The sequence below is a fragment of the Roseburia sp. 499 genome (genome assembly GCF_001940225.2).
In the GTDB taxonomy this organism is placed as follows: Bacteria; Bacillota; Clostridia; order Lachnospirales; family Lachnospiraceae; genus Petralouisia.
Map to the genome: position 1 here is coordinate 2,941,245 of NZ_CP135164.1, position 57,671 is coordinate 2,998,915.

A 57,671-nucleotide genomic window follows, 5' to 3' on the forward strand; every position below is an offset into this window, starting at 1 on the left:
ATTTACCTCTTCTTTAAATTATAAAAGTTAAATGTTCCCGTATTCAGCAACATTCCTCTCTGGTCCGTAATCTGAAATTCTACTACCGAAATATTTTTTCCAGGTTTAATTACCTTTCCTTCACACATAACATATTCCGTATTTCTTCCTGCCTTCAAATACTGGATACTTCCATTTACTGTTGTTACATAATATCCATAGGTGGACGCCGCAATTCCGCACAAGGTATCTGCTGCAGTGTACAGCGCCCCTCCATGGAAATCTCCATATATGTTTTGCATTTTTTCCTGAAAAGGAATCTTTGCCCTCACAAATCCTTCTGAAACCTCAAGCAACTCTATCTCCAGCAAACTTGCAAAAGGATTCTGATTAAGTATTTCCTGACATTCTTCAAGTAACACCATGATGCTCCTTCCATTCTTCTTACTTCAACGCCTGTTCAATGGCATTAATTACAATTTTTAGCGCTTTAATTCTGGCATATTTTTTATCATTGGATTCCAAAATATGCCATGGTGCATAAGATGTATTGGTCTTCTGCAGCATTTCATTGACTGCCCCTTCATACAAATCCCATTTATCTCGATTGCGCCAGTCTTCTTCTGTTATTTTCCATTGCTTTTCCGGTGTATTCTGCCTCTCCGTAAAACGTTCCAATTGTGTTTCCTTATCAATCTGAACCCAGAACTTAATGATTACTGCTCCCCAATCAGACAGTTCTTTTTCAAACTCATTGATTTCATTGTAGGCTCTCTGCCAATCGTTTTCGCTACAAAAGCCTTCCAGACGCTCTACCATGACTCTTCCATACCAAGTACGGTCAAAAATAGCTATGTGCCCGGTCTTTGGAAGTCGATTCCAGAATCGCCAGAGATAATGTCTTGCCTTTTCATGCGGTTCCGGACTTGCAATAGGATGTACCTCGAATCCTCGCGGATCCAATGCCCCTGTAATTCGCTTGATATTTCCACCTTTTCCTGCTGCATCCCAACCTTCATAAGCAATAATAACCGGAACTTTTTTCCGATATAATTTATTATGAAGCTCCCCTAACTTTTTCTGAAGTTCGCGCAATTCCTTGCGATACTCTTCCTCAGTAAGTGTTTTATCCAAAGACACTTCTTCTAGTTTTGGTATTTTCTCTAATGGAAATACATTTTGCAACAACGGTACTGCCATAGCACTATTTTTCAACGCAGTATCAATTCCACTGACTAATGTCTCCAGCACTTGTAATTCCGCCCATTTTTTGTTCTTTGCATCTACCAGATACCATGGGTCTGCGGAAGCATTGGTATCATTCAAGTATCGGTCGAATACCTTCAAGCATTTTTCATAATGCTTGTTTTGCCAACTGTCCTTTTCACTTACTCGCCAACTGGTATTCTTATCTTCTTCCAACCCGTCAAGTCTCTTCTTCTGCTCTTTCTGACTAATCTGAAAAAAGAATTTCATTACCAGATACCCGTTATCTGTAAGCTGACGCTCAAAGCGTTTAATACTTTCTATCTTTTTCTTGTACTCTGTTTCCTTCAGTTTTCCATTCAGGCAATCCCCTGTCACTTCATCCATCCAACCGGAATCCAAAAACATGAACTTTCCTGATTCCGGAATTTTTACAAAATAACGATAGAGAAACGGCTTTCTCTTCTCTTCCTCTGTCGGTACATCCATGGTTGCCACCTTGAAAAAACGCGGGTCAATATTACGAATTACTTTTCCCAATACACTTCCCTTACCGGCAGTTCCCCATCCTTCAAACAATACCAATACCGGCAGACCATGCTCTTTTATGAGCATCTGCTGCCTGGAAATCTTGTCCCTTGCTACCGCCAGTCTTTCTTCCAATTCTGCTTCTTCTGGTTTCTGTGGTTTGTTCCAATTCTCTAACATACCTTCTCCTCCTTCGACTGTTAACCGCGTATCTGAAATCCTTTTTCCTCCTGCAGTTCCATCTCTTCCCGCAAAATATTTTCGATTCGTATAAAATTGTCATGCTGCAAAATCTCAATCAAGTCATCAATCTGCGCTCTGGTTCCCTGTACTTCTACTGTAACAGAGCCATCATACTCGTTCCGGGCAAATCCAGTCATCCCATGATGCCTCGCTACATAACATACCTTATAGCGAAATCCTACCCCTTGGACTCTTCCGGTAAATATCATTCGTTCTCTTATCATTCTTTTAATAATTTCTCCCATTCCTCCGGTTTAAATCCGGTCAAAACACCCTTTTTGGTTACAAGTAACGGTCTTTTTACCAACATTCCGTCCGTAGACAAAAGTTCATATTTTTCTTCCAATGACATTTCCGGTAACCGCTCCTTCAGCTTCATCTCTTTATAGAGCATACCGCTGGTGTTAAAAAATTTTTTAATATCCATACCGCTCTTTTCGTGCCATTGCTTTAGCTCGTCCTTTGTTGGATTCTGCTCTTTGATATGCCGGTCTTGAAATGCCACGCCCTTTTCCTCCAACCATTTCTTTGCTTTCTGACAAGTCGTGCATTTCGGATATTCGATGAATAAACATTCCATGTGTTTCACCTCCTCGTTGTTATTTAACTGCATTTTACATGCATATATCTACTTTGTTTCATTGATTTATGTTTGTTTACATTATAGCAAATACGGGAGGGTCTTTCAATTTTTGCTGGTTACTTTATACACAAGACTTTACCTGAATTTTTACATTCTATCTATATTTTTTTACATTTCTTGTATATACTATAAATTAATCTAGGGACATTCCCAAATGAAAAAATTAAATTAAGAGAGATGAAGCATATGCCTGGTTTTACCACACATTATTTATTTGGTTTAAATACCTACAAACAATTAAAACAAAATAATATAAAAAAAATACTCCATGAAAATCATGCAGCATACAACCTTGGTCTTCAGGGACCGGATATATTTTTTTATTTTCTTCCTTGTTATCTGATACATGATGATAACATTGGTGCTATCGCTCACGAAAAGCGTACCGGTAAGTTCCTGCATTATCTTCTGGAAAGCCGAAAACTTTTTCCTGACCAAGAAGCGTTAGAAATTGCAGAAGCCTACATTGCCGGATTCTTAGGGCATTATACCTTAGACACTCATTGCCATCCCTATATTTATTGGAAATCAAGATTTGAAGAAAAAAACTCTCGTTACCATGGCGCTCATATGCGTCTGGAGGTAGATATTGATGCAGAACTTTTACAATTTTACAAGCATCGTGCGCCTTCCCGTTTTCGTCAAGAATCTACCATTGTGCTGACTCCACTGCAGCGACGCACCATTGCAACTATTTTATACTATGTTTATGCCAAAACTTATCCGGAACTTGGCATCTGGCATACCACTATGCGTCTTTCTATCCGCTCTATGCAGCTTGGTACCCGCTTTCTGCGTGATTCCTCCGGTAAGAAAAAGGTCTTGCTACGCAAACTGGAAGGAATGATATTAGGCTATCCCCTGCTATCTTCTATGATACCAAGTGACAGCCTAACCTTTTATCTTGACCCGTTGAATATTCTTCACAAGGAATGGCACAACCCCTGGGATAAATCTTTTACCTCGACGGAGTCCTTTTTTGACTTAATGGAGGATGCACAGGAAGAATACCTTTCTGTATTGATTCAACTTTCTAAGATTTTCTCCTGTCAGCCTCATTCTGAAGGAGAACGTACCGAAACTAAGGCGCTTTTGAAAAAGCTTGGCAGTAATTCCTATCATAGTGGGTTGGATATTGGGATTCCTGGCTAGGAATCCTATATCATTTCCAAGAAATACTTATGTATCTTCTTATCGCTATCCAGTTCCGGATGAAAAGACAATGCCAATATATTTTTATTCTTCACGGCTACAATATTTCCATCCACCTCTGCCAACACCTCTGTATCCGCTTTTACTTTCTCAATGTATGGTGCTCGAATAAATGTCATTGGCACTGTACCAATTCCTTTTACCTCGCTCTCCGTGTAAAAGCTTCCCAACTGTCTACCATAAGCATTGCGCTTTACTACAGCCGGAAGAAGTCCTATGTGCGCCTGTTCTCCACCTTCAATTTCATCTGCCAGAAGAATCATCCCGGCGCAGGTAGCAAGTACCGGCAGTCCGTTTTCGATTCTACGCTTTAATTCCTCATACATTCCCAGTTCACGAATAAGTTTTCCTTGTACGGTACTCTCACCACCCGGAAGCACTAAGCCGTCAAATTCCTGTTCCAAATCTTCTTTTTTTCGCAGTTCGATGCATTCCGCTCCCAGACTTTCTAATACTTTTTCATGCTCAATAAAGGCTCCCTGCACTGCCAGTACTGCTATCTTCATATTATTCGCCTCGCTTTGCCATTAAAAGTTCGATTTCCTGCTCGTTGATACCTACCATTGCTTCTCCTAAGTCTTCGGAAAGTTCTGCAAGCATCTTGTAGTCATTGAAGTTAGTTACAGCTTTTACGATTGCCTGTGCGCGTTTCTTTGGATTTCCGGACTTGAAGATACCGGATCCTACGAATACACCTTCTGCTCCCAACTGCATCATCAACGCTGCATCTGCCGGAGTTGCCACACCACCTGCTGCAAAGTTTACTACCGGAAGACGTTTATTGTCATGTACATACTGTACTAAAGAGAATGGTACACGAAGTTCTTTTGCTGCCTCGAATAATTCGTCTTCTCTCATGGAACCGATTCTTGCGATTTCCTGATTCATTTTTCTCATATGACGTACTGCCTGAACTACATCACCGGTTCCCGGTTCTCCCTTAGTACGAGTCATGGATGCACCTTCGTTGATTCTTCTTAATGCTTCTCCAAGGTCTTTTGCTCCGCAGACAAAAGGTACCTTAAACTTACTCTTATCAATGTGATATACATCATCTGCCGGAGAAAGCACTTCACTTTCATCAATATAGTCAATTTCAATTGCTTCCAGAATCTGTGCTTCTGCGAAATGTCCGATTCTACACTTTGCCATAACCGGAATGGATACTGCTTCCTGGATTCCCTTTATCATTGCTGGGTCACTCATTCTTGCCACACCGCCTGCTGCACGAATATCTGCTGGAATTCTCTCCAATGCCATAACAGCACATGCGCCTGCTTCTTCTGCAATTTTTGCCTGCTCCGGTGTAGTAACGTCCATGATAACGCCGCCCTTTAACATTTGTGCCAATTCTTTGTTCAATTCATATCTTTTCTGTTCCATTCTATTATTCTCCTTCTTTTTCTTTACAAATCCGATGTTCCCTATTATAATCAAAAGTGACCTTATTAAAATACCCATTTTGAATATATTCAGAATGGTCAGTTTTGGAAAGGAGTTAGCAATGCTTACTTATTCTTTTGCCGATTTAGGTTCAGACAGTCTTTACGAACATTTATATAAATGTATTAAAAATGACATATTAAACGGGGTTTTGACCATGGGGGAGAAACTCCCCTCCAAACGAAATTTTGCAAAGAATCTGAACATAAGCACTATTACTGTAGAAAATGCTTATGCCCAGTTAATGGCAGAAGGTTATATTTATTCTCTTCCGAAAAAAGGATATTTTGTGGCAGATATTTCTAATTCCATTTTAGAAAACAATGTTGCCACTGCCTCTACTTTTACCGTATCAAAAGAGGCTGTTCCTTCCAATTTTCCATTGCGGCAACAAAACGAATATTTTGCAGACTTTGTCTCCAATAGCATCACCGCTGATAATTTCCCCTTTTCCATCTGGGCAAAAATTATTCGTGAAGTGATTTCCGAGGAGAGTCAGGCACTTATGACTAATCCCCCCTCCGGTGGAATCCCGGAACTTCGCAATGCTATTGCACAGTATTTGTTTCAATTTCGCGGTATGAAGGTAGACCCAGCACAGATTATCATCGGAGCCGGTACAGAATATCTCTACGGTTTAATCATACAGCTTTTAGGAAAAGACAATACCTTTGGCGTAGAAGACCCCGGATATCGAAAGATATCCCAGATTTATAACAGCCACAATGCCAAATGCTGTCATATCCCTTTGGATCATCAAGGGATAGAACTCTCCGCTTTAGAAGAAAGTGGCGCGAATATTATACATATTTCCCCTTCCCACCACTACCCTACCGGAATTGTGACACCAATCAGCCGCCGCTATGAATTATTAGGTTGGGCTTCTAAGTCTTCTTCCAGATATATTATTGAAGACGATTATGACTGTGAATTCCGTTTGCAGGGAAAGCCAATTCCTTCCCTACAGAGTATTGATGTAATGGAAAAAGTTATCTATATTAATACCTTTTCCAAAAGCCTTGCCTCCACCATCCGTATTAGTTATATGGTACTTCCACATCATTTGTTGGAACGTTTCTATCGGCAGCTCGGCTTTTATTCCTGTACGGTATCCACTTTCGAACAGTACACGCTTGCCCGTTTTATCAGTCAGGGATACTTCGAAAAACACATTAACCGCACCAGGAACTTTTACAAGACGCAGCGAGATACTTTATTAGAATGCATCAAAAACAGTCCTCTTGCTTCCCATTCTACTATCATGGAAGAGGATGCCGGACTTCACTTCCTATTGAAATTGGATACCAGATTATCTGATGAAGCTTTGAATGAAAAAGCAAAACAGGCAGGACTTCATATCGCCTGCCTGTCAAAATACTACTATAAACCAGAGAAAAAAATGGAACATATTCTGGTGATGAACTACTCCGGACTAGACCCGGAAAAAATTCCGGAAGCGGTAAAACGCCTCAGTAAATGTATCTGTTAAAGCTTACAAAACTCTTCGACTAATTCTTCTATCTGGGAAAGACTCTGTCTCCAGAAATCCGGAGTTGTCAGGTCAATGCCCTCCATTGCCGCTGCTTCTTCTACGGTACATACCGGAGTGGCATGGAGCATTGCCTTGTACTTCGGTACAAAATCTGCTCCTTCTTCCTCAAATTTGCTATAAAGTCCCAACGCAAACAATCCACCAAAAGCATATGGGAAGTTATAAAAACTAAGACCGGAAGAATAATAATGGCTCTTGCATGCCCACATATATGGATGTAGATAATTACTGTCTAATCCATCTCCATATGCTTTCTTCTGTGCTTCTTCCATTATTTTCTTGCAATCCTCTGCCATAAGAAATTTATTTTGACACTGCTCAAACACTGCTGTTTCAAACAAATATCTGGAATAAATATCTACAATTACCTGCGTATGCTCCATCAGGCTGTTTTCCAAAAGATTTAACTTTTCTTCATTGGTTGCTTCTTTTAACGCAGCCTTTATCAAATGAGTTTCATTAAATGTAGATGCAGTTTCTGCAACCGGCATCGGGTAATCCTGATTTAATACTCTCTGTGTCTGTACCTGTACATTGTGATATGCATGTCCCAATTCATGAGCCAGCGTACGAATAGAGCCAAAATATCCGTCATAATTTGTAAGAATACGGCTTTGTTTGATAGACGGTACTCCTGCACAGAAAGCACCACCTTCTTTTCCTTTTCTCGGATAAAAATCAATCCACTGATTTTCAAATGCTTCCTTCATCATATCAGCCATATCCGGTGAAAACTTTTGGAAATTGTTCACTAAACATTCCTTTGCTTCTTCCAGAGAATACTGGGTATCACTTTTTCCCATAGGTGCAAACAATTCGTACCATGGAAGACCATTGCTATAACCTAGCATTTCTGCTTTTTTTCGCATATATTTATGAAATACCGGAAGGTATTCCTGAATAGCTGTCATCATAGCATCCAATGTCTTGCGACTCATACGGGACTGCTCTAACGTCATATCCAACGGTGACGCATACCCTTTCTTTTCACAAATCATAGCAAACTGATTTTTGATATTGTTCAATGCAAAAGCTATGGAATCCTGAATCTTTTCGTAAGATGCGATTTCAGCTTCATATGCTTCCTTTCGTACTTTTGCATCCGGACTATATGCAAGATTTCGAACCTCTGACAGCGTAATCTCTTTTCCCTGATAATCTACTTTTACTGTAGAAGTCAGATAGGAAAACAGGTTTCCCCAGGCGGAACCACCGGTAATATCCATTGCTGCAATCATTTCTTCCACTTCATCGCTTAACAAATGCTCTGCCTGTTTCTTTGCCTGTTTCAGCATAAAACTGTACTCTTGAATCAGGTCACTTTCTTTTGCCATTGCATCGATATCCGGAATTCTGGCATATATTTTCTGAGCGGCTGCTTGTGTGGCAGAACCTTCCGACCACAACTTCATCAAACGGTTCTGTTGCGCCATTGCATCCCCATTTTCTGTATCTGCAGCCTGTACAAGTCCAATATAAACACTCAAATTGCCAATATGCTTTGCTATTTCCTCTTCTACCGCTATTAACTGTTCCACAGCACTTTTCAGTTCCATGGTATCTGCCTTTTTTACCAGTTCTTTTTCCTTCTTCATCGCATCTTCCAGTTTCCCGAAATCTGCCTCGTAGGAAGGGGCATCAAACCCTTTATAAATTTCATTCAAAGACCATTCTGTATTCATAGTTCTCTCCTTTTTATGCAAAAAATTCTTTTATCTGTCCTAAAATAATGTTCATTAAATTGGTTCTTGCCTCCACACTTGCCCAGGCAATATGCGGTGTAATGAGAAGTTTATCACTATCCTTAATTCGTTTTAAAGGATTTTCACTACTCATTGGCTCTACACAAAGTACATCCAGGCCGGCTGCTGCAATTTTCCCTTGTTCCAAAGCCTGTGCCAGATCTTCTTCTACTACAATCGGACCTCTTCCTACATTCAGAAAGATTGCCGAAGACTTCATTTTGTCAAAGGCTGCCTTGTCCATAAGATTCTCTGTTTCAGGGGTCAATGGAGCGTGGACGGATACAATATCTGATTCCGCCAGCAACGTGTCAAAATTCACCTGTTCATAATCCGGCTGATTATTTTTCCCAGAAGTAGAATAGTAAATCACGCGACATCCAAAACATTTCGCAATATCCGCCACTCTTCTTCCAATTGCTCCAAGTCCGATAATTCCCCAAGTCATGTTACTGAGCTGGGAAAATTTCCGGTCAAAATGAGTAAAGGAACGGTCTCCCACATATTTTTCACTTTTTACATATTCATCATAATAAGGAAGATGCTCTAATAGATAAAATAGCATTGCAAATGTATGCTGCGCCACAGATTCCGTAGAATAACCGGCAACATTGCGCCATGCTATTCCTCGTTCATCCAAATACTCTTTATCCAGATTATTTGTTCCTGTTGCTGTTACGCATACCAATTTCAAATTTTTTGCATTTCCTATGGTTTGTTCATTAATAGGTACCTTATTTATGATAACTACATCCGCATCTGTTACACGCTCTGCTGCCTCAGACGGCGTAGAGAAATCATACTTCACTACTTCACCTAATGCATCATATCCAGACAAATCAATGTCTTCGCCAATGGATTTCGCATCCAGAAAAACAATCTTCATCCAAATTCCTCCTATTCTATATTCACTCATACTATTATAGCACATTTATTTTTTGGTGCTGAATATATTTTCCTTCGATTACCTCTCCCATAAAACCTTGTCCGTTTCCTACTTGATAATCAAAATACTCTTGTTTCGGTATGCCATACTTCTCCAGAATTGCCATGATAGTCCCACCATGTACCACAAAGGCAACCTTTTCCCACTCTTGTGCCTGTGCCTTTTCCATACACTGCTCATAAGCCCTTTGACATCTTTCTTTAAAGGCTTTTGGTTCTTCCCCTTCCGGAAAAGCAATGGTCCCTCCGCTGTCTATGAATCTCTGATAATCCGGATTCCCATTAAGCTCCCGATAATTTTTATATTCAAATGCTCCAAAGTCCATCTCTCGAAAGTCTTCTATGACTTCCAATTTTGCTTCCTCCCGTCCAAACAATGCTTTCGCACTTTGGATACAACGAAGATAAGGGCTGACGAATACATAATCCATCTGCCCCAATTCTTCTCCCGTCATTCTTAATGTGTTCCATTCTTTATCCAGAATTCCTTCATCGGTTCTTCCCACATAACGATGCTCCAAATTTCCTTTGGTCGCTCCATGCCGGATAAAATATACTCTCATGCTTCCTCCGTTATTTTTATGCTTAACTTTCCAGAACCCATGCCGCACGGCTTCCTTTTTCCGTTTTACTTACCACCAATTTGCGATCTATTTGCTCTTTTAACTCTGTCACATGCGAAATGATTCCTACCAGTCTGTGCTCTCCTGCCAACTCTGTCAGAATTCCGATTGCCTTGCTTCGGGCTTCTTCATCCAGAGAACCAAATCCCTCATCAATAAACATAGTATCCAGATGCACTCGTCCTGCCATACGCTGAATAATATCTGCCATTCCAAGAGCCATAGAAAGTGCTGCCATAAAGGACTCTCCGCCGGATAAGGTCTTTACATCTCTTACCTTATCTGTCACCAGATCATAAACATCTAAGTCCAATCCAACTTCTCCTCTTTTTCCCAGATTTTCCATATCCCTGCACTGTAAAATGAACTGGCTTCCGCTCATCTTCACCAAACGTCGGTTTGCCTCTGCCACAATATACTTAAAATAACGCCTCTGTACATAGGTTTGTAAATCCAATCTCGCTTGTTGGTTCAAATTGCCATTTGCAGTTCGGTCTAAGGTACTGATTACGGTATATTCCTTTTCCAATGCAGTTCGCTCCTGATACAGTGCTTTTAGATTCTTAAGCGCCTGCTGATTGCGACTTTCATTTCCGGCAAACTCCATTCTTCTTTGCTCCAGTTGCTTTTGTTCTGCTTCCAGTTGTTCAGCCTCTTCTTTCAGCGAGCTGGTGTCTATTTTCTCTTTTCCGGTAAGTTCTTCCTTTAACTGTGAAAAATGCTCCTCCAACGTAACCAGTGCTCCCTGCTGATTGGCCAGAAGCTGCTGCAGTTCCTGCAAACGTTTTTCCAACACTTCCTTTTGCTGCTCCAGTTCTGCTTTCTCCTGCTCTGCTCTTTGCAGGTTCTGCTGTAACTCTCGCTCTGTTTCGTAAGGAAGCTCATTCGCAAGACTCTTCCACATCTCACTAGCCGTTTCCTGTTCTGCCCGTATTTGATAGCAGACTTCTGTCACTGCCTCACGCTTCTGCGTCAAGGTTTCCTGCTCTGCCAAAAGCTTCTCCTGCTTCTTCTTGTGTGCATCACAGTTTTTCTGCTTTTCTTCTGCCTGAATACGCTGTTCTTTTACTTGTTCATATTCCGTCTTACATTGAATACGCTGCTGCCCGATTTCTTCCTTTGTTAATTCTTTACCAAAGATTCTTTTTGCTTCCTGAGCAATCAGAGATTGTTCTTTTTCCACCTCTCCCTTTTGCTTCTGGTAGGCTTCTCTTTTCTGATTCAACAAAATATCTGCCTGCTCCCGCTGCTCTTTTGCCTCTTCCACCTCTCGCTGGGTTACTGCCTCTGGGGAAAGACACGCCTTCCTTGGATGTTCAAAGGAACCACAAACCGGACAGGGTTCTCCATCCTTTAATTTTTCTGCAATAATACCAACCTGTTCTTCAATAAACATCCGGTTCTTTTCTTCATATTCCCGGCTTTTCTTTTCATAGTCTTCCAGCAATCCTCGAACCTGCTCCTGTTGCTTTTCACATTCTTTTTCAAGCTTCTGCAGGTTTTCTGCTCTCTTTTCCATTTCCAAAAGACTTTGCTGCTTTTCTTGCAACTCTTTTTCCTGCTGCTGCAACTGTATCAATACTTCCGGCTCTTGTTCCAGCTTCTGAATCTCCTCCGCGTTTTCCTGTAATTCTTGCTTTTTCCGGCTCAGTTCTTCTTCCAACTTTGCAAGATTCTGTTCTGACTCTGCTTTCTTTTTTTCGATTTGTAACAGTTGTTCTTTCTTCTCTTTTAAAAGATTGTATTTTGGAAGCAATGCTTTCCATCCGGCAATTCGCTCAGACAATTCCGGCATACGTTTATTATATTCCTCTGTCTGCTTTTGCTTCTGTTCTTCCAGTTCCTTCTTCTGCGCATTCTCTTGCTCCATTTGAAGCTTCATCTGTTCTATTTTCTTTTCTTCCTGGACAAGCTGCTCCAATCGTTGATTGATTTCTTCTGCCTGTTTTCTTTTTAAACTGTTTTCGTTAAAATGTTTTTGTTTCTCCTGCGCCAGTTGTTCCAGTTTCTTCTTCTGTCTATCAATTTCTTCTAGAATCTGCTCTAATACTTCCAAGGTCTGTTCTGCCTGTGTTTCCTGTTTCTCTCTGCACGCTTCCCATTCTGTAAAATGTAGACTATCCAAAGAGCATACTACTCCCGAAACTTCATGCGCCCACAGTTTTCGATTATCTGCCAATTTTCCATATACTTCCTTACCCTGGTCTCGCAGTTTCTGCTGTATCATCCGATAAATACGAGTATCAAAGACTCTTTCGAAGATTTCCTTCCGCTCCTTAGATGGTGCATGCAAGAGCTTCATAAATTCCCCTTGCGCAATCATGGAAATCTGAGTAAACTGTCCCGCATCGACACCAATAATCTCTACAATCTTTTCATTAATATCTCGGATTCTTCCGGGAAATACTTGTCCGTCCGGCATGGTAAGTTCTACCGCTGCCGCCTCGTTTGTGAGTGTCAGTTCTCCATCTTTATTCCGTCGTTTGCTGGTTCTTTTATAATTGGGATTGCGTCGAATACCATAAGTTTCTCCCTGATAGGAAAAAACAAATTCCACATAAGTAGGGGTACTGCCATCCGCATACTGGCTGCGCATCATATCTCCTTCTCTACGCCCACCACTGGTCTGGTCAAAAAGTGCATAAGTAATGGCATCAAATATAGTAGTTTTTCCTGCACCGGTATCTCCTGTTATCAGAAAAATACCGTTCCTTACTTTTTTAAAATCAATGGTTTCCACTCCAGCATAGGAGCCGAATGCTGACATCGTAAGTCTTACCGGTCTCATACTTTCCCCTCCTTACACTGATTGATGATATTCGCCACAATATGTTCTTCCTCTTCACTCATGGTCTGATGATTCATTTCTTCATAAAAAGAACGAAAAATATCCATAGGCTGCAGCTTAATATCAAGTTCTCCCTTTTCATCCAGAAGACTTTTCGTTCTGCTGTTTTCGATGCGAAGTTCCAAAATAAAGTCATATACTTCCTCTAACTGCTCCTTCGGATTATAAGGTTCCTTCTCATCTGTCATGGTAATGCTGACAAAATCATGGCAATTTTCCTCGGTTGCACGCGCCAAAATTTCCTGCAAAAGCCCCTTTTCCCGACGTACTTCCTGTTTTGGAATAAGCGGAATCGTATCAAGCACAGGTTCTGTTCCTTTTTCTCCCAATGTTACCATCGTAATAGACTTTTTGTGATGTTCTTCACTAACAGAGTATTTTAGCGGCGTACCACAGTAACGAATCGAAGGCTTTTTTACCATCTGAGCACCGTGAATATGACCTAATGCTGCATAATCAAACTGTTCTATGACAGAGACATCAATATTGTCAAGACCTCCTACGGAAAGCACTGTATTTTCTGAATCGCAAAGCTCCGGCTTCTTTCCACCATTGGTATAAAACTGATGAGACAACAAGACATTCCGCTTGTCATAGTCAATCTTTTCTCGCGCTAACACTTCACGCACTGCACTTTCATAATCGATAACAACGCCTTCTTCAAACAAATGGCGTACATAGCCTGGTTTTAAAAAGGGAAGCAGATAAAAATTCACTGTTCCCCATTCGTCCTGTAACTCTATTTTCTTTAAATGTTCCTCCTGCTGCTGTGGTGGAAGAACCGACACATAAATGTGGTGTTTTTCCAAAAAACTGCTGGCATAATTAAGTCTTTGTGCGCTGTCGTGATTTCCGGCAATAATCAACACCGGTATTCCCGGCACCTCTTCTGAAAGTTCATTTAAGAAATCATCAAACAAGGTGTATGCCTCTCCGGATGGTACGGATTTGTCAAAAATATCTCCGCATATTAAAATAACATCCGGTGCATATTCCTGCGCCCGCTGCACAATCTGATGCAATATTTCCTGTTGATTTTCTTTAAGATTGTAATAATGCAGTTGTTTTCCTATGTGTAAATCCGATAAATGAAAAATTTTCAAATCTATTCTCCTTCATTCTTGACAGAATCTTATTCCATTTCAAGATATTTCTTTAACGCCGGCATCAATTCCTTCGCTTGCCGATATCCTTCCTCGTATAACTTTCTGAGCTTGTCCGGATTGGATTCAGTACGTCCTACACCATAAGTATTTTCCGGTGCAATTACAAAGACCTCTCCTGCTTTTTCCTTCTCCATTAACTCTGCAACACAAGCATTATACCGTTCCGGTCTCTTCTGTAAATCCTCTACAATTTTAGGATACTTCTTATACAACTTCTGCGAAATCACTCCTGCACGCTCCTGCTTTTTCACATATCCTCGTTCTCTGGTAAGAATTACAATATTCTTATCGCAGCCTTCTTTGATTGCCTGCTTATAAGGAATGGAATCCGACAATCCTCCATCCAAATAATAGTGTTTGCCCACCTTTACCGGCTGGAACAAAATCGGCAATGCACAGCTTGCCACAATGACCTCATACTTATCGTCTCTTCTCGGTACTTCAAGGTACTCCGGCTTTCCGGTATGAATATTCGTAACTCCGGCTACCACTTTTCCCGGAAAGGCTTCAAATGCATCCATATCAAAAGGCAATAATTTATTTGGAACTTCCCCAAAAGCAAACTCAAGGTTATAAAAATTTCGCTTTTTCAGTAGGTGTCTTGCTCCCATATAACGCTTATCATTCATGTATTTTGTAGAAAGTTCTAAATTCCTTCCTTTTTGCTTGGATATATATGACACTCCATATGCAATTCCTGCAGAAACGCCAATAAAATAATCCGGCATAATTCCCTCTTCCAAAAACGCATCTGTAACGCCACAGCTGAATACCGTTCTGCTGGCACCGCCTTCCATAGTAATTCCTAACTTCACCAATATTCCCTCTTTCCTTTTATTCTGTCATTCTCCTAATATATTCCCCATTATATAACTTTCCTATTTTTCGGGCAAGGAAAAACATATTTACCTTAATTTTACATACACTTTACTTATACCCCAAAATACATTTTACCTTATTCTGTTATCCTCATAATAAAGGAGGATGTTATTATGAAACAATTATATAAACTTTCCCAACAATTTGAATCAAACGGTTTTGCATCCACTAACATTATGTATGTAATTTTACGTACTCTGGTCGTATTTATTCCCTCTCTTATTGTGGGATTTTTATTAAAGGATATCGTTCATCTTCCAGGCACTAGTCCAGAGGTATTTGTTATCATCTTCTGTGGATGGATTACTGTGATTTTCGGTTTCTGGGGCGCACTGCTACACTTAATGCGAATGGATTAATATTGCACATTTCATGTACTTCGATATATAATGAGACTATAACGTTACTATTATAAATTATCTATTATATATGGAGGAAATGAGATGAACCATTCCGAAGAACTTCGTATGACTTACTCAGGACTCTTAATGTATAAGGGCGAAAAAACTGTCCGGGTAAAATTTGAACGTGGAAAAAATGACTTTGCCGAAGGAATTGTTCCCAGCGGCATCATTGAAAAATCTTCTGGATTTTCAGTAGAAGAATTGCAGCAATTAAGCGACTACTTAAAATATAATGCCTCTGATATTATGGCTAAAGCTAAAGAGGTTAATCCAATTAGAGACTGGCTCCATGGAAAATGAGCCAGTCTCTCTAAAATACAGCCATATTTAAATATAAACTATATTACTACTTATATTACCTCGCTCATCTTTTCAATTTTCAAAAAGTCAGTAGACTTTTTACATCTACTGACTTTTACATAACAATCGAACATTTTTGGTCTATATCTCATCCTCATATGGTTGACGAACCATATTTATAAAACGTTCTTCTGTGGCTCCAAATAACTTATAATTCTTCTTAGCAGTATTCAATGACACCTTATTTGCTCCAATAATTCTATCGGGCATATTTTGAGCCACTTCATCATATTGCCAAAAGCAAACATCACAAATATCTGTAATTAATTCATTTGTATCATCAATAGTTAAGTAACCACAACATGGACATCTTTTCATAAAACTCTCTCCTTAAAATTTATTTTGGTGCATATTTTTCAATTTGCTCTAGCCAATATGCCATTCCATTTTCGGACTTAAAATAAGTGGATATTCCACCATACTCATTTATTATGCCAAACTCATTAGTCGCTGTATCATATATTTTCATGTATCTTCCCTTGTTTTATGGTTTTTCCTACAACACATCTCATGATTCCATCATATTTTCCCAACAAATACATAAGATTTTCCTTCATTTCTCGAAATGCTGTTTTTTGCATGGTGACATTAGAAAAGCTTACCTTTATATCTGCTTCTTTCGAATTTGTCTTTCCTGCCATTTTCCCCTCTACGTTTCCGCCTGTAAACGTATCTCCCTTTCTAGTTTTTCTATCTTTAATACTGTCAACTTCTTTTTCTCTATGTTTTAAAAAATAATTAAACCCTTTTATCTCATAACAAGATAAAAGGGTTTATCAACACATACATTTATTTTTTTTCTTTTTGCTCCCCTACCGATTCATGCTGTCCGGTAATAGAATAAATCACCCACTCTGCAATATTCGTGGCATGGTCGCCAATACGCTCAAAGTATTTTGCTACCATAAGGAGATCGGTTGCCTGCTCACTATGCTCTGCATTGGTTCGAATCAGTTCAATTAAGGTTGACTTTATCTCGCTGAATAAATCATCTACTACATCATCATTGTCAATCACAGACTGCGCTAACTTTAGGTCTTTCTGAACAAAAGCTTCTACACTGTGTGTTACCATCAATGTTGTTTCCATTGCCATCTGCGGAATCAATGTTAAATCTTTCACATACGGCTCATCTGCCAATGCAATGGTAATCTCTGAGATATCAGATGCCTGGTCTCCGATACGTTCCATATCTGTAATCATCTTCAACGCTGCGGAAATCAAACGAAGATCCCTTGCCACCGGCTGCTGCTGCAATAAAAGTTTCATACAAAGAGCTTCAATATCCCGCTCCTGGCGATCTACTTCCTGGTCAAAAGCAATGGCCTCTTTTGCTGCCTGCACATCTTTACGCACCAAAGCATTTACCGCTGTTTGAATTGCCTGTTCAATCAGATTTCCCATTTCGATTAACTCATTATTCAGTTGTTCTAATTGTCTGTCAAAACGATTTCTCATAATTAACCAAACCTTCCTGTAATGTAGTCTTCTGTTCTCTTATCCTGAGGAACTGAAAACATCTTTTCAGTTTCACCATGCTCTATAATTTCACCCAATAAGAAAAATACTGTCTTATCGGAAACACGGGTTGCCTGCTGCATATTATGGGTTACCATTACAATAGTATAATCCTTCTTTAACTCTATGACTAAATCCTCTATCTTAGACGTTGAAATCGGGTCTAAGGCAGAAGTTGGTTCATCCATCAGAATAACTTCAGGATTAACTGCAAGGGCACGAGCAATACAGATTCTCTGCTGCTGTCCACCGGAAAGACCTAACGCGCTCTTTTTCAAACGATCCTTTACTTCATCCCAGATAGCAGCATCTCTTAAGGACTTCTCCACAATTTCATCTAGCTTTGCCTTATTGCGAATTCCATGAGTACGAGGGCCATATGCAATATTGTCATAAACACTCATCGGAAACGGATTCGGCTTCTGAAATACCATACCAACACGCTTACGCAGTTCATTGGTATCTATATTGTGATAAATATCTGTACCATCCAGTGTCACTTCTCCGGTAATTTTACATCCTTCTACCAAATCATTCATACGATTTAAGGACTTTAATAAGGTGGACTTTCCACATCCGGAAGGTCCGATAAAAGCGGTAATCTCATTGGACAAGATTGGAAGATTTACATTTTTTAACGCATGAAAATCTCCATAATATAAGTCCAGCCCACTAATATTAATTTTAGGTGTTGGTTGTTTTATCATAACAATTCTCCTTTTTGGTTAACAACTTATACTTTCGCAATTTTCTTTGCAATACGATTTGAAATCCAGTTGATTATCATAACAATAACCAAAAGGACAACTGCAGTTGCATAGGCTTCATCTGTATGGAAACCTTCTGATGATAATGCATACATATGATAAGCAAGGGTACGTCCGGAATCCATTAACCAGGAAAGTCCTTTTCCGCTTACTACTTCTGTAACCGTTCCGGCTGTGTACATAAGAGCTGCTGTCTCACCTACGATACGCCCGATAGCAAGAATAATACCGGAAAGAATTCCGGGAACAGCTGCCGGAAGTACAATTCTGAAAATGGTACGAACCCGTCCGGCACCAAGCCCAAAGCTTCCCTCACGGTAAGAATCCGGTACGGATTTTAAAGCCTCCTCTGTGGTTCTCATAATCAATGGCAAAATCATGATTGCCAGCGTCAGTGCACCCGCCAATAGAGAAAGACGGAATTTCAATGTTGTTACAAAAAATAACATACCGAACAGACCATATACAATAGAAGGAATACCAGACAAAGTCTCTGCTGTAATTCTTACGACCTTTACAATCTTATTTCCTTTTTTCGCATATTCCACCATATAAATAGCTGAACCAATTCCAATAGGCACTGCTACAATTAGAGTAACAATGGTAATCAAAAGCGTATTAATCAGCGCCGGCATCAGCGATACATTCTCACTGTTATATTCCCATGCAAAAAGACTTGGCTTGATATGTGGAATTCCATTCCAGAGGATATATACAATAAGGAAAATCAATGCGGAAAAAGTAATGAGCGCCGCCCCCATTACCAGGATATACAATATCCAGGACAAAGGACCACGTTTTCCTTTGCTAATTTTCTGGTCTTTCATGCTTCATTCCTCCTATTCAAAATGGAAAACAGCAAGTTGATAATTAAAATAAATACAAATAATACGACACCGGTAGCAATTAATGCCTGTCTATGTAAGTCTGCCGCATATCCCATCTCGATTACAATATTTGCAGTAAGTGTACGCACTCCCTGGAAAATACTATTCGGAATACGCGCCTGATTTCCAGCTACCATAATAACTGCCATAGTTTCTCCGATTGCACGTCCGACTCCCAAGATAACACCTGCCATAATACCAGACTTTGCAGCCGGAACTACAGTAAAAAACACACTTCTTTCATGTGTTGCTCCAAGTGCCAACGCTCCCTCATAATAGCTTTCCGGCACAGCACGGATTGCTGATTCACTAACTCCAATAATTGTTGGAAGAATCATCAGTCCCAGCAACAATGAAGCTGTCAAAATACTGGTTCCGCTACATCCTAACTTTGAAAACAGTCCACGCATAAAAGGCACTAATACCACCAGACCAAAGAATCCATATACAACGGAAGGAATCCCCGCAAGAAGGTCTACGGCAGCTTTTAGTGGACCATATATTTTCGGTGGACAAAAATGTGCCATAAAAACTGCTGTTAAAATACCAATTGGCACACCTACAATAATTGCTCCTGCAGTGATATAGAGACTTCCGATAATCATAGGAAAAATTCCAAAAGACGCCGGAGAATTATTTGGTGCCCATTTTGTTCCTGTCAAAAATGAGAAAAAACCAATTTCCTTCATAGCCGGTATTCCATTTGCAAATAGGAATACACAAATCAGCAGAACCGCCAAAATAGAGGTAAGTGCTGCTATGAAAAAAATAACATGTGCAAAATTTTCTTTTAATTTTCGCATAATTACTCCTTCATTTTTTTGTGGTTGAAAGGGACTGCTATCAGTAGCAGTCCCTTTCAGGGTTGGGATATCAAATAAAGGTGAACCTGGTAATTTTACCAAGTGGTTGTTTCACCTGTGAAGATTGCCTTAACTTCGTCTGCTGTCATTTCGTCAACAGTGTTTTCATTATTTACTACTACTGCAATACCGTCAATTGCGATAACAGTAGGTGTTAAAGAGCTTTCGCTATCTTTTAATTCTCTGGAAGCCATTCCGATATCAGCTGTTCCATCCATTGCTGCCTGTAAACCTGTGGTAGAATCGCTCTGGTTGATTTCGATTTCTACATCTGGATTTACTTTTTCATAAGCTTCTTTTAATTTTTCCATAACCGGTGTTACTGAAGAAGAACCAGCGATTACAACTTTTCCGGAAACTCCGGTGCTTTCGAAGCTTTCCGCATTATCAACAGATGCAATATATCCTTTTTCTTCTACTACTTTCTGTCCTTCTGCACTTAAGATAAAGTTGATGAAATCCTGAGCTGCATCACTTGGAGCTCCGTTTGTTGCAATGTTAAATGGTCTGGAGATTTTATATGTACCACTCTTGATATTATCTACAGTAGCTTCTGCTCCATCAATCTTTAATGCCTTTACTTCGTCACTTAAAGAACCAAGAGATACATATCCGATTGCATTTGGGTCACCTGCAACATTAGATAAAACGATTTCTGTACTGTTTGCAATTACAGCTTCTTCTGTAGTATGGTCAACCTTATTTCCTGCATCATCTTTTTCTTCAATTCCGAATAATTCAATGAATGCACCTCTTGTTCCTGAACCATCCTCACGAGATACAACAGTAATTGGTCCAGTTACACCTGATGCGTCTGTCTCTTCTTCCTCGTCTGCATTGTCTTCTGCATTTGCATCATTTTCTGTGTTTGCCTTGTTGTTTGCTGCTGCATTGTTTTCAGAACCACACCCAACCATTGCGGTAGCTGTCATTGCAGTAATCATAAGAGCTACGATGAATTTTTTCATAATCTTTTTCTTCCTCTCTTTTTTCATACTATATTCATTTTCTCAGCCGTTCTCTCGACTGCAAGAATGAGTATAAGAGGGTAAAGTAAAATATATACACCAATTAATGAAAAATTCTTGTAAAATCTTTGCAAAGAAAACGGAAAGATTACACTTTCAACATGCAAAAAAAAACAGCAGGAATACTGAAAGAATCATATTTCCTGCTGCTAATTCCACTCTTTTAGTCTTTCTTGTATTGTTCAAGACTTTCTTCTCTGATTTTTTCCATAATCTTTTTTTCATATGAATCATCTCCGTCTTGCTGTGGTTGTCCATCCAAAAAAGTAACTTTAGAAGAAGGGAATACCAATTCTTCATCTTCCGAAATTGGAATTTTACCAAACACCCCACTTAAAATAGCAAACCATTCATCTTCCTTTGAATATTTTAAGTAAAGAATATATTCATTTCCCGGTTCCATCATTTTATAATGATTTACATGACATGTTACTTTCGTTCCTTCCTCATCTGTATAAAAAAATTGGTTTTCTAAAATCTGAATATTATCACCAATTTCTATGGACTGCTCTGATAGATTCTTCATAACTTCTTTCACTTCCACCATAGATTTCGTATAACCATAATAAGTGTAAGGAACTCCCACATCTTTTATGACATTTTCCTCTTCCTCTGTTTTTTCTACCCTTACAACAACCATTGCATTCGCCTCTAATTCTGCCGCCGATTTATACAAATCTGTTTTGGCATCAGCAAGGGTATCGATTTCTTTTCCTGTATTGGCTTTTCCACAAGCTATTAGCTCTGTCGATATAATAATTACAAACATGATACATAGGTTATGCGCAATCTTTTTCTTCATAACTATTGTCTCCTTCTCTCTTATATAGCATGTTTCTCCATTCTATGACATACTCCAGACATCAATCGACGGTAAATCGCAAGAAAAGACAATCAGAGCACTCTACCATATCACTACGTCTAAACTCTTCTGTTTATTTTCTTGCTTTCCGTTGTAAAATGCCTCCGTCCATTTCATATACTTCATCACAAAGAATTTCTATATCCTCTCTATTATGGCTTGCCAAAAGAATTGTTTTCCCCTCTTTTTTCAATTCTAAAAATAACCTTCTCATTTCTTCCACGCCATGATTATCTAAACCATTCATAGGCTCATCCAGAATCAATATCTTTTGATCTTCCATAATAGCCTGTGCTATTGCCAATCGCTGTCTCATTCCCATAGAATAATTTCCCACATGCTTATGCGAATCCGGTTCAAGTCCTACCATTTCTAATATATCGCATATATGCTTTTTATCCCTTTTATTTCTTATCATGTATAAGAATTCTAAATTTTTATATCCGCTATAATTTCTTAAAAAAGATGGTTCCTCTATAATAATTCCAGCACCTGTCAGCATATTCACATCTTTTTTTAACCTCTTTTCACCTATATAAATATCACCTGAGTCTAAAGTTAAAAAACCACAGATACATTTAAAAAGAACTGTCTTCCCGGAACCATTTCTCCCAATAATTCCATATATTCCCCCTTCAGAACATGTTATATTTACTTCCTTCAGAACCTGATGACTTCCAAAACTTTTTGAACCATTCACTACTTTTATTACATCCATACACTCTCTCCTCTAATCTTCCTTATTCCATCGAAACTCTATGGTTTGCACCCGCCATAAAATGACGATAACAGGCACTGCCAACAAACAAATCAATACCGGCAAAATGTAGGATAGTTCCGGCATAATCTGATAACTCAACTGCTCTCCACCAATCTCTGCCACCCTCATCCATGAGACTGGCGAAAAACAATTGAAAAGCTTCTGCGCAGATACTGCAATATTTTTCCCAAATACCGGAAGTACTAATAAAATTCCTGCTGCACTGACTGCTACAATTCGGGGCATAAAAAGACTAATTGCAAACATAAGCAATCCAATAAAACTAATTACCATGATACTTAAAAGTATAGTAAGCCCTGTAGCCTCTAATGCTGTATACTTATTCATAGTTATTGGATTACTGATAATGTACATATTATATTCTGTTCCAGCATTGGTCAACGCAATTGTATACAAAACCTTTCCCCAATCTGTCCTAAATTCCATATGTCGTATTAACAGTATAATCTCTTCCAAAAATACAATCGTAGTAATCCCCACTGCACTCAATACAATACTTCCAATCTGTGCAATTGCCCAACGAGCTCTTCCTGCCCGTATTACCTGATACATCCCCCACTGCTGCATAAATGGCACATTGGAATAATAATAAATGACAAATGCCATCACCAATATCTGAAAATAAATATCAGACATCAAAAATGTAAAGACCCAAGGCGTCACCGGATACTGAACTGCAACACAAAATTTCCGTAATCCATGCAGAAAAATATCCTCAAGAAAAAATAACAATACTGCAAAAATACCTATCTTTATATTCCAGAAACGTTGCACAAAGGTTTTCCACGTCATATTCCAAGTAATTAAAATATTATTCACGTTCTAATTTCCTCCGTATCTTACAATAAATCCCCAATGTTAAAATGCCTCCGATTATTACCGCTGCAAACAGTGCATATAAGAATGCAAACAAATCATTCTCACACACTTTTAATCCGTAAGTTGCATCAAAAACTACCTTTACCTTAAAGAACTTTGTATCTCCCACTAACGCCGAAATATAATAATACAGCAAATAGTAGCCAATCATTGGAACAGATAACACGAACAGTTTATTGGATATATACAAAGATATATAAGACGCAAATATAGATAATATACCTGCCAGCAATCCCAACTGCAATGCGACCAAAATAAAATATATAATATAATTTTCATTCCCCAAAAAATAACGAAATCCACCCGTTTCTAAAAGCTGACCATACACCCCTGTTTCTCTATCACCACTCCCAAAAGGCATCCACATATGTAATATGAATACATAAATACAGGTTCCCAATATCATCGTTATCACAGAAGCTATAAATGTCACTATTATTTTTGAAAGTGTATAACGCTTCAGATTTCCCCTTATCAATTCTGTACGAATATACTTTGTCTCAAAGTCATCACAAAAACAATCTGCATACGAAAAAGCACAAAAAGACATGGTCAACAAAAACGGAACTCCATAAAGTGCTCCCGTATACAAATCAAACACGTTTCTTCCAACTTGATTTCCACTAGCTAATAGAAGGGAAAACCATACTCCCAATGCTCCCACCAACATTTTTCCCGATTTCATACAACGCCACATATCCATCCGGAAATAATGTATTCTCTGTTTCACTAATACTTATCCTCCATTGCAATTTCTTCCCCTGTCTGGGCATTTACGAATACTAATAACGAACTGCTCGTGGTCTTACCATTACTTTCTATGGTTTCCTCTACATTAAAAATCCACACCGGGAACATCTGATATGTTCCATCTCCCACGTTTTCTGTCATATAATATAATGTCGCATCTGTGATGACATATTTCGCCCCTGTAAGCAATTGATTATACTTATATGCCACCGCCTCTGCCACTTTATCAAAAGACATTAACTCGATTGTTTCATCTTCACTTTCCGTAAAATCATACAATCTTTCTATTTCCAGACTTTCTATTCCGTTTTTTGAATACAGTACCTTTATTGGTGCATTTTCCTCTATTGGATTCTTAAATAAATCGCTATATGGATGATATTCCGGAAGATTTCCAACCTTCTGGCGTATAAAGAAATAATAACAATTATCCTCTTCTGACCAATTATCTTTATATATACTGGTATCCTCATTTCCATCCATATCCATTGCATACTCATTTTGTTGTAATGTCTGATAATCTAACGCATACACCTGATACTCTATCTCCCCTAGTTCAATCCCCATCTGTCCTAATTCTGTAGATATATTTTTCAAAGCATCTTCACGAGAACAAAAAGAAAAATCCGTATCTTGTGCATAACTATTTAGATTCCCTCCCTCGCTTAAATCCACACAATTGTAGATATAATTATAAAATGCTGTACTATATTGCACCACTCTTGGACTTACATTCAAAAACTCTTTATTTTTTCCATAATAGTAATATTCGGTAATACTGCTTCCATCATTAAGTGTTATTTCCTGTTTATCTTCTGTTTCTACCTCCACCCCTTGAAAAAGCTGTTGGTACACCTTATCTTTATCTATCTTTTTGCGAACTGCTGTCACGTTCTTTAATCCTGGCTCGTTTCTCACTTCCTGATTTACATGTATTTCTGTTGTAAATATTACATTATCACTCTCTGCCTCGTATTTTTCAGGAATATTCATTTTCTCTTTTTCTACATTGTCGGTTTCTGAATTGTTACTTTTTTCCTGTTGGCTATTTAATACTTGTTGTGGATTTGTATTTTCTCCTTGTTCACCACCACAAGCAGATAACACTACAGCTATGCTACATACAAATAATAATTTTATTTTTTTCATTTCTCTTCTCTCCTGCTTATCTATTATTTATAAAACTGGAATCATTTATTGATTCCAGTTTTACGCAGTACATTATGGTGTATATCTTCCCAACATGTTAACCTCACCTTTTCCTGATTCCCAGTAGCAATTTAGAAAATAATACGCATTCGAATTTGCAGTAGTATAATATGATGCAGACTTCTTTATCCCTGCACTTGCTGACGTTATATACACTGAATCAGAAAGAACCCCTCCATCAATACGTTCTGAATGTGCACGCACTGTTCCCGTTCCTGACCTTTGTGTTACTGTTACATAATATTTTTGCTCACTGTCTGCCTTCTGCGCACGCTTTGAAATTGGATCTATTCTCGTTGAATCACTGACCGTTATATTAAAATTTACCGTCTGGGCACAAATTGGCAACGACATTACGCAAATCCCAAAACATATCATCAATACATATATCTTTCTTTTCCTCTTTTTTTCCATACATTTTCTCCTCCTTACGGTGTATAACGTCCTACCAAATTTATAGTATTTGTCTCACCACTATCCCAAAACGTTTGCATATAATAATACACTCCCACTGGAGCATTAGATGTGTAAGTAGCACTTTGCCTAATCCCTATATTATAGCTGGATATAACCAAAGAATTTGACCTTACTTCACCATTGAGCTGTTGAGAGTATGCTCTGACAACACCTGATCCGCTTAAACACCCTGTTGCTATCGCATAAAAACGTTGTTCCTTGTCTGCTTTAGTTGCTCTTTTTGAAATAGGATCCGGACTATTTCCTCCCTTTTGAACAGTTATGTTATAATTCACTGTCTGCGCACGCGCCGGAATTCCTATTCCAACCATACACAAGCATGTTGCCACCAGCACAAATAATTTTATTCTCTTCATAAACTTCAAACTCCTCCTACTTTTTTACATTACAATTCCTTTTCTATCCGTCACTTGTTATAATTAAACCTTTCACTTTTTGGTATTTGGTCTTTTCGGCTGATAAAACCAGCCAGTACAAAATGGTCCCTTTTCCTCTTCCCTTCTTTTCACTTCTTCTCCCACCACTTTTCCAAGCACTGTTAATACCCTTTTCTTTCCTTCCATCTTCATTCTTCCTTCACCTCCTGTCCTGTTATTTTCGCCATGAGTATTGTCAGGGCATCCAACCCCAATCCCATGACTGCGTATGCAATACATATTGTTCTTATTGGTAATGCATATGCTATCCAGATACATCCGGCCACCATACTTACCAACCACCTGGATGATTGCCGACACACTTGTATTTCCTGTCCATCCAGCATTAAATTCGGATGATTTACCGGTGCAAATACAAACACAGTAATAACAGACACTATAGAAATAATAACAGAAATATACTCCCTTTCTATTAATACGGATGAACCAATCTGCACTACCAACAAGTAACTGGCTACTGTTACCAAATAACATCTTAATGATGTTTTTGCATGATAACCTCCTGTTCTCCCCCGTAGGGAAAAGAACACTCCCATAAAAATAAGTCCTGGAATCAAAACTCCATAATATACAGAAAGCAATATTAAAGTGGTGTAGCTCAATAACTTTCCAAAGAGTATCTGAAATCCATATACATATTCTTCTTCCTGTTCTTTTCCCACAATATGATTTGAAATGAGACATCTTGTGAGGTATTCTGCTAAAGCGTACATATCCTCTCTCCTCCTCCCCCCTTTATATACCATATTTCTCAATTCCATAACATACTCTTGGCACCAATCGGCGGTAAATTGCAAAAAAAGGCGGTCATATCATGACCGCGCTTGTATTTCTTCATATTTCATTTTCATTTCTTCTCTGGAAAATACAATGACATATGAGAACTCTCCGCCCTCATCACTATACATTTCCTCTCCCCCATATTTTTCAATTATCCTTGCTACATTCCCTAGTCCTATTCCATGCTCTTTTTCATTTCGTTTTGCAGTTTTAATTTGGTTATTCACTTTAATAAGTCTTTTCTCTATAGGATTTTTTATAGATAATACTACCTTTTCCTGCTTTTGTATAAACTTAAATTTTATTTCCCGCTGTTTCTTCTTTAACCTACTGCATGCTTCTATGGCATTATTCAACAAGTTAGACAAAAGCACTACCAAATCCTCTTCTGCCATAGGAATCCCTTTTAAATCATTCATTACTGCTACTACGTTGATTCCTGCTAATCTTGCCTGCTGATATTTCTGGTTCATTACTACATCCACCACAGGATTTTGTGTTGCAAAACTGCTGATATATTGTTCCGATGAATGATTTACTTTTCTTATATACTCCAAGGCTTCTTTCTCTCTGCCCTCCTGCAGCAATCCCTGAATACACCCCATATGATTTTTAAATTCATGAACACTCTTTCTTTGTTGGTTATAATAACGCTCCATATTCTCGTAAATTTCTATCTGTCCATTTCTTTGCTCCTGTTGCAACTTCGCCATATGTTCTGCTTCTTCGCGCTTTGCAAAATCTCGAATTAAATAGAAAAGTATCACGTTTGCCACAACCAATCCTGTGGATAATACAAACATTGTCATTCTTCCCATTTTCTCATCTACTACCATAAAAAGCATTGCTACTATTGTAAATATCGGTAAAAATAAAAACCGAACCCATTCATTATCTCTCAACATTTGATAATCTCGTTTTGAAAACGTTCTATTAATGCCAACAATCACCAAAAACATTACCAATTTAAACAAAACCCACAACAGCGTAATTTTCCCCTCTTTTTGTATCATTTCAGTTGCTGTTTCATCTACAAAAAACTGATATATTGCCATTAATATCAAATCCATTCCCCAATTTATTCCCTCATAACATATAGCCCCAAAAAGTACTCTCCATACACTTGCCTTATAAAGTATCAGCATTAACATAACAACTATACTAGTACAAATAATCGCTTTTATCCAAAAAATTGACATATTTACTGATGTAATTACCCATAATACTGTAAGTAAGATGAGTATTATCATTCGTACCCAAGGCTTCTTTGGAAATCTCTCCTTCATAAAAGTCTGAAAAAATAAATCACATGCCAATGCCTCTATAATTGTCATTACTAGACTAGATATAAAATCTATTACTCCCACTATATCCTTCCCTCCATCTCCAAATACTGTTCTTTCACCTGACGGAACTTTTCTCTAGGTACTGGAAGTTCTTCTCCATTCTCTAATATTACTCTGTAATTTTTTATTAACACAATCTTTTCTACATTTACCAGAAAACTCTTATGAACCCGAATAAATCCATATTGCTCCAATCTCTTTTGCATATCATCCAACTTCCCACTAGAAATCAACAATTCCTCTTTTTTACCTTTCACATGAAATATCAGTTTATGTCGGTCACTTTCTATATAAAGAATCTGGTTGACAAAAAGCTCCTTCTCCCCTTCTTGAAAAGCAAATCTTTCCTTCTGGTTGTCAAAATCTATTTTTTGTAAAACTGCTTCTATACATTCCGAAAGATTGCTATCCAAATCTTTCTTTAGCAAATACCGGATTGCCTGTACCTTATACCCTTCCATAGCGTAGTCAATAAAAGCCGTTACAAATACAAGACAACACTCCTCATTTACACTTTTAATAATCTGTGCTGCCTCCATTCCCGATATCTGATTCATTTCCACATCCAGAAAAACAACTTGATATTCTTTCAACCATTCCTGATTCTCACACAATTCTTCTCCGGAATTCCATATATCAATTCTATAGTCGCAGATATTTTTCTGCTGTAATATCTGCCTTATTCCCGTTTCTATCTTACTTCTGTAATATACTTCATCATCACAAATTGCTATATTCAGCATCATTCACCATCTTTTCTATCTACTTATTCGACCTACTTCCGCACTTCGGACAAACCTCCCCTCCCTTATAAACATAACCGCACCGATAACAGCATTTTACCTCATGTTCCTCTTTCGCCAAATACGAAACCTTTCTGGACTCTGGTTTTTCCTGAAGGTATTGTATGAACTCTTTCATAACACTGACAAAACCTTCCCAGTCTTTCGTTGACAATCCCACTGGAATTTTGGTCTTTTCTCCGTTTTTCTGATGTACATAAATCCCCTTATTCAAAAGTCCCGTACTATAGGAAATATTTTTTATCTGAAGCACCGGAATGCTCTCACTGCTGAAGGTACTATTATAAAAAAGATGCTCCGGGGTTAACAGGAATCCTTCCCGCCCTGTCCCCTTATGTGTGGAATCGCAGACTACGATTGGATATTCATATTTGCTATGCTCAGATGCATAAGTATTCACAGCACAATTTACAATGTCCGCTTCTGTTCCTTTCCACTCTCCCATCATCACCTTTCTAGCATCGTTGTAATGAAGACTTGAGGTATCTTTTACCTTTCCCCTTAGTTCTTCCTGTAGTTTCCTTACTAACAATTCACTTTCATCAGACTTCATCTTGGTCAGGCGTTTGTCTATCATTTCCAAAGTATTACTCTTTATCTCGGGTAAAAACATACCTTTTGCAATTTTTTCATAAGCCTCTTTGCATTCTTCAAAGCTCATCCCCATGATATCCGGACAGATTCTGTCAATAGCTGCTTCATCCAGCTTCTGAATCCGCCGATAAAGTTCCTCCAATGGTCTTTGTGTATTCTCTTTCGAAAAATCCGGCTCCTGAAGACGCTGCCATACTCTATATAACGCTCCTCTGTCGTTTTTTCCTGCACGCTTTACCATATTTTCAATTTCCTGCTGCTCTGCCTGCTCCCTTCTTGCTTCCAGTTTTTCTTCATACGGTGTAATATCTGCCTCTTTATATTGATTCAGTTTTTCTCGAAACAACTTATATCTTTTTCTGTCCATTACTGCCGGCATATTGGCAATCAATTGTTCTGCCTCTGCCTGCGCCTTCTGATTTCTTAATTCATATAAAGGTGCAAGTATAGGCTCCTTCATTTCAGCAGGACAATCTGACTTTTCTATCTCTTCTATGCTCCGGCACAATTGGGCATAATTGCCCTTTCTTCCATTCTCCGCCCTTTTTTCTAGTTCTTTCTTCTGACTCTTATGGATATATTGCTCTATCTTTTCCACATATGACTGTTTCTCCGGGTCGGAAAGTGCCTTTTCCTTTTTTACGTTTCCACGCAGTTCCTTTAGCTGTCTTGGAGACATACGCTCTATGACCTTCATTCGCGCTTCATACTTTTCCCGTACCTTTTCTGCAACTAGTGCATCTTGAGATTGCCCGGAAATCTCAGACTTCTGAAATTCTGCTTTAGTATCGGTTTGCTTAATATCTGCTTCCGCCTTATATGACCTTTCCGAAACCTTCTCTGCCTCCGAACTTTGCTTGTTAATACTTTGTTGTTCTTGTGATGTCTTTTCCCTTTTCTTTCTCACCTTCCGTACTTTATCCTGCAGTTTTAAGCCGGAATCCGGGAGTTTCCTCTTATCATAAAACCCGTTTTCCAGCTTTTCTGCTATCCTCTGCAATTTTTCCTCCGGCATTTCTTCTAACACTTCTTCTGTCAGATTTGCCAATTCCTCTTCTGTGAATTCCTCTAATTCATCCTCTTCTTCCGGCCCTTCCTCTTCTGCCTGGTCTTCTGACTTCTTTTTATTCCGTTCCCATTCATATTCATTGAACTTATAGTTACTGGTCTTCTCCCCCCGACTTCCCAGCAACTCCTGATAATCCTCATAGGCGTTTCGGTCATCTTCAAAATCTAGGAGATAAATATCTCCTTCCCCTAACAGTTTTCCCGGTCTTGGCGTATAAAATCGGTTACACATGTCACAGGCATAGGCTCTTGCCAGATAGACCTTTCCTTCATCTGTTTCTACCGGGAACTCTTTATCCACAGGATAGACCACCATGTGTATGTTTTTTCCACAATTCGGGCACTGATATCCCACCATATAGAAGTTATTTCCAATTCGTTCCGTTTCCTGCTCTATCTGATCCAGTTCACTTTTCTGAAAGGAAGCAGCCGTAGTAACCCAACGCATATTATGCCAGAGCCCTAACTTCTCTTCTTCAGCCTCCTCTTCTTCCTCTTCTTTCTTCTTTTCTCCGGCTTCCATTGCTGCCTGCATCACATCCTCATAAGTAATTTGGATGCCATTCTGGTAAAAACGAAAATTGTCATCCCGGTATCCCGGCTCTACTTTTATTTCTTTCAATATCTCTGTAAACAATACGTTTAACTGCGCATAATCCTTCTCTACCTTTATCCCCTTAATCGTTCCCCACTTTCCAAATGCATACAGTATCATATTCAATACATTAATAACTAACTCATTTTCCTCTATGGGGCGAATGGCCTCTTCTACAATTGGAATCTCTATCACATTGGTATTTACCTTGCGATTATCGAAATTAAACACCAGAGAGCGTACTTCCCCCGGTAATATCAGATAATTATTCAGAACTACAAAAATGTCATTCCATTTTACCGGTACATCCATGGTCTGAATCAATCGTTCAAATGTATGCTTTAATTCTATGTTGGCTTTTAGAAAAATCATATTATTCATCCCCTTTTCTTTCTGCCAACAGTTTAACACATTTTTAGAAAATTTAATATACTTCTGCTATTTTCTTTAAGTCCTCTTCCGGCGTACTAATCGGTGAAATATGATACTCTTCTACCAAAAACTTCGTTACGTTTTCTGAGAGAAACGCCGGAAGTGTTGGTCCCAGAAAAATATTCTGAATCCCCAAATGAAGCAGGGTCAGCAAAATGCAGACCGCCTTCTGTTCGTACCAGGAAAGTACCATGGACAACGGAAGTTCATTGACGGAGCATTCAAACGCTTCTGCTAATGCCACTGCAACTTTAATAGCACTATATGCATCATTACATTGTCCCATATCCATAATTCTTGGAAGTCCTTTGACGGTTCCTAAATCCAAATCATTAAAACGGTATTTTCCGCAAGCTAATGTAAGGATAATGGAATCCTTTGGCGTCTGTTTTACAAACTCCGTATAATAGTTTCTTCCGGTTCTTGCGCCATCACAACCACCTACTAAAAAGAAGTGACTGATTTCTCCTGCTTTTACTGCCTCAATCAACTGGTCTGCCACTCCAAGTACAGTACCATGCCCAAATCCGGTCATCAACTCACTACCGCCATTTATTCCGGTAAAGATTTTATTTCCCTCATATCCACCGAGCTCCAAGGCCTTCTCAATTACCGGGGTAAAATCTTTCTCCTCTCCAATATGAACCATTTCCGGATATGCCACAACTTCAGTGGTAAATACGCGATCTGCGTAACTTTCCTTCACAGGCATCAGGCAGTTGGTGGTATAGAGAATCGGCGCCGGAACTCCATCAAATTCCTTCTGCTGATTCTGCCATGCAGTGCCAAAGTTTCCTTTCAAATGTGGATACTGTTTTAACAACGGATAGCCATGTGCCGGAAGCATTTCCCCATGAGTATACACATTAATTCCTTTATCCTTAGTCTGTTCTAATAACAACTTTAAGTCGTATAGGTCATGTCCTGTAATAATAATGAACGGTCCCTTTTCCACTTCCATGGAAACCTTTGTAGGCACAGGTGTTCCAAACGTCTCCGTATTTGCACGATCCAAAAGTTCCATACACTTTAAGTTTATTTTTCCTACTTCCAATACAACTGGTAGTAAATCCTCCTGCTCCCATTCATTTCCGATAATTGCCAAAGCCCGATAAAAGAACTGGTTCACTTCCTCATCCGAATATCCCAGCACCCACGCATGGTACGCATACGCTGCCATTCCACGGATACCAAACAATATCAAAGATTTTAAAGAACGGACATCTTCGTCGGCTTCCCAAAGGTCCTCTATATTGTAGTCGGAAGTATTTCCACAAGGTGCTCCGCAACTACTGCAATTTGGCACAATCCGTCCCTTTTCCTCATGTACTTTCTGAATCATCTCCTCCAAAACCTGATCATGAAAATTTACATTTGTAATGGTTGTAAAAAGTCCTTCTATAATAATTCTAGTAGTTTCTTTTGTATATGGATTATTTCCACACGCCTTTGCCAGCCCAATTAATGCTCCTGTCAGTTCATCCTGAAGTTTCGCTGTTTGCGCAGTCTTTCCACAAACTCCCTGCGCTCCGGTACATCCACTGCATCCCGCAGTCTGTTCACATTGAAAACAAAACATCTGATTTTTCATTTCTTTTCTCCTATTCATGCTATATTTATTCTGTCTGATTTTATATTTCACTTAAAATTTTTCCATCCGTTGCAATAGTAACTACCTGCCACGGAATAAATTTTCCGCTATTTTGCAGTGCCGTCTTTGCTGCGTACTCAATTCCGCCGCAACATGGAACCTCCATTCGCACCACGGTAACACTCTTTATGTCATTGTTAGAAATAATCTCTGTTAATTTTTCTGCATATTCCACCATATCCAATTTCGGACATCCGATAAGTGTTATCTTTCCCTTGATAAAACGATTATGAAAATCCCCATAAGCATATGCAGTACAATCTGCTGCAATCAGCAAATTTGCTCCTTGGAAATAAGGAGCATTGACCGGTGCCAACTTAATCTGTACCGGCCACTGAGACAACTTAGATTTTTCTTTTACTGCTGCTTCATCATAAGCTGCTGCTTCCCTCTCAACGAATTGAATTGCTCCGGTAGGGCAAGTCGGCAAACAATCGCCTAAGCCATCGCAATAATCGTCCCGCAAAAGCTTTGCCTTTCCATCTACCATGCCGATTGCTCCCTCATGACAGGCTTTTGTACATAATCCACAGCCATTGCATTTTTCTTCATCAATCTCTATAATTCTTCTTACCATTTTGCGTCCTCCTAATCTTTCTTGACTTTATGCTCTGATTATAATAAAATGTTTCTAACATTTCTGTTGTTTTTACAACAAATTTAAAATTTTGAGGGAAAAATGGAAAAATATTTGACGCTGTTAAGTAACACTACACTTTTTACCGGAATTGATAAGGAAGACATATCCTCCATGCTGAACTGCCTCTCTGCACATGTTTCTTCTTATGCGAAAGAATCGTTTATTCTGCATACCGGAGATATGATTCACGAGGTCGGAATGGTACTAAGCGGTTCTGCGCTTATCATAAAAGAAGACTTCTGGGGCAATCGGTCTATCCTTTCAGAAGTTTCCAGCGGCTTTCTCTTTGCTGAGACCTATGCTTGTATCGGTACGGTTCCTTTAGAAGTCAGTGTGATAGCTTCCTCAGACTGTGAGATTCTCTTTCTGGACTTTCAAAAAATTCTGACTACCTGCTCTTCGGCATGTCAGTTTCATACCAGATTGATTCACAATTTACTGGCTACTCTGGCACAAAAGAATCTGACCCTGACCCGGAAAGTAGAGCATATGTCCCAAAAAACTACCCGTGACAAGTTACTTTCCTATCTGTCCGCAGAGTCTCTAAAAGCCAAAAGTCCTTCCTTTTCTATTCCCTTTAATCGACAGCAATTGGCTGACTATCTTTCTGTAGACCGGAGTGCCATGTCCAATGAATTAGGGAAACTAAAAAAAGAAGGAATTCTGGATTACAACAAAAATACATTTTTATTAAAGGAGAATTTCCATGAATAAGAATAATAAATTGATATTAAAAATGATTGCTTACAATGCGAAAGATTCAAAACGTATTCAACATTTTCTAAAAGTATATGAATTTGCAAAACTAATTGGAGAATCAGAAAAACTAGATGTTAAGACACAGCATATTCTAGAGACTGCTGCTATTGTTCATGATATTGGAATAAAAAATGCCGAAGCTAAGTTCGGCAATTGTAATGGAAAACTTCAGGAGCAGGAAGGTCCTGCCCCAGCTAGAGAACTTCTGTCCTCTCTTTCCTATGATTCAGATGTCATTGACCGCGTCTGCTATCTGGTAGCCCATCACCACACCTACACTAATATAGATGGTATGGATTATCAGATTCTTCCAAACAGATACAGGCATTACTATCTGTAAAACTATGTTTTTATAAAATCTCGGTCCCTACATTCCAAAAGGAAATACATACCAACCGGAACCAGATTTGTACACCATGAGATATTCCGTATCTTCATCCCACTCTTCATAATAAGTATCATAATATTTGAAGGAGACTTCCACCTCGTACATTTCTGAAATCTTTACATTTACTCCGGTTTCTTCCTCTATCTCCGCCAGACCTGCTTTCAGTTCTGATTTGCTCATCTCTTCTTCATCTTCAATTTTAATACTTTTAATCTTACTATAATCTTCATAGCTGTATTCGATGGATTCCCCCATTGCCTCAGCTATTTCCTCCTTATCATAACCGGTTTCTTCCTCTAAGGCTTTCACCATAGAATCAGAACAGGTAATATCAAGAAGCGCCTCTCCATCTTTGTCGCAAATTGCTTCATAATACGCTTCTACTGCCCCCTCCATAGTACTGCTTCCACCACCGGCAAATATCTTAAATAGAACAAAAATCAGGACTAACGCAATTAATACAATTCCCACAAGTAAAACTGCTGGTTTCCATAAAAACTTTGATGTTCCTGCTGCCGGCTGCTCATATATATAACTTTGATCTGGCTGTGCATAACTTTGCTGTTGTACTTCCTGTTCCGGCTCTGCATAATTCTGCTGTTGCACTTCCTGTTCCGGTTCTGTATAATTCTGCTGCTCTACTTCCTGCTTTGCGCCACATTTCAAACAAAACTTAGCTTCATCTGATATCTGGCATCCACAATTTCCACAATATTTCATACTAATTTCCTCCATATCAAAAAAGAATCCCTTCACAATCTGTGAGGAATTCTTTTTGTTACCATAAGAATTTAGAAACCAAGATTTAAATCTTCAACATCTTCTTCTTCTACTCCGCTTTCTTCAGCTGCTTCAACAAATGCCTTAGTATCCTCTTCAGCTTTTTCAGCAATCTTTGTCATCTTTTCCTGAAGTTCATTTGCTGCATCTTCATCAACATCAGCTGGATTCTCCATCATATCTACTGCATCGCTTAAGATATCTCCCATTTCTTCCATATCTGCTTTCAATGCTTTTCCTTCTTTTGTCTTCATGCTTAAGTCATCCAAAGCACTGTTATATGCATCCATGTCTAATGAGGATGCTGCTGTTGCTGCAGAATTTGAAAATTCAGTGATTGCTTCTACGTCTGCAATATAATCTTCCTTAGAGCTTCCACCACATGCATTCAACATCATAGCGGACATCACCATTACCATACCAACTACTAAACTTTTTTTTCTCATAATGTTTAATCCCTCTCTTATTTATATTCACAAAGTGTCATGGAAGATTGTAGCACATTCTTTTTTATAATGCAACAAAAATCTCCAAAATTTTCCTCCTATTTTCTCCTATGCTCCAGTTAATTCCTCCAACGACCGAAAGGTATATCCCATTTCCTCCCACTTTGTTAACAATTCATCCAAAATCTCCCTATTGGTTTTTGACGTATTATGTAACAATACAATTGCTCCCGGATGCACTCTTTTCAACAACTTATCAAATGCCTCCTCATGGCTCGGCTGGTTATCCGGGTCCCAATCTACATATGCAAGACTCCAAAAAAATGTCTTATATCCCAGTTCTTTTGCAATCTTAAGATTATTTTCGCTGTACTTTCCCTGAGGTGGGCGATAATACTTCTTCATTGGTTCCCCCATCGTCTGCTCGTATAAGGTTTCTAACTCCCCTAACTCCTTGGAAAAAGCTTCTTTATCCATCGCCGACATATCCGGATGATGATAACTATGGTTTCCTACTATATGACCTTCCGCCACCATACGCTTTACCAGTTCCGGACTGGTCGACAAGTAATTTCCTACAATAAAAAAAGTAGCTTTCGCATTATGCTTCTTCAATGCATCCAAAATTGCCGGTGTATTTCCATTTTCATATCCACAATCAAAAGTTAAATATAGTACCTTGTCTTCCGTATCCTTCGCATAATACGCATCATATTTTGCTAATTCCTCCATCGACGCATTTGCCACTGGCAACTTTCCTTCCTCCCTAAAACTCAATCCCCAATTTCCCTCCGAAGACTGTATGGCTGATGTACCTGCCACATCTACTGCTCTTGCTGCAAAATGCCCCGCAAAAAAAGCTACTACAAAAATCAGCACTATCTTCGCCAAGCTCTTCTTCTCCTTATTCACACGCAAACTCCAACATTTTTTCTATAATTATATTCCATCTACCATGCGAATATTATTGATATATTTATCCCAAAACTGCTATAATGTTTTGGAAACAACAACATAGGGAGGAATTCATATGACATCTAAAATCGATACTGTCATTTTCGACTTAGACGGTACTTTATTAAATACATTAACAGACCTAACCAATAGTGTAAACTATGCGCTAGAACAATACCAATTACCTACTCACTCAGAGGACGCTGTGCGCCGTATGGTTGGAAATGGTATTTATGTACTATTTGAAAAGGCTATTCCAAACGGACGAAACTTTCCTGAATACGACAACTGTGTAAAAACATTTCAGAAACACTATGAATTACATAAAAAAGATTTTACCCAGCCTTTTCCCGGAATTATGGACTTGCTAAAACAGTTATCCACTCAAAGCTACAAACTTGCCATAGTTTCCAACAAATTCGACCAGGCAGTAAAAGAATTGTGTAAAGACTTTTTCACACCATATATCTCAATTGCAATTGGCGAATCGAAGGAAATTGCCCGAAAACCGGCACCGGATACTGTATTTGAGGCTATGAAAGAACTTGGTTCTGCACCGGAAACCTGTATCTATGTGGGGGATTCTGATGTAGATATTGCAACGGCAAATAATTCCGGAATTCCTTGCATTAGTGTAACCTGGGGATTCCGCGACCTAGACTTTCTTATCCAACATGGTGGTACACATTTTGCCAATAACACAGATGACATTATAGATATTCTTTCTAAGTGGAGTTAATGGTTTTATTCTCTTTCCTTTACCATTTTAAACATTTGCACACGGTTCCGGATTCCTAACTTGCGGTAGATATTCAGGATATGTTTTTTTAACGTATTAACACTAATGGAAAGTTCTTCACACAATTGATTGTTGTCCTTCCCCTGCATCAACAAACGCAGTATCATGTGTTCTCGCCTGGTAAGTCCATATTTTTCTGCCGCTTCCGTAACCGTTAATTTTTCTTTTCCCGTATTACATTCCTGCCGGTCACGATACAGTCGATAAGAAAGATGATCCTTCAACAAATCCAACAGAAAAATATCATCATATTGGAAATTATCTTTTCCAATGGTACGATAAAAGGTAATTATACCAAGAAATTCTTTATCCTTTCCCAATATCATTTGAAGGGAATAATGCCAATTATTTGGTCGATATACCTTCTTATAATACTCTGTTTCCACACGTTTCTCATCTGAGATAATATCAGTTTCCCGATAGACCAAACTTTTTCCACTGTACATAATTTCTCTACTGTTTCCAAGTTCTTCATAATTTTCAGACTGATCCTCATCACAATTATACATCACCGGTTCTATTAGTTTTCCCTCTTTTTCCTTCGAAGCAAGATAAAAATCAGCACTGTCAAAATCCAGTACCATCTTCATCTGTTCTAATAGCTGCTGGCGCATCGTAAGAGAATTCTCTGTTGTATAAATTTTATAAATAATACTATTTAGTATCATCCAATCATTCGTTTCCAATGTTTTCATTCTTATCTATCACCCTTCCTTACAACTTACCTATTCATAACGCACAAAAGGAGCCTGAGATATTCTCAGACTCCTTCGTCATGCTAACTATTGTATACCATTTTTCTTATTAAATCAAGTCACTAATTTAATCCTCGGAACCCTTTTCCAATAATTTCACTACTATTTGTAATCATCATAAATGCCATCGGCTGGTTCATTTTAATGAAATTTCGTAATTGTACTGCCTGACTTCGTTTCATTACCGTAAGGATTACATACTTCTGCTGATGAGCATAAGTACCTTCTGCCTTAAATATAGTAGCACTCCGCATCAGTTCTTTATGAATAAATTCACAGATTGGTTCCGGTTTATCACAAATAATTGTAAAATACTTGCATAGATTAATATTTTCTATGGCACTGTCAATCACTAAAGACTTTGCCAAAAGACCACATATAGAACATAATCCTATCTGTGCATCAAATATAAAGCATGCCGCAATCGTAATAGACAAATCTACCAGAAACAATGCCGTACCAATATTAATCGGTGTGTGCTTCCTTAGTATCATTGCCAAAATATCTGTACCACCACCACTAGCTCCAATATTAAAAAGAATTGCAGAACTTAATGCCGGAAGTACAATAGCAAAAATCAGTTCCAACACAGGTTCATTTGTGAATGGCTTAGACATCGGATAAATCTTCTCCATCACACTTAAACCAACTGAGGTCAAAATGCTCACATACACCGTTTTTATGCCAAAACTTTTTCCCAAAAAGACAAATCCCAATACCAGAAGCAACATATTAATCACAAAGTTAAGTGTACTGGCACTCAATGACGTCACCGCACTCAACACTACCGCCAAGCCGGTTACTCCGCCAAATGAAAAATGATTTGGAAACTTAAAGAAATATACTCCTATAATCAATATCAATGATGCCACTGTAATCAACGCATATTCAAATATTATTCTTCGTATTGTGTATTTCTTCATTCTCTATTTCCTCCACCGTACGGTACTTTCTCTGTTCTTTGGTCTTGCCAAATCCGGTATTTATCTTAGCATATATTTTTCTATTTGCATATTAATTTTAACAGTTTTTAAGAGAATTTTTCATAATTACCATCTCTGCAAAAAGGTGCCAATTCCATTCGTACAAACCACCCTCTCTCGTGTTCACAAACCGGACACTGATTTGGTGCTTCTTTTCCTTCAAAAATATATCCACAATTCAAACACATCCACTTTGTTTCCACTTTAGAAACAAATAGCTGATTATCCTCCAATAGTTTTGCAAAAGCTCCAAATCGATCCCCATGAAGCTTTTCGATTTCCGCAATCATATGAAAACGGGCTGCCGCTTTCCCGAATCCTTCTTCTTTGGCTATATCTCCAAAATGCTTATATACATCATCATGCTCTTCATACTCATTATGCTGTGCCATCTTCAGCAAATCTGCAATATTCGGACTAATATCAACCGGGTAACCACCGTCAATGTGAATTGTTTCCCCTGCCAGTTCCTGTAACTGATTATAAAAGACTTCTGCATGTTCCCTTTCCTGCTCCGACGTAAAACGAAATACCTGTTCAATTACATACAGTCCCTGCTGTTTTGCTTGATATGCTGCAAAAGTATAACGATTTCTTGCCTGACTCTCCCCTGCAAATGCACGCATTAAGTTCTTCATTGTTTCACTCTGCTTAAAATCTGTTGCCATAAAATTTCCTGCCTTTCATATTATTTCCATAATATGATGTGCAAAAAACAGAAACCTTATACTTATTCTATTCTTGCCGGTCAAATGCATGAATCCAATCCGCTCGGAAAAAATAGAGCATAAAAATAACAGAACTTAAAGACCATGTCAACGGATACGCCCAAAATACTGTCCGAATTACCGGAAAAATTTGTACTGCTATCGTAATATATGTAATTCGTATCATACACCAACAAACCAGCATTACTACCATAGGAACAGTCGACTTTCCTGCCCCTCTGAAAATAGCTGCCAGACAGTGAGACAATGCTAACAGAAAATAGAACAATGTAACAGTTCTCGCCTGAGTAGTTCCATACTGTATTACGGCTGGTGTATTGTCAAAAGCCCCCACCAACTGCGGAATAAACACAAAAATCAATATCCCTATTATTTCCGCCATTGTGATGCAACAAATAATCCCAAAACGAGCTCCTTTTTTTGCCCGATCATACTGTTTTGCCCCAAGATTCTGGCTGATAAAGGTAGTCAATGACATCGCAAAACAATTAATCGGCAGAAATCCAAATCCCTCTATCTTAGCATAGGCGCCACAGCCCGCTACTGCTGCCGAACCAAATGCATTTATATTGGACTGTACCACCACATTTGCAAGAGCAATAATAGAATTCTGTATTCCCGCAGGTACACCGTTACTAATAATTTGTCTCATCATATTACCATGGAACCGTATTTTTTTCACCTGAATACGATATTCCTCTTTACTTCTTATCAGACGCACAAAACACAGTACTGCACTTAAAATCTGCGAAATAATGGTAGCCGCCGCTGCTGCTCCAACTCCCATTTTTAATACTGCAATAAACAACAAATCTAATGCAATGTTAGTAATAGAAGAAATAATCAAATACATGAGCGGATGTCGGCTATCCCCTACCGATTGCAAAATCCCCACAAAAATATTGTACATAACAAATCCGAGAGAACCTGCAAAATAAATCCGAAAATATAAAATAGAATTTGGAAGAACCGATTCCGGTGTTCCCATCCACTGTAAAATATAAGGCGTCGCCAACATTCCAACCAGCGTCAAGACAACTCCTGCCATTAATCCAAGTGCTACCAAAGTATGCACCGCCTTTTCCAATTCTTCCGTTTTACGCGCACCAAAGTAACGCGCAATTACCACACCAGCTCCCATGGCAATTCCATTGAAAAAACCTACCATTAAAAAAATCAGATTCCCTGATGAACTTACCGCAGCCAATGCATCACTGCCAATAAAATTTCCTACTATCAGGGAATCCGCTGTATTATATAACTGTTGAAAAAGGTTACCCAGAAAAATTGGCACTGCAAATGCAATCATCTTTTTCCAAATAACCCCTTCCGTTAATAATGTTGATGATTTTGTATTTTTCACTCCTGTTACCTGCCTTTGTACCACTACCCCTTATTTCTTATCTTATACTCTTTCAAATAGCCTATGAAATCTCTAATTTACAAGAACCTCTCATCTTTAATGGACATTCATAAACATTATCTCCATCACTTTTTCCAATATAAGATATTGGACATTTTCTGCAATCCCCCTTAGCAAAATCTATTGGTACCTCAAACTGTAATGTTGCCTTTTTCACCCCCTGGGATTCCTCTGAGGTCTTAATATTCTTCCAACTCAATGCCTGTCCGCATCCACACTTATCCATTCCTTTTGACACCGGACGTCCACATCCCGGGCAAGAATAGTAGACCTGATCCATATCCCCTTTTGTTTCAATCACCTCCGCAGAAAACTGCTTAATCAATTGTTCCCGCAATTCATCTGTCATCATATATTATCATCCTTTCTAATGATTAATTCGTTCTAATAAATCGCGTATTTTCTCTTTCCTTATATATGTTAATTCTAGCACATGCAGAAAATTTTTTCACTATAGTTTTTTGAGTTTTTTATTTTCGACATACTGCACAAAAAAAGAAGTGCTAATTTAACACTTCTTTTCTATACTAATGAGCGTGCCGGGGTTCGAACCCGGGACAACTTGATTAAAAGTCAAGTGCTCTACCAACTGAGCTACACACCCAAATTTTCTAATTAACTGAAAGTGCCCAGTTCCGGAATCGAACCAGAGACACGAGGATTTTCAGTCCTCTGCTCTACCAACTGAGCTAACTGGGCAGTTGACTAAAAAAAGAATTGCGGGGACAGGATTTGAACCTGTGACCTTCGGGTTATGAGCCCGACGAGCTTCCAGACTGCTCCACCCCGCGATATAAGATAAATGGGCGGAGAAGGATTCGAACCTTCGAAGGCATTGCCAGCAGATTTACAGTCTGTCCCCTTTGGCCACTCGGGAATCCACCCATAATGAAAATATGAAATTTTCAAAAAGCCGATGATCGGACTCGAACCGATAACCTGCTGATTACAAATCAGCTGCTCTGCCAATTGAGCCACATCGGCATATACTATCTATATAGTAACAAAAATGGGACCTACAGGGCTCGAACCTGTGACCCTCTGCTTGTAAGGCAGATGCTCTCCCAGCTGAGCTAAGATCCCATATTAACGACCCAGAAGGGACTCGAACCCTCGACCTCCGCCGTGACAGGGCGGCGCTCTAACCAACTGAGCCACTAGGCCTTCTATTAAGGCATATACCTTAAAAAGTTCACACAGAAATCTTCATCCGTTCTTGGTCAAGCCCTCGACCGATTAGTAACAGTCAGCTACATGCATTACTGCACTTCCACCTCTGCCCTATCTACCTTGTACTCTTCAAGGGGTCTTACTTCCTAAGAATGGGATATCTCATCTTGAGGGGGGCTTCACGCTTAGATGCCTTCAGCGTTTATCCCTTCCGGACTTGGCTACTCTGCCATGGCATTGGTATGCCAACAGATACACCAGTGGTCCGTCCATCCCGGTCCTCTCGTACTAAGGACAGCTCCTCTCAAATATCCTACGCCCGCGCCGGATAGGGACCGAACTGTCTCACGACGTTCTGAACCCAGCTCGCGTACCGCTTTAATGGGCGAACAGCCCAACCCTTGGGACCTGCTACAGCCCCAGGATGCGATGAGCCGACATCGAGGTGCCAAACCACTCCGTCGATGTGAACTCTTGGGAGTGATAAGCCTGTTATCCCCAGGGTAGCTTTTATCCGTTGAGCGATGGCAATCCCACTTTATACCACCGGATCACTAAGTCCTAGTTTCCTACCTGCTCCACCCGTCGGTGTCGCAGTCAAGCTCCCTTCTGCCTTTGCACTCTACAAATGGTTTCCGACCATTCTGAGGGAACCTTTGAGCGCCTCCGATACCCTTTCGGAGGCGACCGCCCCAGTCAAACTCCCCGCCTGGCATTGTCCCACCGCCGGATCACGGCGGCTGGTTAGAAATCCAATACTGCAAGGGTGGTATCCCAACAGTGGCTCCATTGAAACTGGCGTTCCAACTTCTAAGCCTCCCACCTATCCTGTACATGCAGTACCGAATCCCAGTACCAAACTGGAGTAAAGCTCCATGGGGTCTTTCCGTCCTGGCGCGGGTAACCAGCATCTTCACTGGTACTTCAATTTCACCGGGTGCATTGTCGAGACAGTGCTCAAATCATTACGCCTTTCGTGCGGGTCGGAACTTACCCGACAAGGAATTTCGCTACCTTAGGACCGTTATAGTTACGGCCGCCGTTTACTGGGGCTTAAATTCAAAGCTTCGCTTGCGCTAACCTCTCCTCTTAACCTTCCAGCACCGGGCAGGCGTCAGCCCATATACCTCACCTTTCGGTTTTGCATAGACCTGTGTTTTTGCTAAACAGTTGCTTGAGCCTATTCTCTGCGGCCCATCAAAGATGGGCACCCCTTCTCCCGAAGTTACGGGGTCATTTTGCCGAGTTCCTTAACAATGCTTCTCCCGTCGGCCTTAGGATTCTCTCCTCATCCACCTGTGTCGGTTTACGGTACGGGTACAGTATAAACAATAGCGGCTTTTCTTGGTACATGGCTCACATGCTTCGCTACTTTAGTTCGCTCCACATCACGTCTTCGGATTGCTAAGCGGATTTGCCAACTTAACTCCTACCTCGCTTGTACCGGTCTTTCCATTCCCGGCTCATGCTTTCCACATACGTCCCCACAGTTCTGTTATACTGCAGTACAGGAATATCAACCTGTTGTCCATCGACTACGTCTTTCGACCTCGCCTTAGGTCCCGACTTCCCCAGAGCAGATCAGCTTTACTCTGGAAACCTTGGATATTCGGCCGGAAGGATTCTCACCTTCCTCTCGCTACTCATTCCGGCATTCTCTCTTCCTGACACTCCACAGCTCCTTTCGGTACTGCTTCGTCGCGTCAGCAATGCTCCTCTACCGATGTATAAATACATCCCACGGCTTCGGTGTCATGTTTTAGCCCCGGACATTTTCGGCGCAGGACCTCTCGACTAGTGAGCTGTTACGCACTCTTTGAATGAATGGCTGCTTCTGAGCCAACATCCTAGTTGTCTTCGAAATCCCACATCCTTTTCCACTTAACATGCACTTTGGGACCTTAGCCGGTGGTCTGGGCTCTTTCCCTTTTGACTATCCAACTTATCTCGTATAGTCTGACTCCCATGAATCATCTGACTGGCATTCGGAGTTTGATATTCTTCGGTAAGCTTTGACGCCCCCTAGGAAATTCAGTGCTCTACCTCCAGCAGACTCTCATGAGGCTAGCCCTAAAGCTATTTCGAGGAGAACCAGCTATCTCCGGGTTCGATTGGAATTTCTCCCCTACCCACACCTCATCGCCACCCTTTTCAACGGATGTGCGTTCGGTCCTCCATTGCCTTTTACGGCAACTTCAACCTGGACATGGGTAGATCACCCGGTTTCGGGTCTACTCCATCTGACTTAATCGCCCTATTAAGACTTGGTTTCCCTTCGGCTCCAGACCTTCAGTCCTTAACCTTGCCAGATGACGTAACTCGCCGGACCGTTCTACAAAAAGTACGCGGTTCACCACATAAGGATGTTCCACAGCTTGTAAACACAGGGTTTCAGGTTCTCTTTCACTCCCCTCCCGGGGTTCTTTTCACCTTTCCTTCACAGTACTATGCGCTATCGGTCACTAAGGAGTATTTAGCCTTACGGGGTGGTCCCCGCTCATTCCATCAAGGTTTCTCGTGTCTCGATGTACTCTGGATACCGCCATGTCAACTTATTTTTCGCTTACGGGGCTTTCACCCTCTCTGGCTGGCTTTCCCAAAACCATTCTGCTAAACTCGTTGAATCAATTATGCGGTCCGAACCCCGGAATGCACGCATTCCGGTTTGGGCTCTTTCGCGTTCGCTCGCCGCTACTTACGAAATCGATGTTTCTTTCTCTTCCTCCGGCTACTTAGATGTTTCAGTTCACCGGGTTCCCTTCCATACGTTATGGATTGGCGTATGGATGACTGGAGTCTCTCCAGCCGGGTTTCCCCATTCAGATATCTCCGGGTCATAGGATATTTGCTCCTCTCCGAAGCTTTTCGCAGCTTATCACGTCTTTCATCGGCTCTTAGTGCCAAGGCATCCACCCTGCGCTCTTATTTGCTTGACCTCTTTTACGCGCTGACATAGCGTTGTCATCGCGGGTCCGCATCTTTCGATGCTCGTATCTTTGATACTTGTTATTCTCGGATGTTTGATGTCTTGAATCTTATCATCAATTTTTCTATGTGAACTTTTCAAGGTACATTTCTGACTGAACTTTATCAGTCATTAGAAAACTCAAATCTCTTTGAACCCTCTAATCACTGGTAAAACCAGCTATCTTAACAGCACTTCCCTGCTGATTCAGGTTGGCTTCCGTAAAAGCCCGTTCTATATTAAAAGCTTTTCAGCTTATTTTCTTTTTAATCTGGCAGCCACCTGCTCTCCCATGCCGTCTCCAGCATAGTACCATCGGCCGCTTAGGTCTTAACCATCGTGTTCGGGATGGGAACGGGTGTGTCCCCTAAGCGCATCACCACCAGAAATTCCTGTCATTAAGTTTTTATAAGGAAGTTCGATTCACTAAATTCGACCTTCGCCTTAGGCTCGTTCTCATTAAGTTCCTTCGAACTAAGTTCGCACTAACTTCATCCTTCGCTTCTGCTCGGATTCACCAAGTGCTCTACTTAATAACTCAACAGTGAAACAACTTCTACTCGATTTTCCTTAGAAAGGAGGTGATCCAGCCGCACCTTCCGATACGGCTACCTTGTTACGACTTCACCCCAGTTATCGAACCTGCCTTCGGCAGCTCCCTCCTTGCGGTTGGGTCACTGACTTCGGGCATTTCCAACTCCCATGGTGTGACGGGCGGTGTGTACAAGACCCGGGAACGTATTCACCGCGACATTCTGATTCGCGATTACTAGCGATTCCAGCTTCATGTAGTCGAGTTGCAGACTACAATCCGAACTGAGACGTTATTTTTGGGATTTGCTCCACCTCACGGCTTCGCTTCCCTTTGTTTACGCCATTGTAGCACGTGTGTAGCCCAAGTCATAAGGGGCATGATGATTTGACGTCATCCCCACCTTCCTCCAGGTTATCCCTGGCAGTCTCTCTAGAGTGCCCGGCCGAACCGCTGGCTACTAAAGATAAGGGTTGCGCTCGTTGCGGGACTTAACCCAACATCTCACGACACGAGCTGACGACAACCATGCACCACCTGTCACCAATGCTCCGAAGAGATAGTACATTACATACTAGGTCATTGGGATGTCAAGACTTGGTAAGGTTCTTCGCGTTGCTTCGAATTAAACCACATGCTCCACCGCTTGTGCGGGTCCCCGTCAATTCCTTTGAGTTTCATTCTTGCGAACGTACTCCCCAGGTGGAATACTTACTGCGTTTGCTGCGGCACCGAAGAGCTTTGCTCCCCGACACCTAGTATTCATCGTTTACGGCGTGGACTACCAGGGTATCTAATCCTGTTTGCTCCCCACGCTTTCGAGCCTCAGCGTCAGTAATCGTCCAGCAAGCCGCCTTCGCCACTGGTGTTCCTCCTAATATCTACGCATTTCACCGCTACACTAGGAATTCCGCTTGCCTCTCCGACACTCCAGCCGAACAGTTTCCAATGCAGTCCCAAGGTTGAGCCCTGGGTTTTCACATCAGACTTGCCCTGCCGCCTACGCTCCCTTTACACCCAGTAAATCCGGATAACGCTTGCTCCATACGTATTACCGCGGCTGCTGGCACGTATTTAGCCGGAGCTTCTTAGTCAGGTACCGTCATTTTCTTCCCTGCTGATAGAGCTTTACATACCGAAATACTTCTTCGCTCACGCGGCGTCGCTGCATCAGGCTTTCGCCCATTGTGCAATATTCCCCACTGCTGCCTCCCGTAGGAGTTTGGGCCGTGTCTCAGTCCCAATGTGGCCGGTCACCCTCTCAGGTCGGCTACTGATCGTCGCCTTGGTGGGCCGTTACCTCACCAACTAGCTAATCAGACGCGGGTCCATCTCACACCACCGGAGTTTTTCACACTGCTTCATGCGAAGCTGTGCGCTTATGCGGTATTAGCAGCCGTTTCCAGCTGTTGTCCCCCTGTGCGAGGCAGGTTACCCACGCGTTACTCACCCGTCCGCCACTCAGTCACAGAACAATCAATTCCGAAGAAAATCAAGTTAAGTGCTTCGTTCGACTTGCATGTGTTAAGCACGCCGCCAGCGTTCATCCTGAGCCAGGATCAAACTCTCTAAAAAAGTTTTTCCTAACCAGAATCATTTCTGGCTTTTACTGTTTTAAGGTCGCATCTTTTGGATGCTGTCCTGCAAAAAATTCTGTCAGTCTTTGCCGACTCTTTCACCTTCTAAAAGGCGAAAACTCTTAGAATCTTTCAAGGTTGTTTCACTGTTCAGTTATCAATGTTGTTTGTTTTGCTGTCTCAAGCGACAACTTCTATATCTTATCACAGTTATCTGCTCTTGTCAACAACTTTTTTTATTTTTTCCAAAATATTTTTTAGAAGTTTGCCGCCGTTCCCAGCGGCGAAGATTATAATATCATGTTTATTTTGACCTGTCAACACTTTTTGACAACAATTTTAGTCTCTTTTTTTAGTATTTTTTTCCATTAATTTAATAGATATGGGGGTCTACTGGAAAGCAGACCCCCATATCTATTACAAAATCACTCGCATCAAAATATATTCTACCAAATTATTTTCATATAAAATTTTTAAGAGTGCATTCTGATTAATATCAATCAACAGTCCTTGGCACAATTCACTACTTTTACATACAGTAATTGCAAAGAATATAATCCATACCACTATAATCCCTTCTATCGCTCCTGCCAACGTGCCCCCCAAATGATTCATACCATTCAATACCGGAAGCTTTGCTATAATGTCCAATAGATTTATTAAAATCCGAAGCACCAAAAATACCACAATAAAAGTTATCACGCATGCCATCACATTGATAATGATACCGGCCACATAATTTCCTATTTCTTGATAAACACCGCTCTGTTCTAATAAACCATCTGCTGTTTCAGCCGTTCTTTGAGTCAACAATTCTTGCCATTCTTTCGGAATCTCTATCCCTGCTATCTCAATAGTTTCTTGAACTCCCGCTTCTTGTGCCATTTCATTTTGCGCTTTTCCCTGTATGCTTTCTACACATTTTTGCTGTATGTTATGATAAACAGGTGTTTTTTCCAAAAAATCAGAAACATAAGGTGACATCCACACTACTAACCCAATGGTAAGAAATAAGGATATCAGCGAAAAAAATACCCGTATCAATCCTTTTCTATATCCCTGAAAGGTAAATAAAGCTAATATAATAACTACCACTGCAAATAAAACATTCATTTCCACTTCTACTTCAATCTCACTTTCTGTGTTTCTCCATCCATCATAAAAATGTATTCCAGGCTATTCTTGGTAGAGAATACCTTCCAAATACTTTTTTCAAAATTATAATGAAATTTTCGATTTCCTCTCATTTTATAAATGGCGCACTCCAATTCGTTGCGGACACATATTTCATCATTTTCAAGAAAATTAATTTCAGCATAATCCATATCAAAGGTCTGGCTCATCTCTTCCGTTCCTCGTAAATTATATACACTCATTTTGTATGGTTGCTTTACACTGTCATTATTAAATACGAATCCCAGATATGCCTCATTGTAAAAAATACTACGTACTTCCTGTTTCAATTCGATTTCCTTTTTCACCTGAGGCTTTTGTGTTCCTTCAAATATAATTGCTTTCTGGTCTCCAAATGCTACCATAATGTCATTGGTAAGAAATTCTATTTTAGGAAAAACCATATCTGCATAGGAATACGTCCCTACAATATTATCAATCTCATTTTGTCCTACAGAACCGAAATTGTAAAAAGTAATTGTATTTTTTACGTTTCCTCCATTGATATCTAATAAGGAAACCGCCATCTTCTTTCCATCATTAGAAAGTGTAATATCTAATGGATATCCACTGTTTTCTGTATGTACTTCTCCTTCTGCCAAAAAGGTTCCTTCTTTGTCATAAACCTGCAAATATCCTGTTCCATTCTGTTCCATCAAAATAGCAACCGTTCCCTGATTTGCCACCTGCACCCGCTGAATGGGCATAGTTGTTTCTATTTCACCACTTTTGCCCTTCACATCCATAATATAAATCTTGTTGCCCTTCTTCTCCGCAATAGCGGCATATCCTTCGCAAACATCTACCATAGGCGCCTGCATCTCGTAAGTTTGATTCCATATAAGTTGATTCTTCTCATCAATGCAAAGAGCTCCGTCCTTACCGTATTTCAGAATATTCCCTGCAAAAGAAACAAACTGTGTTCCAGCAGAATCTTCTCTTTCCACACTATTTATAATTTCATATTTAGAGTATATCTTTGCTTGAAAATAGAGATATCCCGCCGTCAAAAGCACTAACAATAATACCACTATAATACATATCCATCTTAATATTCTTCTCCGGTGGACTCGGATTTTCTCATGCATTTCTTCTACGTCCGACTGTACCACCCGGTATGTTCCTTCTGCCAAAACTGCACCTCCAAAATTACACTTGCATCTATTATAACGCATTTTCTTTGTCCGTGCATTAAAAAATAGTTTTTTCACGGCAGAATCAGTTTCTGTCCCGCCTGAATTTGATTTCCATTCTCTATTCCATTGGCCTGACACAATTCAGCTACTTTAGACTTATCCTGATACACCTTTAAACATATGGATTCTAACGTATCTCCCGCTTGAACCACATAATACTGCGGTTCTGACGCCTGTTGCGGTTCTGACGTCTGCTGCTGTTCTATCGCCTGCTGATTCACCACTTGCTGTTGCATTGTCTGTGATTCCGCTACTTGTTGCTGTTTTTCCTCTTCCTGTAAAGGCACTACATCCGATTCTACACTTTCTACCACTAAATCGGATTTTTCCTCTTTCTTTTCCTGTTTCTCTTCCTTCATTACATATAATACATCCTCAACTTCTTTCATTTTTCGGTAATTGTTGATGGTTGTAATCCCCACAAGACAAAAAGCAATCATAAAAAAGGAGGCTGCCGTATACAAAAATCGTTTATTTTGACGTTCCACCTTATGTCCTTGTTTTTCCATCATGCTCTGTCGATAATTTTGCAATGCCTTTTCCGCTTCCGACAACGGTTCCTCCATGCTGCTTTTTGCAAATATCTCCTCTTTTTTTTCTTCTACAGTTTTCTCATGTATTTCTTCGTGCAACTTTTCCCATTCGGAACCGTCTATACTTACCTCTTCTCTTTTTCTTATCATATATTCCTGCATGGCAATATTTTTTTCATAATAAATATAGTAGCCTTCTCTTTTTTGCAGATACCCTTGCTCATAGATGTAAAACAACTCCTCATCCTCTTCTGCATCCATTAGCATCAGTATTTTGTCTCTTCCCGTAAAATATTTGCGATGCGCGGACTCTATTGCTGTAGTAAGTTGCAGTCCTTCTCCCTTTTTTCCTACAAACCAACCAACTATAGTAGTATCAGAAAAATATTCCTGACTTTCTGTATATATGTATTCCCAAAAACTTTCATCCAGATAAATACTGTCAAACTGAAATACTGCTTGTCCGCATTCAATTGCTCCACTAATAAATGTATAGCGCATATCTTTGCTGACACAGCTCTTTCCCAACAACACCGCTGCTGATTTTTGCACAGAACGTGCCTGATTTCGCAGATAGGTATACACATAATCTTCCATATATATTTTGTGTCTTCCTCGCGGATTTCCTATCTGTCGGATGTTTTTCGGCGGCTTTATTTCCTGTTCTTCCTGCTGATTTTCCCTGCAAATAATTTCTATCATGTCATCACCTCATTTTTTTGTCCATGTTAGCATATTCTCTTTGCAGTTTTTGAAAATTCATGTCCTGATTTCTAAAAATGTTTCGTGTTTCTTTGGCAGTATTCTTTTTTAGGCATCAAAAAAGGACTTTCCACAACATTTTTTGTTGTAGAAAGCCCTTTTTGTTCGTTTATTTTACAAATGCTTTTACTTTTTCATAAATTCCATTTGCATCCAGTCCGTATTTTTCAATCAACTTTATTGCCGGTCCGGATTCTCCGTATACATCATTAATACCAATTTTGCATACCGGTGTTGGTGCCTTTTCACACAGACATTCGCATACCGCACTTCCCAATCCGCCAATTAGAGAATGTTCTTCTACGGTTACTACTTTTCCTGTCTTCTTTGCGGATGCTGCAATCAACTCGCTATCTAATGGCTTAATGGTATGGATATTGATAACTTCTGCATCTATTCCATCTGCTGCAAGCTTTTCTGCTGCTGCAAGAGCCTCTGATACGCAAAGTCCGGTTGCTACGATGGTCACATCTTTTCCTTCCTTTAACAACACGCCTTTTCCTATCTCAAATTTATAATCCGGGCGGTCATTGATAACCGGAACTGCAAGACGTCCAAATCTCAAGTACACCGGTCCATCTAATTCATAGGCAGCCTTTACAGCCGCTTTCGCCTCCACATCATCGGATGGATTGATAACAATCATTCCCGGAATCGTACGCATTAATGCAATATCTTCATTACACTGATGAGTTGCTCCATCTTCTCCTACAGAAATTCCTGCATGTGTTGCTCCAATTTTTACATTCAAATGCGGATATCCCACAGAGTTACGAACCTGTTCAAAAGCTCTTCCTGCTGCAAACATCGCAAAGGAGCTTGCAAAAGGTACTTTCCCTGTTGCTGCCAATCCTGCTGCAATCCCTATCATATTGCACTCTGCAATTCCACAGTCAATGTGACGTTCCGGAAACTGCTTCTTGAAAATTCCTGTTTTGGTAGCTTCTGCAAGGTCAGCATCTAATACTACCAGATTCTCATGTTCTTTTCCTAATTCCACTAATGCATTTCCATAGCTTTCTCTGGTTGCAATCTTTTTTACTTCTGACATAATGCTTCACCTGCCTCCTTCAGTTCTTTCATGGCAATTTCATATTCTTCATCGTTTGGTGCTTTGCCGTGCCATCCTGCCTGATTTTCCATAAAGGATACACCTTTACCTTTTACAGTCTTCATAATAATAGCTGTAGGCATTCCCTTAGTCTCTCTTGCTTCTTTAAATGCAGCACGGAGCTCATCAAAATCATTTCCATCTGCTACATTAATTACATGGAAGTTAAATGCTTTGAACTTCTCATCGATTGGATAAGGAGAGCATACCTCATCTACCTTTCCATCAATCTGTAAACCGTTATTATCTACAATTACTACAAGGTTGTCCAACTTACGGAACCCTGCAAACATAGCAGCTTCCCATACCTGTCCTTCCTGAATCTCACCATCGCCAAGAAGTGTGTAGACGCGATAGCTGTCTCCACTTAATTTTGCAGAAAGTGCCATTCCTGTTGCAACAGAGATTCCCTGTCCTAAAGAACCACTGGACATATCAATTCCCGGCGTATGTTGAAGACACGGATGTCCTTGTAAATGAGAACCAATATGACGCAAAGTCTCTAAATCCTCCACCGGAAAAAATCCTCTATTTGCCAGAGTCGCATAAAGTCCCGGTGCAGTATGTCCCTTAGACAGTACAAAACGGTCTCTGTCCTGTTTCTTTGGATCCTTCGGGTCGATATTCATTTCCTCAAAATACAGATAAGTAAACAGTTCGGTTGCAGATAATGATCCGCCCGGATGTCCAGCCTTAGCAGCATGAACTCCGGTAATAATACCTTTACGGACTTCATTTGCAATCTTTTGAAGTTCTAAATTTTCCATGATTTTCTCCTTTAAAAATAATTATATTTCTGTTCTTCCTTCCAGTGCACGCAATAATGTCATTTCATCAATATATTCCAAATCACCACCTACAGGAACTCCACTGGCAATTCTGGAAACCTTAATACCCGTAGGCTTAATCAGCTTACTGATATACATTGCTGTTGTTTCACCCTCCAGACTAGAATTTGTCGCAATAATTACCTCATTTACATCCCCCTGAAGTCGCTGCATCAGCTCCTTTAACTTAATGTCATTTGGACCAATGCCAAGCATCGGGGAAATTGCTCCATGCAACACATGGTAAACACCTTCATATTTTCCGGTTTTTTCATACGCTGCCAAATCTCTAGTATCTTCTACTACCATAATGGTCTTCTGATCACGATTACTGTTCTTACAAATCGGGCAAAAATCATCATCCGTCAATGTGAAACACTGTTTACAATACCTCACATTTCTTCTGGCGTCAATAATTGTGGCAGATAATTTTTCAACATGTTCTACCGGCATATTTAATATATGAAATGCCAGTCTTTGGGCAGACTTATTTCCAATCCCCGGAAGTCCTGACAATTCTTCTATTAATTTACTAATCTGAGTACTGTAATAATCCATTGTTTTCTCCAATTTCTTATTCGATTAGAATGGGAAACCTCCGCCCATTCCTCCCAGTCCACCGGTTATTTTGGACATAGACTGTGCAGAATACTCCTCAATCTGTCTTAATGCTTCGTTGGTTGCAGCCATAATTAAATCTTCTAACATTTCAATATCATCCGGGTCCACAACTTCTTCTGCAAGTTTTACCTTAGTTACTTCTTTTTTACCGGAAACAGTTACTTCAACCGCTCCACCACCTGCAGTTGCAGTTACTTCTTTTTCTTCTAACTCTTTTGTTGCTTCTTCCATCTGTTTCTGCATTTTCTGCGCCTGCTTCATTAAATTGTTCATGTTTCCAGGCATTCCTCCCGGAAATCCTCCACGTTTTGCCATTTTCTTTCCTCCTAATTCTAAACCTCTATATTTCTAATCTTCAATAGTTACTTCCATATTTATTAACTTACTGATGTCCGGAAAAGATTCTTCAAACGGTCGATTTGTCTGATTCACTTGAACCTTGACCTCTACCTCTTTTCCAATTTTCATTGCTATGGCATCTTTCAATTCCTGCCTGTGACTATCAGAATTAACAATCCCTTCTGCCACTTCATCATCTAGCACAATCAGCAACTGGCTTTCTCCGCCCAGGCTTAAATGTGCCGGACGCAAATAATTTTTCAACATTCCGGAAAGTCCTTCTAAAATAGAGTTCCAATTCTTCACTACCTGTTGCACATCCTCCGGAATCGCTTTCGGTAGTTGTGGTCTGGGCTTTGGTGTTGTACTTGGGGATGTTCCTGCTGTCTGAGTAGGTGCAGCTGACATCTGTACCGGCACTCCCTCTTCCACCTTTTTCTCCAACTGTGCAATACGTTCTACCAAAGAACCGTAATCTTCTTCCATTTGCGGCTTACACAGTTTTATCAACGCAATCTCTATCATAACTCTTTTCTGAGTTGCATATCGTATCTGATTGGACAATTCAGAAAAAATCCGGATATAACGCATTAGCTGCGCCGCTTCTATCATTTGGGCTTCTTCCTTCAACAGTGCCAGATTGTCACTTGAAATGTCCAGCACATCTTCCATATTATCAGAACTTTGCACTAACAGCAAGTTCCGAAGATACCATGTAAAATCTACCACAAATTGTCCCGGTTCTCTCCCCTGAATAATCAGTTCTTCTAATAATGCAATGACTCCCGGAATATCTTTTTCCATAATCTTACGAAGCATCCGGCTAAACACTTCCGTATCCACCGCCCCGAGAACCTCTAATACATTATCATAGGTGAGCTTCTGTCCAAGGTAAAAGGCTATACACTGATCCAAAAGGCTCAACGCATCACGCATGGAACCGTCTCCAGCTTTAGCAATGTAACGAATTGCTTTTTCTTCTACCTCTACCCCTTCCGTCTCCATCAATTCTGTTAATCGCGCTGCAATGGTATCAATGGTAATTCTCTTAAAATCATACCGTTGACATCTCGACAAAATGGTAATTGGTATTTTATGCGCCTCTGTTGTTGCCAAAATAAAAATGACATAAGAAGGGGGCTCCTCCAAAGTCTTTAACAATGCATTGAAAGCTCCTATAGATAACATATGAACTTCATCAATGATATAGACTTTGTACTTGCCCTCTGTCGGTGAATATGCCACTTCCTCTCGAATCTCACGAATGTTGTCCACACCGTTGTTAGAAGCTGCATCTATTTCTATCACATTCATAGAGGTCCCTTCTGCAATCGCCTTACAGGACGGGCACTCACCACATGGACTGCCATCTACGGGATGTTCACAGTTCACCGCCTTTGCAAAAATCTTAGCAATAGTGGTCTTACCTGTTCCACGGGTCCCGCAGAAAAGATAGGCATGTCCGATTCTGTCTGCTTTTATTTGATTCTTTAATGTTGTAACAATGTGTTCCTGACCCTTGACGTCTTCAAACTCCTGAGGACGGAACTTACGATATAACGCAGTATAAGACATTTTTAATCTCCAAAACTAATACCGATGAGCTTTGCCTCATGAATCATTTGGCAATCCGGCTCTACGGTCTTTAACTTTCCTGCCACTTCTTCTAATGGCACTGGCTTTGTATTTCCATTTATCATGGCCACCATGTAACCATATTTATTCTGTAAAATCAATTCTGCTGCCGCTGCACCAAGTCTGGTACAAAGCACTCTGTCATAAGGACATGGACTTCCACCTCTCTGAGTATGTCCCGGAACAGTTACACGCACTTCACACCCTGTTTTTTCTTCCAATCTTGCCGCAACCTCATAAGAAACTGATGGATATGGTGACTTCTTAAGTTTCTCCTTATATTCCTTCTTGGTAAGTTTTGCATCTTCCTTAGAAATAGCACCTTCTGCAACTGCAAGAATAGTAAATCCTTTTCCTTCCTTGCTTCTCTGCCGTACTGCTTCTGCCACCTTATCAATATCATATGGTATTTCCGGCAACAGAATAATATCTGCGCCTCCGGCAACTCCGGCATACAAGGTAAGCCATCCCACCTTATGTCCCATGACCTCTACAATAAACACCCGATTATGGGATGCTGCTGTTGTATGAATACAATCAATGGCTGAAGTTGCAACGTCAATGGCACTCTGAAATCCAAAAGTAATATCTGTGCCATAAATATCGTTATCTATTGTCTTAGGAAGATGAATTACATTCAATCCTTCTTCCCGCAAAAGATTTGCCGTTTTCTGTGTTCCGTTACCGCCGAGTATCACGAGACAGTCTAAGCGAAGCTTCTTATAATTCTTCTTCATTGCCTCTACCTTGTCCAATCCGTTCTCATCCGGTATCCGCATCCGCTTAAATGGCTGTCTGGAAGTTCCCAGAATCGTTCCACCCTTGGTCAGAATTCCTGAAAAATCCGCCGGTGTCAGCAATCGATAATTTCCATAAATAAGTCCTTTATAACCTTCATAGAATCCGTATACTTCTAACTCATCTGTATTCTTGCTTAATCCTTTTACAACTCCGCGCATTGCGGCATTCAATGCCTGACAATCTCCACCACTTGTCAGCATCCCGATTCTCTTCATCGACTTCACATCCTTTGCGTTTTATGTGTTTATGCGTTTTTACACCTTATTATATCCTA

Annotated in this window: 57 protein-coding genes, 7 tRNA genes and 3 rRNA genes; 7 read left to right on the forward strand and 60 right to left on the reverse strand. The window is 39.9% G+C overall.

Annotated elements, in window-relative coordinates; translation table 11 throughout:
• Positions 1–2: 2 nt before the first annotated feature.
• Genes BIV20_RS14405 through BIV20_RS14420 form a run of 4 tightly spaced genes read right to left on the reverse strand, consistent with a single transcriptional unit; the run spans position 3 to position 2,536 of the window.
• Positions 3–404: a PaaI family thioesterase gene (locus BIV20_RS14405; protein WP_075721931.1), complete on the reverse strand. Its 402-nt coding sequence runs from the start codon at positions 402–404 to the stop codon at positions 3–5.
• Between the two features lie 19 nt (positions 405–423).
• The gene (pap, locus tag BIV20_RS14410) at positions 424–1,893 is read right to left on the reverse strand and encodes a polyphosphate:AMP phosphotransferase (protein WP_075721930.1); all 1,470 of its coding nucleotides are present in this window, start codon (positions 1,891–1,893) and stop codon (positions 424–426) included.
• Positions 1,894–1,913: 20 nt separating this feature from the next.
• A complete protein-coding gene (locus BIV20_RS14415; RefSeq protein ID WP_158024952.1) occupies positions 1,914–2,180 on the reverse strand; it encodes an acylphosphatase in 267 nt (88 codons plus the stop codon).
• Positions 2,177–2,536, reverse strand: coding sequence for an arsenate reductase family protein (locus BIV20_RS14420; RefSeq protein ID WP_075721928.1), 360 nt, complete (start codon positions 2,534–2,536; stop codon positions 2,177–2,179). The genes BIV20_RS14415 and BIV20_RS14420 overlap by 4 nt, the downstream gene beginning before the upstream one ends.
• 249 nt (positions 2,537–2,785) lie before the next feature.
• Here BIV20_RS14420 and BIV20_RS14425 point away from each other — a divergent pair, with 249 nt between their 5' ends.
• Complete coding sequence (locus tag BIV20_RS14425; RefSeq protein ID WP_075721927.1) at positions 2,786–3,751, forward strand: zinc dependent phospholipase C family protein; 966 nt, start codon at positions 2,786–2,788, stop codon at positions 3,749–3,751.
• Positions 3,752–3,756: 5 nt separating this feature from the next.
• Here BIV20_RS14425 and pdxT read toward each other — a convergent pair whose 3' ends face one another.
• Positions 3,757–4,317, reverse strand: coding sequence for a pyridoxal 5'-phosphate synthase glutaminase subunit PdxT (pdxT, locus tag BIV20_RS14430; RefSeq protein WP_075721926.1), 561 nt, complete (start codon positions 4,315–4,317; stop codon positions 3,757–3,759).
• Between the two features lies 1 nt (position 4,318).
• Positions 4,319–5,194 (reverse strand): pyridoxal 5'-phosphate synthase lyase subunit PdxS, encoded by an 876-nt coding sequence (pdxS, locus tag BIV20_RS14435; RefSeq protein ID WP_075721925.1) that lies wholly within the window; start codon positions 5,192–5,194, stop codon positions 4,319–4,321.
• 121 nt (positions 5,195–5,315) lie between these two features.
• Between pdxS and pdxR the strand changes: the two genes are divergently transcribed.
• Positions 5,316–6,743: a MocR-like pyridoxine biosynthesis transcription factor PdxR gene (pdxR, locus tag BIV20_RS14440; protein WP_075721924.1), complete on the forward strand. Its 1,428-nt coding sequence runs from the start codon at positions 5,316–5,318 to the stop codon at positions 6,741–6,743.
• On the opposite strand, the gene BIV20_RS14445 is transcribed toward pdxR, so the two are convergent.
• The 6 genes from BIV20_RS14445 to BIV20_RS14470 are packed head-to-tail and all read right to left on the reverse strand — an operon-like array spanning position 6,740 to position 14,945.
• Positions 6,740–8,488, reverse strand: a complete 1,749-nt coding sequence (locus tag BIV20_RS14445; protein WP_075721923.1) for a M3 family oligoendopeptidase — start codon at positions 8,486–8,488, stop codon at positions 6,740–6,742. The genes pdxR and BIV20_RS14445 overlap by 4 nt on opposite strands.
• A 13-nt stretch (positions 8,489–8,501) precedes the next feature.
• Positions 8,502–9,434, reverse strand: a complete 933-nt coding sequence (locus tag BIV20_RS14450; RefSeq protein ID WP_075721922.1) for a D-2-hydroxyacid dehydrogenase — start codon at positions 9,432–9,434, stop codon at positions 8,502–8,504.
• A 34-nt stretch (positions 9,435–9,468) separates the two neighbouring features.
• Entirely contained in the window at positions 9,469–10,056 is a 588-nt protein-coding gene (locus BIV20_RS14455) for a histidine phosphatase family protein (protein ID WP_075721921.1), read from the reverse strand.
• Positions 10,057–10,078: 22 nt separating this feature from the next.
• On the reverse strand, positions 10,079–12,904 hold the full coding sequence (locus BIV20_RS14460; protein ID WP_075721920.1) for an AAA family ATPase: 2,826 nt from the start codon (positions 12,902–12,904) through the stop codon (positions 10,079–10,081).
• Entirely contained in the window at positions 12,901–14,067 is a 1,167-nt protein-coding gene (locus tag BIV20_RS14465) for an exonuclease SbcCD subunit D (RefSeq protein WP_075721919.1), read from the reverse strand. The genes BIV20_RS14460 and BIV20_RS14465 overlap by 4 nt, the downstream gene beginning before the upstream one ends.
• 29 nt (positions 14,068–14,096) lie before the next feature.
• Positions 14,097–14,945, reverse strand: coding sequence for a patatin-like phospholipase family protein (locus BIV20_RS14470; protein ID WP_075721918.1), 849 nt, complete (start codon positions 14,943–14,945; stop codon positions 14,097–14,099).
• Positions 14,946–15,122: 177 nt separating this feature from the next.
• On the opposite strand from BIV20_RS14470, the gene BIV20_RS14475 reads away from it, so the two are divergent.
• Positions 15,123–15,368, forward strand: a complete 246-nt coding sequence (locus tag BIV20_RS14475; protein ID WP_075721917.1) for a hypothetical protein — start codon at positions 15,123–15,125, stop codon at positions 15,366–15,368.
• 84 nt (positions 15,369–15,452) lie between these two features.
• Entirely contained in the window at positions 15,453–15,713 is a 261-nt protein-coding gene (locus BIV20_RS14480; RefSeq protein ID WP_075721916.1) for a hypothetical protein, read from the forward strand.
• A gap of 141 nt (positions 15,714–15,854) precedes the next feature.
• On the opposite strand, the gene BIV20_RS14485 is transcribed toward BIV20_RS14480, so the two are convergent.
• The 21 genes from BIV20_RS14485 to BIV20_RS14585 all read right to left on the reverse strand — a co-directional run bounded on the left by BIV20_RS14485 (position 15,855) and on the right by BIV20_RS14585 (position 34,077).
• A complete protein-coding gene (locus BIV20_RS14485; RefSeq protein ID WP_075721915.1) occupies positions 15,855–16,091 on the reverse strand; it encodes a CPCC family cysteine-rich protein in 237 nt (78 codons plus the stop codon).
• Positions 16,092–16,228: 137 nt separating this feature from the next.
• Positions 16,229–16,414, reverse strand: coding sequence for a hypothetical protein (locus BIV20_RS14490; protein ID WP_075721914.1), 186 nt, complete (start codon positions 16,412–16,414; stop codon positions 16,229–16,231).
• Positions 16,415–16,562: 148 nt separating this feature from the next.
• Positions 16,563–17,231: a phosphate signaling complex protein PhoU gene (gene phoU / locus BIV20_RS14495; RefSeq protein ID WP_075721913.1), complete on the reverse strand. Its 669-nt coding sequence runs from the start codon at positions 17,229–17,231 to the stop codon at positions 16,563–16,565.
• Positions 17,232–17,233: 2 nt separating this feature from the next.
• Positions 17,234–17,998: a phosphate ABC transporter ATP-binding protein PstB gene (gene pstB, locus BIV20_RS14500; RefSeq protein ID WP_075721912.1), complete on the reverse strand. Its 765-nt coding sequence runs from the start codon at positions 17,996–17,998 to the stop codon at positions 17,234–17,236.
• Between the two features lie 26 nt (positions 17,999–18,024).
• Complete coding sequence (pstA, locus tag BIV20_RS14505; RefSeq protein ID WP_075721911.1) at positions 18,025–18,885, reverse strand: phosphate ABC transporter permease PstA; 861 nt, start codon at positions 18,883–18,885, stop codon at positions 18,025–18,027.
• Positions 18,882–19,748 (reverse strand): phosphate ABC transporter permease subunit PstC, encoded by an 867-nt coding sequence (gene pstC, locus BIV20_RS14510; RefSeq protein ID WP_075721910.1) that lies wholly within the window; start codon positions 19,746–19,748, stop codon positions 18,882–18,884. Before pstC ends, pstA begins: the two co-directional genes overlap by 4 nt.
• A 95-nt stretch (positions 19,749–19,843) precedes the next feature.
• Positions 19,844–20,776, reverse strand: coding sequence for a substrate-binding domain-containing protein (locus BIV20_RS14515; protein WP_075721909.1), 933 nt, complete (start codon positions 20,774–20,776; stop codon positions 19,844–19,846).
• A 223-nt stretch (positions 20,777–20,999) separates the two neighbouring features.
• Positions 21,000–21,638, reverse strand: coding sequence for a hypothetical protein (locus tag BIV20_RS14520; protein ID WP_075721908.1), 639 nt, complete (start codon positions 21,636–21,638; stop codon positions 21,000–21,002).
• A 133-nt stretch (positions 21,639–21,771) separates the two neighbouring features.
• Positions 21,772–22,416 (reverse strand): ABC transporter ATP-binding protein, encoded by a 645-nt coding sequence (locus BIV20_RS14525; protein WP_075721907.1) that lies wholly within the window; start codon positions 22,414–22,416, stop codon positions 21,772–21,774.
• 12 nt (positions 22,417–22,428) lie between these two features.
• The gene (locus tag BIV20_RS14530) at positions 22,429–23,298 is read right to left on the reverse strand and encodes a hypothetical protein (RefSeq protein ID WP_075721906.1); all 870 of its coding nucleotides are present in this window, start codon (positions 23,296–23,298) and stop codon (positions 22,429–22,431) included.
• Positions 23,291–24,088, reverse strand: a complete 798-nt coding sequence (locus BIV20_RS14535; RefSeq protein ID WP_075721905.1) for a hypothetical protein — start codon at positions 24,086–24,088, stop codon at positions 23,291–23,293. Before BIV20_RS14535 ends, BIV20_RS14530 begins: the two co-directional genes overlap by 8 nt.
• Complete coding sequence (locus BIV20_RS14540; RefSeq protein ID WP_075721904.1) at positions 24,088–25,257, reverse strand: hypothetical protein; 1,170 nt, start codon at positions 25,255–25,257, stop codon at positions 24,088–24,090. Before BIV20_RS14540 ends, BIV20_RS14535 begins: the two co-directional genes overlap by 1 nt.
• A gap of 72 nt (positions 25,258–25,329) precedes the next feature.
• On the reverse strand, positions 25,330–25,731 hold the full coding sequence (locus BIV20_RS14545; protein WP_075721903.1) for a hypothetical protein: 402 nt from the start codon (positions 25,729–25,731) through the stop codon (positions 25,330–25,332).
• A gap of 14 nt (positions 25,732–25,745) precedes the next feature.
• A complete protein-coding gene (locus BIV20_RS14550) occupies positions 25,746–26,150 on the reverse strand; it encodes a hypothetical protein (protein WP_075721902.1) in 405 nt (134 codons plus the stop codon).
• Positions 26,151–26,222: 72 nt separating this feature from the next.
• Positions 26,223–26,363 carry a cyclic lactone autoinducer peptide gene (locus BIV20_RS14555; protein WP_143524582.1) on the reverse strand — a complete coding sequence of 47 codons (141 nt, stop codon included), beginning with the start codon at positions 26,361–26,363 and terminating at the stop codon, positions 26,223–26,225.
• Entirely contained in the window at positions 26,360–26,944 is a 585-nt protein-coding gene (locus BIV20_RS14560) for an accessory gene regulator B family protein (RefSeq protein ID WP_075721901.1), read from the reverse strand. The genes BIV20_RS14555 and BIV20_RS14560 overlap by 4 nt, the downstream gene beginning before the upstream one ends.
• A 99-nt stretch (positions 26,945–27,043) precedes the next feature.
• Positions 27,044–28,378, reverse strand: a complete 1,335-nt coding sequence (locus BIV20_RS14565; RefSeq protein ID WP_075721900.1) for a sensor histidine kinase — start codon at positions 28,376–28,378, stop codon at positions 27,044–27,046.
• The gene (locus BIV20_RS14570) at positions 28,378–29,100 is read right to left on the reverse strand and encodes a LytR/AlgR family response regulator transcription factor (RefSeq protein WP_075721899.1); all 723 of its coding nucleotides are present in this window, start codon (positions 29,098–29,100) and stop codon (positions 28,378–28,380) included. The genes BIV20_RS14565 and BIV20_RS14570 overlap by 1 nt, the downstream gene beginning before the upstream one ends.
• Before the next feature lie 19 nt (positions 29,101–29,119).
• Complete coding sequence (locus tag BIV20_RS14575; protein ID WP_083655306.1) at positions 29,120–31,789, reverse strand: hypothetical protein; 2,670 nt, start codon at positions 31,787–31,789, stop codon at positions 29,120–29,122.
• A 52-nt stretch (positions 31,790–31,841) separates the two neighbouring features.
• Positions 31,842–33,440, reverse strand: a complete 1,599-nt coding sequence (gene hcp, locus BIV20_RS14580) for a hydroxylamine reductase (protein ID WP_192848894.1) — start codon at positions 33,438–33,440, stop codon at positions 31,842–31,844.
• A 40-nt stretch (positions 33,441–33,480) separates the two neighbouring features.
• A complete protein-coding gene (locus BIV20_RS14585) occupies positions 33,481–34,077 on the reverse strand; it encodes a 4Fe-4S dicluster domain-containing protein (RefSeq protein WP_075721897.1) in 597 nt (198 codons plus the stop codon).
• Positions 34,078–34,179: 102 nt separating this feature from the next.
• On the opposite strand from BIV20_RS14585, the gene BIV20_RS14590 reads away from it, so the two are divergent.
• Together BIV20_RS14590 and BIV20_RS14595 are read left to right on the forward strand one after the other, a co-directional pair.
• Positions 34,180–34,854 (forward strand): Crp/Fnr family transcriptional regulator, encoded by a 675-nt coding sequence (locus tag BIV20_RS14590; RefSeq protein ID WP_075721896.1) that lies wholly within the window; start codon positions 34,180–34,182, stop codon positions 34,852–34,854.
• Entirely contained in the window at positions 34,847–35,239 is a 393-nt protein-coding gene (locus BIV20_RS14595) for an HD domain-containing protein (protein ID WP_192848893.1), read from the forward strand. Before BIV20_RS14590 ends, BIV20_RS14595 begins: the two co-directional genes overlap by 8 nt.
• 27 nt (positions 35,240–35,266) lie before the next feature.
• On the opposite strand, the gene BIV20_RS14600 is transcribed toward BIV20_RS14595, so the two are convergent.
• From BIV20_RS14600 to pdaA, 3 genes are all read right to left on the reverse strand, one after another.
• Complete coding sequence (locus BIV20_RS14600) at positions 35,267–36,007, reverse strand: zinc-ribbon domain-containing protein (protein WP_083655304.1); 741 nt, start codon at positions 36,005–36,007, stop codon at positions 35,267–35,269.
• 71 nt (positions 36,008–36,078) lie between these two features.
• Positions 36,079–36,513 (reverse strand): hypothetical protein, encoded by a 435-nt coding sequence (locus BIV20_RS14605; RefSeq protein ID WP_075721894.1) that lies wholly within the window; start codon positions 36,511–36,513, stop codon positions 36,079–36,081.
• A 108-nt stretch (positions 36,514–36,621) separates the two neighbouring features.
• Positions 36,622–37,425, reverse strand: a complete 804-nt coding sequence (gene pdaA, locus BIV20_RS14610; protein ID WP_143524581.1) for a delta-lactam-biosynthetic de-N-acetylase — start codon at positions 37,423–37,425, stop codon at positions 36,622–36,624.
• Positions 37,426–37,543: 118 nt separating this feature from the next.
• Between pdaA and BIV20_RS14615 the strand changes: the two genes are divergently transcribed.
• A complete protein-coding gene (locus BIV20_RS14615) occupies positions 37,544–38,206 on the forward strand; it encodes an HAD family hydrolase (RefSeq protein WP_075721892.1) in 663 nt (220 codons plus the stop codon).
• Positions 38,207–38,211: 5 nt separating this feature from the next.
• Here the strand turns inward: BIV20_RS14615 and BIV20_RS14620 are convergent, their stop codons facing one another.
• From BIV20_RS14620 to BIV20_RS14735, 24 genes are all read right to left on the reverse strand, one after another.
• Positions 38,212–38,961, reverse strand: coding sequence for a response regulator transcription factor (locus tag BIV20_RS14620; RefSeq protein ID WP_075721891.1), 750 nt, complete (start codon positions 38,959–38,961; stop codon positions 38,212–38,214).
• A gap of 122 nt (positions 38,962–39,083) precedes the next feature.
• Positions 39,084–39,944 carry a YitT family protein gene (locus BIV20_RS14625; RefSeq protein ID WP_075721890.1) on the reverse strand — a complete coding sequence of 287 codons (861 nt, stop codon included), beginning with the start codon at positions 39,942–39,944 and terminating at the stop codon, positions 39,084–39,086.
• Between the two features lie 107 nt (positions 39,945–40,051).
• Positions 40,052–40,672, reverse strand: a complete 621-nt coding sequence (gene rbr / locus BIV20_RS14630; protein WP_075721889.1) for a rubrerythrin — start codon at positions 40,670–40,672, stop codon at positions 40,052–40,054.
• 67 nt (positions 40,673–40,739) lie between these two features.
• Positions 40,740–42,095 carry an MATE family efflux transporter gene (locus BIV20_RS14635; protein ID WP_075722021.1) on the reverse strand — a complete coding sequence of 452 codons (1,356 nt, stop codon included), beginning with the start codon at positions 42,093–42,095 and terminating at the stop codon, positions 40,740–40,742.
• 61 nt (positions 42,096–42,156) lie between these two features.
• Complete coding sequence (locus BIV20_RS14640; protein ID WP_242939886.1) at positions 42,157–42,507, reverse strand: hypothetical protein; 351 nt, start codon at positions 42,505–42,507, stop codon at positions 42,157–42,159.
• 179 nt (positions 42,508–42,686) lie between these two features.
• Positions 42,687–42,759, reverse strand: a tRNA-Lys gene (locus tag BIV20_RS14645).
• Positions 42,760–42,781: 22 nt separating this feature from the next.
• Positions 42,782–42,854, reverse strand: a tRNA-Phe gene (locus tag BIV20_RS14650).
• Between the two features lie 18 nt (positions 42,855–42,872).
• Positions 42,873–42,946, reverse strand: a tRNA-Met gene (locus tag BIV20_RS14655).
• Between the two features lie 12 nt (positions 42,947–42,958).
• A tRNA-Tyr gene (locus BIV20_RS14660) sits at positions 42,959–43,040 on the reverse strand.
• A gap of 26 nt (positions 43,041–43,066) precedes the next feature.
• Positions 43,067–43,139 (reverse strand) — tRNA-Thr (locus BIV20_RS14665).
• A gap of 26 nt (positions 43,140–43,165) precedes the next feature.
• Positions 43,166–43,238 (reverse strand) — tRNA-Val (locus BIV20_RS14670).
• 7 nt (positions 43,239–43,245) lie between these two features.
• A tRNA-Asp gene (locus BIV20_RS14675) sits at positions 43,246–43,319 on the reverse strand.
• A 52-nt stretch (positions 43,320–43,371) separates the two neighbouring features.
• Positions 43,372–46,261, reverse strand: a 23S ribosomal RNA gene (locus BIV20_RS14680).
• Positions 46,262–46,559: 298 nt separating this feature from the next.
• Positions 46,560–46,677, reverse strand: a 5S ribosomal RNA gene (gene rrf / locus BIV20_RS14685).
• A gap of 187 nt (positions 46,678–46,864) precedes the next feature.
• Positions 46,865–48,397, reverse strand: a 16S ribosomal RNA gene (locus BIV20_RS14690).
• Together the 16S, 23S and 5S rRNA genes with 7 tRNA genes alongside form the textbook arrangement of a ribosomal RNA operon.
• A gap of 419 nt (positions 48,398–48,816) precedes the next feature.
• Positions 48,817–49,512, reverse strand: coding sequence for a CvpA family protein (locus BIV20_RS14695; RefSeq protein WP_143524476.1), 696 nt, complete (start codon positions 49,510–49,512; stop codon positions 48,817–48,819).
• 8 nt (positions 49,513–49,520) lie between these two features.
• The gene (locus BIV20_RS14700; protein WP_075717315.1) at positions 49,521–50,705 is read right to left on the reverse strand and encodes a DUF5711 family protein; all 1,185 of its coding nucleotides are present in this window, start codon (positions 50,703–50,705) and stop codon (positions 49,521–49,523) included.
• A gap of 74 nt (positions 50,706–50,779) precedes the next feature.
• Positions 50,780–52,003, reverse strand: coding sequence for a LysM peptidoglycan-binding domain-containing protein (locus tag BIV20_RS14705; RefSeq protein WP_075717317.1), 1,224 nt, complete (start codon positions 52,001–52,003; stop codon positions 50,780–50,782).
• A 169-nt stretch (positions 52,004–52,172) separates the two neighbouring features.
• Positions 52,173–53,114 (reverse strand): transketolase family protein, encoded by a 942-nt coding sequence (locus BIV20_RS14710; RefSeq protein ID WP_075717319.1) that lies wholly within the window; start codon positions 53,112–53,114, stop codon positions 52,173–52,175.
• Positions 53,102–53,941: a transketolase gene (locus BIV20_RS14715; protein ID WP_075717321.1), complete on the reverse strand. Its 840-nt coding sequence runs from the start codon at positions 53,939–53,941 to the stop codon at positions 53,102–53,104. Before BIV20_RS14715 ends, BIV20_RS14710 begins: the two co-directional genes overlap by 13 nt.
• A 21-nt stretch (positions 53,942–53,962) precedes the next feature.
• The gene (recR, locus tag BIV20_RS14720) at positions 53,963–54,559 is read right to left on the reverse strand and encodes a recombination mediator RecR (protein WP_075717323.1); all 597 of its coding nucleotides are present in this window, start codon (positions 54,557–54,559) and stop codon (positions 53,963–53,965) included.
• Between the two features lie 24 nt (positions 54,560–54,583).
• Entirely contained in the window at positions 54,584–54,937 is a 354-nt protein-coding gene (locus BIV20_RS14725; RefSeq protein WP_075717325.1) for a YbaB/EbfC family nucleoid-associated protein, read from the reverse strand.
• 33 nt (positions 54,938–54,970) lie between these two features.
• A complete protein-coding gene (gene dnaX, locus BIV20_RS14730) occupies positions 54,971–56,536 on the reverse strand; it encodes a DNA polymerase III subunit gamma/tau (protein ID WP_075717327.1) in 1,566 nt (521 codons plus the stop codon).
• A 2-nt stretch (positions 56,537–56,538) separates the two neighbouring features.
• Complete coding sequence (locus BIV20_RS14735; RefSeq protein ID WP_075717329.1) at positions 56,539–57,612, reverse strand: 6-phosphofructokinase; 1,074 nt, start codon at positions 57,610–57,612, stop codon at positions 56,539–56,541.
• Positions 57,613–57,671: the final 59 nt, after the last annotated feature.

Excerpts from the sequence above, each read along its gene's own strand:
- dnaX (WP_075717327.1), bottom strand. The coding sequence starts at position 56,536 with ATGTCTTATACTGCGTTATATCGTAAGTTCCGTCCTCAGGAGTTTGAA.
- BIV20_RS14545 (WP_075721903.1), bottom strand. The coding sequence starts at position 25,731 with ATGGAAAAAAAGAGGAAAAGAAAGATATATGTATTGATGATATGTTTT.
- pstC (WP_075721910.1), bottom strand. The coding sequence starts at position 19,748 with ATGCGAAAATTAAAAGAAAATTTTGCACATGTTATTTTTTTCATAGCA.
- BIV20_RS14420 (WP_075721928.1), bottom strand. The coding sequence starts at position 2,536 with ATGGAATGTTTATTCATCGAATATCCGAAATGCACGACTTGTCAGAAA.
- rbr (WP_075721889.1), bottom strand. The coding sequence starts at position 40,672 with ATGGCAACAGATTTTAAGCAGAGTGAAACAATGAAGAACTTAATGCGT.
- BIV20_RS14575 (WP_083655306.1), bottom strand. The coding sequence starts at position 31,789 with ATGATTTTTCTAAAAGCCAACATAGAATTAAAGCATACATTTGAACGA.
- BIV20_RS14710 (WP_075717319.1), bottom strand. The coding sequence starts at position 53,114 with ATGTCAGAAGTAAAAAAGATTGCAACCAGAGAAAGCTATGGAAATGCA.
- hcp (WP_192848894.1), bottom strand. The coding sequence starts at position 33,440 with ATGAAAAATCAGATGTTTTGTTTTCAATGTGAACAGACTGCGGGATGC.
- pap (WP_075721930.1), bottom strand. The coding sequence starts at position 1,893 with ATGTTAGAGAATTGGAACAAACCACAGAAACCAGAAGAAGCAGAATTG.
- BIV20_RS14715 (WP_075717321.1), bottom strand. The coding sequence starts at position 53,941 with ATGGAAAATTTAGAACTTCAAAAGATTGCAAATGAAGTCCGTAAAGGT.
- BIV20_RS14605 (WP_075721894.1), bottom strand. The coding sequence starts at position 36,513 with ATGAGAAAAAAAAGTTTAGTAGTTGGTATGGTAATGGTGATGTCCGCT.
- BIV20_RS14735 (WP_075717329.1), bottom strand. The coding sequence starts at position 57,612 with ATGAAGAGAATCGGGATGCTGACAAGTGGTGGAGATTGTCAGGCATTG.
- BIV20_RS14445 (WP_075721923.1), bottom strand. The coding sequence starts at position 8,488 with ATGAATACAGAATGGTCTTTGAATGAAATTTATAAAGGGTTTGATGCC.
- pdxR (WP_075721924.1), top strand. The coding sequence starts at position 5,316 with ATGCTTACTTATTCTTTTGCCGATTTAGGTTCAGACAGTCTTTACGAA.
- BIV20_RS14725 (WP_075717325.1), bottom strand. The coding sequence starts at position 54,937 with ATGGCAAAACGTGGAGGATTTCCGGGAGGAATGCCTGGAAACATGAAC.
- BIV20_RS14620 (WP_075721891.1), bottom strand. The coding sequence starts at position 38,961 with ATGAAAACATTGGAAACGAATGATTGGATGATACTAAATAGTATTATT.
- BIV20_RS14425 (WP_075721927.1), top strand. The coding sequence starts at position 2,786 with ATGCCTGGTTTTACCACACATTATTTATTTGGTTTAAATACCTACAAA.
- pstB (WP_075721912.1), bottom strand. The coding sequence starts at position 17,998 with ATGATAAAACAACCAACACCTAAAATTAATATTAGTGGGCTGGACTTA.
- BIV20_RS14705 (WP_075717317.1), bottom strand. The coding sequence starts at position 52,003 with ATGATAGAAATTATTTGCAGGGAAAATCAGCAGGAAGAACAGGAAATA.
- recR (WP_075717323.1), bottom strand. The coding sequence starts at position 54,559 with ATGGATTATTACAGTACTCAGATTAGTAAATTAATAGAAGAATTGTCA.
- BIV20_RS14695 (WP_143524476.1), bottom strand. The coding sequence starts at position 49,512 with ATGAATGTTTTATTTGCAGTGGTAGTTATTATATTAGCTTTATTTACC.
- pstA (WP_075721911.1), bottom strand. The coding sequence starts at position 18,885 with ATGAAAGACCAGAAAATTAGCAAAGGAAAACGTGGTCCTTTGTCCTGG.
- BIV20_RS14405 (WP_075721931.1), bottom strand. The coding sequence starts at position 404 with ATGGTGTTACTTGAAGAATGTCAGGAAATACTTAATCAGAATCCTTTT.
- BIV20_RS14615 (WP_075721892.1), top strand. The coding sequence starts at position 37,544 with ATGACATCTAAAATCGATACTGTCATTTTCGACTTAGACGGTACTTTA.
- BIV20_RS14555 (WP_143524582.1), bottom strand. The coding sequence starts at position 26,363 with ATGAAGATGGAAGGAAAGAAAAGGGTATTAACAGTGCTTGGAAAAGTG.
- BIV20_RS14560 (WP_075721901.1), bottom strand. The coding sequence starts at position 26,944 with ATGTACGCTTTAGCAGAATACCTCACAAGATGTCTCATTTCAAATCAT.
- BIV20_RS14540 (WP_075721904.1), bottom strand. The coding sequence starts at position 25,257 with ATGAAAAAAATAAAATTATTATTTGTATGTAGCATAGCTGTAGTGTTA.
- BIV20_RS14485 (WP_075721915.1), bottom strand. The coding sequence starts at position 16,091 with ATGAAAAGATGTCCATGTTGTGGTTACTTAACTATTGATGATACAAAT.
- BIV20_RS14525 (WP_075721907.1), bottom strand. The coding sequence starts at position 22,416 with ATGGATGTAATAAAAGTAGTGAATGGTTCAAAAAGTTTTGGAAGTCAT.
- BIV20_RS14460 (WP_075721920.1), bottom strand. The coding sequence starts at position 12,904 with ATGAGACCGGTAAGACTTACGATGTCAGCATTCGGCTCCTATGCTGGA.
- BIV20_RS14640 (WP_242939886.1), bottom strand. The coding sequence starts at position 42,507 with ATGATGACAGATGAATTGCGGGAACAATTGATTAAGCAGTTTTCTGCG.
- BIV20_RS14520 (WP_075721908.1), bottom strand. The coding sequence starts at position 21,638 with ATGAAGAAAAAGATTGCGCATAACCTATGTATCATGTTTGTAATTATT.
- BIV20_RS14455 (WP_075721921.1), bottom strand. The coding sequence starts at position 10,056 with ATGAGAGTATATTTTATCCGGCATGGAGCGACCAAAGGAAATTTGGAG.
- BIV20_RS14550 (WP_075721902.1), bottom strand. The coding sequence starts at position 26,150 with ATGAAGAGAATAAAATTATTTGTGCTGGTGGCAACATGCTTGTGTATG.
- BIV20_RS14415 (WP_158024952.1), bottom strand. The coding sequence starts at position 2,180 with ATGATAAGAGAACGAATGATATTTACCGGAAGAGTCCAAGGGGTAGGA.
- pdxS (WP_075721925.1), bottom strand. The coding sequence starts at position 5,194 with ATGGAACAGAAAAGATATGAATTGAACAAAGAATTGGCACAAATGTTA.
- BIV20_RS14590 (WP_075721896.1), top strand. The coding sequence starts at position 34,180 with ATGGAAAAATATTTGACGCTGTTAAGTAACACTACACTTTTTACCGGA.
- BIV20_RS14480 (WP_075721916.1), top strand. The coding sequence starts at position 15,453 with ATGAACCATTCCGAAGAACTTCGTATGACTTACTCAGGACTCTTAATG.
- BIV20_RS14625 (WP_075721890.1), bottom strand. The coding sequence starts at position 39,944 with ATGAAGAAATACACAATACGAAGAATAATATTTGAATATGCGTTGATT.
- pdxT (WP_075721926.1), bottom strand. The coding sequence starts at position 4,317 with ATGAAGATAGCAGTACTGGCAGTGCAGGGAGCCTTTATTGAGCATGAA.
- BIV20_RS14585 (WP_075721897.1), bottom strand. The coding sequence starts at position 34,077 with ATGGTAAGAAGAATTATAGAGATTGATGAAGAAAAATGCAATGGCTGT.
- BIV20_RS14595 (WP_192848893.1), top strand. The coding sequence starts at position 34,847 with ATGAATAAGAATAATAAATTGATATTAAAAATGATTGCTTACAATGCG.
- BIV20_RS14490 (WP_075721914.1), bottom strand. The coding sequence starts at position 16,414 with ATGGCAGGAAAGACAAATTCGAAAGAAGCAGATATAAAGGTAAGCTTT.
- BIV20_RS14600 (WP_083655304.1), bottom strand. The coding sequence starts at position 36,007 with ATGAAATATTGTGGAAATTGTGGATGCCAGATATCAGATGAAGCTAAG.
- BIV20_RS14475 (WP_075721917.1), top strand. The coding sequence starts at position 15,123 with ATGAAACAATTATATAAACTTTCCCAACAATTTGAATCAAACGGTTTT.
- BIV20_RS14515 (WP_075721909.1), bottom strand. The coding sequence starts at position 20,776 with ATGAAAAAATTCATCGTAGCTCTTATGATTACTGCAATGACAGCTACC.
- BIV20_RS14570 (WP_075721899.1), bottom strand. The coding sequence starts at position 29,100 with ATGCTGAATATAGCAATTTGTGATGATGAAGTATATTACAGAAGTAAG.
- phoU (WP_075721913.1), bottom strand. The coding sequence starts at position 17,231 with ATGAGAAATCGTTTTGACAGACAATTAGAACAACTGAATAATGAGTTA.
- BIV20_RS14450 (WP_075721922.1), bottom strand. The coding sequence starts at position 9,434 with ATGAAGATTGTTTTTCTGGATGCGAAATCCATTGGCGAAGACATTGAT.